At 44.5% G+C, this 56,808-nt stretch carries 52 protein-coding genes and 4 tRNA genes (1 of these 56 running past the window's edge); 36 read left to right on the top strand and 20 right to left on the bottom strand.

Going from position 1 to position 56,808, the window contains the following annotated elements; genetic code table 11:
- The first annotated feature begins 72 nt into the window (after positions 1–72).
- The 16 genes from C7457_RS06295 (at position 73) to C7457_RS06220 (ending at position 10,295) form a co-directional block, all read left to right on the top strand.
- Positions 73–149, top strand: a tRNA-Thr gene (locus C7457_RS06295).
- Positions 150–153: 4 nt separating this feature from the next.
- Positions 154–239, top strand: a tRNA-Tyr gene (locus C7457_RS06290).
- 4 nt (positions 240–243) lie between these two features.
- Positions 244–320, top strand: a tRNA-Met gene (locus tag C7457_RS06285).
- 4 nt (positions 321–324) lie between these two features.
- Positions 325–401 (top strand) — tRNA-Gly (locus tag C7457_RS06280).
- Between the two features lie 159 nt (positions 402–560).
- Positions 561–1,064: a 3-isopropylmalate dehydratase small subunit gene (gene leuD / locus C7457_RS06275; protein WP_121171179.1), complete on the top strand. Its 504-nt coding sequence runs from the start codon at positions 561–563 to the stop codon at positions 1,062–1,064.
- A 9-nt stretch (positions 1,065–1,073) separates the two neighbouring features.
- On the top strand, positions 1,074–2,153 hold the full coding sequence (leuB, locus tag C7457_RS06270; protein ID WP_121171177.1) for a 3-isopropylmalate dehydrogenase: 1,080 nt from the start codon (positions 1,074–1,076) through the stop codon (positions 2,151–2,153).
- A 10-nt stretch (positions 2,154–2,163) separates the two neighbouring features.
- A complete protein-coding gene (locus tag C7457_RS06265) occupies positions 2,164–3,180 on the top strand; it encodes an aspartate-semialdehyde dehydrogenase (RefSeq protein WP_121171175.1) in 1,017 nt (338 codons plus the stop codon).
- Between the two features lie 12 nt (positions 3,181–3,192).
- On the top strand, positions 3,193–3,549 hold the full coding sequence (locus C7457_RS06260; RefSeq protein ID WP_121171173.1) for a roadblock/LC7 domain-containing protein: 357 nt from the start codon (positions 3,193–3,195) through the stop codon (positions 3,547–3,549).
- A 9-nt stretch (positions 3,550–3,558) separates the two neighbouring features.
- Positions 3,559–4,251 (top strand): metal-dependent hydrolase, encoded by a 693-nt coding sequence (locus tag C7457_RS06255; RefSeq protein ID WP_121171171.1) that lies wholly within the window; start codon positions 3,559–3,561, stop codon positions 4,249–4,251.
- Positions 4,252–5,001 carry a patatin-like phospholipase family protein gene (locus C7457_RS06250; RefSeq protein WP_121171169.1) on the top strand — a complete coding sequence of 250 codons (750 nt, stop codon included), beginning with the start codon at positions 4,252–4,254 and terminating at the stop codon, positions 4,999–5,001. It begins immediately after the preceding gene.
- On the top strand, positions 4,992–5,270 hold the full coding sequence (locus C7457_RS06245; protein ID WP_121171167.1) for an acylphosphatase: 279 nt from the start codon (positions 4,992–4,994) through the stop codon (positions 5,268–5,270). Before C7457_RS06250 ends, C7457_RS06245 begins: the two co-directional genes overlap by 10 nt.
- Complete coding sequence (locus tag C7457_RS06240; protein WP_121171165.1) at positions 5,245–6,246, top strand: M23 family metallopeptidase; 1,002 nt, start codon at positions 5,245–5,247, stop codon at positions 6,244–6,246. The genes C7457_RS06245 and C7457_RS06240 overlap by 26 nt, the downstream gene beginning before the upstream one ends.
- A gap of 56 nt (positions 6,247–6,302) precedes the next feature.
- Positions 6,303–7,547 (top strand): aspartate kinase, encoded by a 1,245-nt coding sequence (locus tag C7457_RS06235; protein ID WP_121171163.1) that lies wholly within the window; start codon positions 6,303–6,305, stop codon positions 7,545–7,547.
- Positions 7,548–7,566: 19 nt separating this feature from the next.
- Positions 7,567–9,177: a citramalate synthase gene (cimA, locus tag C7457_RS06230; protein ID WP_121171161.1), complete on the top strand. Its 1,611-nt coding sequence runs from the start codon at positions 7,567–7,569 to the stop codon at positions 9,175–9,177.
- 76 nt (positions 9,178–9,253) lie between these two features.
- On the top strand, positions 9,254–9,799 hold the full coding sequence (locus C7457_RS06225; RefSeq protein WP_170137369.1) for a DUF996 domain-containing protein: 546 nt from the start codon (positions 9,254–9,256) through the stop codon (positions 9,797–9,799).
- On the top strand, positions 9,774–10,295 hold the full coding sequence (locus tag C7457_RS06220) for a hypothetical protein (protein WP_121171157.1): 522 nt from the start codon (positions 9,774–9,776) through the stop codon (positions 10,293–10,295). The genes C7457_RS06225 and C7457_RS06220 overlap by 26 nt, the downstream gene beginning before the upstream one ends.
- Here the strand turns inward: C7457_RS06220 and rapZ are convergent.
- From rapZ to C7457_RS06200, 4 genes are read right to left on the bottom strand one after another with little or no spacing between them, the layout of a single operon-like run.
- Positions 10,261–11,181: an RNase adapter RapZ gene (gene rapZ / locus C7457_RS06215; protein WP_121171155.1), complete on the bottom strand. Its 921-nt coding sequence runs from the start codon at positions 11,179–11,181 to the stop codon at positions 10,261–10,263. The genes C7457_RS06220 and rapZ overlap by 35 nt on opposite strands.
- Positions 11,178–11,972, bottom strand: a complete 795-nt coding sequence (locus tag C7457_RS06210) for an NHL repeat-containing protein (protein ID WP_121171153.1) — start codon at positions 11,970–11,972, stop codon at positions 11,178–11,180. Before C7457_RS06210 ends, rapZ begins: the two co-directional genes overlap by 4 nt.
- Positions 11,963–12,859: an NAD(+)/NADH kinase gene (locus C7457_RS06205; RefSeq protein WP_121171150.1), complete on the bottom strand. Its 897-nt coding sequence runs from the start codon at positions 12,857–12,859 to the stop codon at positions 11,963–11,965. The genes C7457_RS06210 and C7457_RS06205 overlap by 10 nt, the downstream gene beginning before the upstream one ends.
- Positions 12,831–13,523 carry an ATP-binding protein gene (locus C7457_RS06200; RefSeq protein ID WP_245939603.1) on the bottom strand — a complete coding sequence of 231 codons (693 nt, stop codon included), beginning with the start codon at positions 13,521–13,523 and terminating at the stop codon, positions 12,831–12,833. The genes C7457_RS06205 and C7457_RS06200 overlap by 29 nt, the downstream gene beginning before the upstream one ends.
- 41 nt (positions 13,524–13,564) lie before the next feature.
- Here C7457_RS06200 and mqnC point away from each other — a divergent pair, with 41 nt between their 5' ends.
- Entirely contained in the window at positions 13,565–14,632 is a 1,068-nt protein-coding gene (gene mqnC, locus C7457_RS06195) for a cyclic dehypoxanthinyl futalosine synthase (protein WP_121171146.1), read from the top strand.
- On the opposite strand, the gene C7457_RS06190 is transcribed toward mqnC, so the two are convergent.
- Together C7457_RS06190 and C7457_RS06185 are read right to left on the bottom strand one after the other, a co-directional pair.
- Positions 14,629–15,225 carry a hypothetical protein gene (locus C7457_RS06190; protein WP_121171144.1) on the bottom strand — a complete coding sequence of 199 codons (597 nt, stop codon included), beginning with the start codon at positions 15,223–15,225 and terminating at the stop codon, positions 14,629–14,631. The two genes, mqnC and C7457_RS06190, sit on opposite strands and share 4 nt — an antisense overlap.
- Positions 15,218–17,023, bottom strand: a complete 1,806-nt coding sequence (locus tag C7457_RS06185) for a methyl-accepting chemotaxis protein (RefSeq protein ID WP_121171142.1) — start codon at positions 17,021–17,023, stop codon at positions 15,218–15,220. The genes C7457_RS06190 and C7457_RS06185 overlap by 8 nt, the downstream gene beginning before the upstream one ends.
- A gap of 90 nt (positions 17,024–17,113) precedes the next feature.
- Here C7457_RS06185 and C7457_RS06180 point away from each other — a divergent pair, with 90 nt between their 5' ends.
- Both C7457_RS06180 and C7457_RS06175 read left to right on the top strand, forming a co-directional pair.
- On the top strand, positions 17,114–18,412 hold the full coding sequence (locus C7457_RS06180) for a class I SAM-dependent RNA methyltransferase (protein ID WP_121171140.1): 1,299 nt from the start codon (positions 17,114–17,116) through the stop codon (positions 18,410–18,412).
- Positions 18,409–19,317: a dihydroorotate dehydrogenase gene (locus C7457_RS06175; RefSeq protein WP_343202892.1), complete on the top strand. Its 909-nt coding sequence runs from the start codon at positions 18,409–18,411 to the stop codon at positions 19,315–19,317. Before C7457_RS06180 ends, C7457_RS06175 begins: the two co-directional genes overlap by 4 nt.
- Here C7457_RS06175 and recG read toward each other — a convergent pair.
- Positions 19,314–21,770 (bottom strand): ATP-dependent DNA helicase RecG, encoded by a 2,457-nt coding sequence (gene recG, locus C7457_RS06170; protein ID WP_121171135.1) that lies wholly within the window; start codon positions 21,768–21,770, stop codon positions 19,314–19,316. The genes C7457_RS06175 and recG overlap by 4 nt on opposite strands.
- Before the next feature lie 62 nt (positions 21,771–21,832).
- Between recG and C7457_RS06165 the strand changes: the two genes are divergently transcribed.
- Genes C7457_RS06165 through C7457_RS06150 form a run of 4 tightly spaced genes read left to right on the top strand, consistent with a single transcriptional unit; the run spans position 21,833 to position 26,852 of the window.
- Complete coding sequence (locus C7457_RS06165; protein WP_121171133.1) at positions 21,833–23,608, top strand: tetratricopeptide repeat protein; 1,776 nt, start codon at positions 21,833–21,835, stop codon at positions 23,606–23,608.
- Positions 23,605–24,096 (top strand): hypothetical protein, encoded by a 492-nt coding sequence (locus C7457_RS06160; RefSeq protein ID WP_121171131.1) that lies wholly within the window; start codon positions 23,605–23,607, stop codon positions 24,094–24,096. The genes C7457_RS06165 and C7457_RS06160 overlap by 4 nt, the downstream gene beginning before the upstream one ends.
- 13 nt (positions 24,097–24,109) lie before the next feature.
- Positions 24,110–25,543 (top strand): leucyl aminopeptidase, encoded by a 1,434-nt coding sequence (locus C7457_RS06155; protein ID WP_121171385.1) that lies wholly within the window; start codon positions 24,110–24,112, stop codon positions 25,541–25,543.
- Between the two features lie 28 nt (positions 25,544–25,571).
- Entirely contained in the window at positions 25,572–26,852 is a 1,281-nt protein-coding gene (locus tag C7457_RS06150) for a chloride channel protein (RefSeq protein WP_121171129.1), read from the top strand.
- On the opposite strand, the gene lon is transcribed toward C7457_RS06150, so the two are convergent.
- The 5 genes from lon to carA are packed head-to-tail and all read right to left on the bottom strand — an operon-like array spanning position 26,842 to position 33,597.
- Positions 26,842–29,247: an endopeptidase La gene (gene lon / locus C7457_RS06145; RefSeq protein WP_121171127.1), complete on the bottom strand. Its 2,406-nt coding sequence runs from the start codon at positions 29,245–29,247 to the stop codon at positions 26,842–26,844. The two genes, C7457_RS06150 and lon, sit on opposite strands and share 11 nt — an antisense overlap.
- Positions 29,240–30,118, bottom strand: a complete 879-nt coding sequence (gene galU, locus C7457_RS06140; protein WP_121171125.1) for a UTP--glucose-1-phosphate uridylyltransferase GalU — start codon at positions 30,116–30,118, stop codon at positions 29,240–29,242. The genes lon and galU overlap by 8 nt, the downstream gene beginning before the upstream one ends.
- The gene (locus C7457_RS06135; protein ID WP_121171123.1) at positions 30,119–31,318 is read right to left on the bottom strand and encodes a class I SAM-dependent rRNA methyltransferase; all 1,200 of its coding nucleotides are present in this window, start codon (positions 31,316–31,318) and stop codon (positions 30,119–30,121) included.
- Between the two features lie 14 nt (positions 31,319–31,332).
- A complete protein-coding gene (locus C7457_RS06130; protein ID WP_121171121.1) occupies positions 31,333–32,457 on the bottom strand; it encodes a geranylgeranyl reductase family protein in 1,125 nt (374 codons plus the stop codon).
- Positions 32,458–33,597 carry a glutamine-hydrolyzing carbamoyl-phosphate synthase small subunit gene (carA, locus tag C7457_RS06125; protein ID WP_121171119.1) on the bottom strand — a complete coding sequence of 380 codons (1,140 nt, stop codon included), beginning with the start codon at positions 33,595–33,597 and terminating at the stop codon, positions 32,458–32,460.
- 63 nt (positions 33,598–33,660) lie between these two features.
- On the opposite strand from carA, the gene C7457_RS06120 reads away from it, so the two are divergent.
- The 7 genes from C7457_RS06120 (at position 33,661) to C7457_RS06090 (ending at position 42,503) form a co-directional block, all read left to right on the top strand.
- Positions 33,661–34,491: a metal ABC transporter substrate-binding protein gene (locus C7457_RS06120; RefSeq protein ID WP_121171117.1), complete on the top strand. Its 831-nt coding sequence runs from the start codon at positions 33,661–33,663 to the stop codon at positions 34,489–34,491.
- 4 nt (positions 34,492–34,495) lie between these two features.
- Positions 34,496–35,065: an anthranilate synthase component II gene (locus C7457_RS06115; RefSeq protein WP_121171115.1), complete on the top strand. Its 570-nt coding sequence runs from the start codon at positions 34,496–34,498 to the stop codon at positions 35,063–35,065.
- Positions 35,066–35,067: 2 nt separating this feature from the next.
- A complete protein-coding gene (gene lpxB, locus C7457_RS06110) occupies positions 35,068–36,156 on the top strand; it encodes a lipid-A-disaccharide synthase (protein WP_121171113.1) in 1,089 nt (362 codons plus the stop codon).
- Positions 36,153–37,244: a THUMP domain-containing class I SAM-dependent RNA methyltransferase gene (locus C7457_RS06105; protein ID WP_121171112.1), complete on the top strand. Its 1,092-nt coding sequence runs from the start codon at positions 36,153–36,155 to the stop codon at positions 37,242–37,244. Before lpxB ends, C7457_RS06105 begins: the two co-directional genes overlap by 4 nt.
- A 33-nt stretch (positions 37,245–37,277) precedes the next feature.
- Positions 37,278–38,397 (top strand): peptide chain release factor 2 gene (gene prfB, locus C7457_RS06100; RefSeq protein WP_211321823.1). Its coding sequence is split into 2 segments (ribosomal slippage): positions 37,278–37,352 and positions 37,354–38,397, totalling 1,119 coding nucleotides; the frame shifts between segments, so codons are not numbered across the junction.
- A 152-nt stretch (positions 38,398–38,549) separates the two neighbouring features.
- Complete coding sequence (locus C7457_RS06095) at positions 38,550–38,945, top strand: hypothetical protein (RefSeq protein WP_121171108.1); 396 nt, start codon at positions 38,550–38,552, stop codon at positions 38,943–38,945.
- An 18-nt stretch (positions 38,946–38,963) separates the two neighbouring features.
- A complete protein-coding gene (locus tag C7457_RS06090) occupies positions 38,964–42,503 on the top strand; it encodes a cytochrome c3 family protein (protein ID WP_121171106.1) in 3,540 nt (1,179 codons plus the stop codon).
- A gap of 34 nt (positions 42,504–42,537) precedes the next feature.
- Here C7457_RS06090 and feoB read toward each other — a convergent pair whose 3' ends face one another.
- Both feoB and C7457_RS06080 read right to left on the bottom strand, forming a co-directional pair.
- Entirely contained in the window at positions 42,538–44,556 is a 2,019-nt protein-coding gene (gene feoB, locus C7457_RS06085; protein ID WP_121171104.1) for a ferrous iron transport protein B, read from the bottom strand.
- Positions 44,553–44,771, bottom strand: coding sequence for a FeoA family protein (locus tag C7457_RS06080; RefSeq protein ID WP_121171102.1), 219 nt, complete (start codon positions 44,769–44,771; stop codon positions 44,553–44,555). Before C7457_RS06080 ends, feoB begins: the two co-directional genes overlap by 4 nt.
- 100 nt (positions 44,772–44,871) lie before the next feature.
- Here C7457_RS06080 and ppa point away from each other — a divergent pair, with 100 nt between their 5' ends.
- The 3 genes from ppa to lepA all read left to right on the top strand — a co-directional run bounded on the left by ppa (position 44,872) and on the right by lepA (position 48,743).
- Positions 44,872–45,399, top strand: coding sequence for an inorganic diphosphatase (gene ppa, locus C7457_RS06075; protein WP_121171100.1), 528 nt, complete (start codon positions 44,872–44,874; stop codon positions 45,397–45,399).
- A gap of 95 nt (positions 45,400–45,494) precedes the next feature.
- Entirely contained in the window at positions 45,495–46,859 is a 1,365-nt protein-coding gene (locus C7457_RS06070; RefSeq protein ID WP_121171098.1) for a hypothetical protein, read from the top strand.
- An 87-nt stretch (positions 46,860–46,946) separates the two neighbouring features.
- Positions 46,947–48,743, top strand: a complete 1,797-nt coding sequence (lepA, locus tag C7457_RS06065) for a translation elongation factor 4 (RefSeq protein ID WP_121171096.1) — start codon at positions 46,947–46,949, stop codon at positions 48,741–48,743.
- Here lepA and C7457_RS06060 read toward each other — a convergent pair.
- The 5 genes from C7457_RS06060 to hpf all read right to left on the bottom strand — a co-directional run bounded on the left by C7457_RS06060 (position 48,729) and on the right by hpf (position 54,569).
- Positions 48,729–49,172 carry a hydrogenase maturation protease gene (locus C7457_RS06060; RefSeq protein WP_121171094.1) on the bottom strand — a complete coding sequence of 148 codons (444 nt, stop codon included), beginning with the start codon at positions 49,170–49,172 and terminating at the stop codon, positions 48,729–48,731. The two genes, lepA and C7457_RS06060, sit on opposite strands and share 15 nt — an antisense overlap.
- A complete protein-coding gene (locus tag C7457_RS06055) occupies positions 49,169–50,626 on the bottom strand; it encodes a Ni/Fe hydrogenase subunit alpha (RefSeq protein WP_121171092.1) in 1,458 nt (485 codons plus the stop codon). The genes C7457_RS06060 and C7457_RS06055 overlap by 4 nt, the downstream gene beginning before the upstream one ends.
- A gap of 12 nt (positions 50,627–50,638) precedes the next feature.
- On the bottom strand, positions 50,639–51,589 hold the full coding sequence (locus C7457_RS06050; RefSeq protein ID WP_121171089.1) for an NADH-quinone oxidoreductase subunit B family protein: 951 nt from the start codon (positions 51,587–51,589) through the stop codon (positions 50,639–50,641).
- Positions 51,582–53,882 carry a hydrogenase iron-sulfur subunit gene (locus C7457_RS06045; RefSeq protein WP_121171087.1) on the bottom strand — a complete coding sequence of 767 codons (2,301 nt, stop codon included), beginning with the start codon at positions 53,880–53,882 and terminating at the stop codon, positions 51,582–51,584. The genes C7457_RS06050 and C7457_RS06045 overlap by 8 nt, the downstream gene beginning before the upstream one ends.
- 123 nt (positions 53,883–54,005) lie before the next feature.
- A complete protein-coding gene (gene hpf, locus C7457_RS06040; RefSeq protein WP_121171085.1) occupies positions 54,006–54,569 on the bottom strand; it encodes a ribosome hibernation-promoting factor, HPF/YfiA family in 564 nt (187 codons plus the stop codon).
- A gap of 61 nt (positions 54,570–54,630) precedes the next feature.
- Between hpf and C7457_RS06035 the strand changes: the two genes are divergently transcribed.
- The 3 genes from C7457_RS06035 to C7457_RS06025 are packed head-to-tail and all read left to right on the top strand — an operon-like array spanning position 54,631 to position 56,586.
- Positions 54,631–55,620: a DUF814 domain-containing protein gene (locus C7457_RS06035; RefSeq protein WP_121171083.1), complete on the top strand. Its 990-nt coding sequence runs from the start codon at positions 54,631–54,633 to the stop codon at positions 55,618–55,620.
- Positions 55,621–55,630: 10 nt separating this feature from the next.
- Complete coding sequence (locus C7457_RS06030; protein ID WP_121171081.1) at positions 55,631–56,101, top strand: universal stress protein; 471 nt, start codon at positions 55,631–55,633, stop codon at positions 56,099–56,101.
- Entirely contained in the window at positions 56,101–56,586 is a 486-nt protein-coding gene (locus tag C7457_RS06025; protein WP_121171079.1) for a TCP-1/cpn60 chaperonin family protein, read from the top strand. Before C7457_RS06030 ends, C7457_RS06025 begins: the two co-directional genes overlap by 1 nt.
- A gap of 8 nt (positions 56,587–56,594) precedes the next feature.
- On the opposite strand, the gene bioA is transcribed toward C7457_RS06025, so the two are convergent.
- A protein-coding gene (gene bioA / locus C7457_RS06020) for an adenosylmethionine--8-amino-7-oxononanoate transaminase (protein ID WP_121171077.1) crosses the window boundary here: on the bottom strand, positions 56,595–56,808 show its end. The gene runs 1,136 nt beyond the window's last position; the window shows 214 of its 1,350 coding nt (coding positions 1,137–1,350); its start codon lies beyond the right edge, outside the window — the gene reads right to left on this strand; its stop codon occupies positions 56,595–56,597.

The raw sequence follows: 56,808 nt of genomic DNA, 5'->3' as shown, positions 1-56,808 counted from the left end.
TTAAATTTAGTAGTCGGGAAGGACTTGACACCTTATGAAACCTTCCTATATTATTCAGCGTCCACGATGAGTGCCGGCTTAGCTCAGCTGGCTAGAGCGGGTGACTTGTAATCACCAGGTCGGGGGTTCGACTCCCTCAGCCGGCACCATAGTGGAGGGGTGGCCGAGTGGTCAAAGGCAGCGGACTGTAAATCCGCCGGCTTACGCCTACGCAGGTTCGAATCCTGCCCCCTCCACCACTATCGCGGGGTAGAGCAGTCTGGTAGCTCGCCGGGCTCATAACCCGGAGGTCGCGGGTTCAAATCCCGCCCCCGCAACCAATGAGCGGGCGTAGCTCAGCTGGCTAGAGCATCAGCCTTCCAAGCTGAGGGTCGCGGGTTCGAATCCCGTCGCCCGCTCCATATATTTTTACCTCCATCTAATATTCCCGCCCGATAATCCTTCCTACTTTCCTTTTGGGACTTCCAATTTTCAATAAAATTCAATAATTTCCTAGAATTCTTTCCTCTGCCTATACTCTTTATTAGAATTTCCATAGCAATTTCTTTAGGAGGATAGGAATGAGTGAAGTTTTGAAGGGAAGGGTCTTTAAGTTTGGGGATGACATCAATACGGATGAGATAATTCCAGCTAGGTACCTAAATACCTCAGATCCCCAGGAACTTGCAAAGCACGTTATGGAGGATGCAGATCCTGAGTTTCCAAAGAAGGTAAAACCTAGAGATATCATAGTTGCAGGTAAGAACTTCGGCTGTGGTTCTTCAAGGGAACACGCTCCAATAGCTATTAAGGCCGCAGGGGTAAGTGCTGTAATTGCAAAGTCCTTTGCAAGGATTTTCTACAGAAACGCTATAAACATAGGTCTTCCCATATTTGAGTCTCCAGAAGCGGTTGAGGGAATTGAGGAAGGGGACATCGTTGAGATAAACCCTGAGACCGGAGTAATTAAGAACTTAACCAAAGGGAAAGAGTTTAAGGCTACTCCAATTTCTGAGGATATTAGGAAGATTATGGAAGCCGGCGGTTTAATGGAGTACGCAAAGCAGAAACTAGGCTTGAAATAGGAGGTTGAAGTGAAAGAGTTTACAGTTGCAGTCCTTCCTGGAGATGGAATAGGACCTGAGATAGTAAAACAGGCAGTGAAAGTTATGGACGCTGCCTCTGAGAAGTTTGGATTTAAGATCAACTACAAGTACGGTTTAATCGGCGGTGCAGCAATAGATGAAACTGGAGTTCCTTTTCCAGACGAAACTAAAGAGTTAATCCTCTCCTCAGATGCAGTTCTCCTTGGAGCAGTTGGCGGTCCAAAGTGGGATAACCTTCCTTTTGAGATAAGGCCCGAGAGGGCTCTCCTTGGAATGAGGAAACTGTTAAACGCCTTTGCAAACTTAAGGCCTGCTAAGCTTTACGACGAGCTCCTGGATGCTTCAACCTTAAAGCCTGAAGTTATCAAGGGCGTTGACATAATGGTAGTTAGGGAGCTCACTAGTGGAATTTACTTTGGAATTCCCAGGGGAATCTTCGTAGATGGAGATGAGAGGGTAGGTATAAATACCCTGAGGTACTACGAACACGAAGTTGAGAGGATTGCAAGGGTAGCCTTTGAAGTTGCTAGGAAGAGGAATAAGAAGGTTACCAGTGTAGATAAAGCTAACGTCCTTGAGGCAACCGTTCTCTGGAGGGAGGTTGTAGAAAAGGTTCATCAAGATTATCAAGACGTTGAGCTTAACCACATGTACGTAGATAACGCGGCTATGCAGATTATCAGATGGCCGAAGCAGTTTGACGTAATAGTCACGACGAACATCTTCGGAGACATCCTCTCTGACGCCTGTGCAATGCTTACAGGTTCCCTCGGTATGCTTCCTTCAGCCTCAATCGGCGGGAAAATAGGCCTTTACGAACCTATTCACGGTTCAGCCCCCGATATCGCAGGTCAGAATGTTGCCAACCCGATAGCGACCATTAACTCTGCAGCTATGATGTTTACTTACTCCTTTAACATGCCGGAGGTTGAGGAAGCAATAGACAAGGCAGTTAGGAGAGTTCTTTCAAAGGGCTACAGGACTAAGGACATATACTCTGAAGGGTGTGAGCTCGTTTCAACGGAGGAGATGGGAGATCTAATAGCTCAAGAACTAAAAGAAGTTTAAGGAGAGGGAGATGAAGGGATATACAGTAGCTGTTGTAGGGGCTACAGGGGCTGTTGGCCGTGAGATGATAAAGACTTTAGAGCAGAGGAACTTTCCCGTTAAGAAACTGGTTCTCCTTGCCTCTAAGCGTTCTGCAGGGAAGAAGCTGCCTTTTAAAGGTGAAGAGGTTGAGGTTCAGGAGCTCCGCCCTGAAAGTTTTGAAGGAGTTGACATAGCCCTCTTCTCAGCAGGAGGGGAGAGGAGCAAAGAGTTCGCTCCTGAAGCAGTTAAGAGGGGAGCAGTTGTAATTGATAACAGCTCGGCCTTCAGGATGGACCCAGATGTTCCTTTAGTGGTTCCTGAAGTTAACCCTGAGGACGTTGAGTGGCACAAAGGGATAATTGCTAACCCCAACTGTTCTACAATTCAAATGGTTGTAGTTCTAAAGCCCCTTCACGACTTTGCGAAGATTAAGAGGGTCGTTGTTTCAACCTATCAGGCAGTTTCCGGAGCTGGAGCTGCGGCAATTGAAGAGCTTAAAGAGCAGACTAGGGCAGTTTTAGAAGGTAAGCCTGTTCCTCCTCCAAAGAAGATTCCAAAGCAGATCGCCTTTAACTGTGTTCCTCACATAGATAAGTTCTTTGAAAGTGGTTACACGAGGGAAGAGCTTAAGATGGTAAATGAAACCAAAAAGATTATGCACGACGATTCAATAAAGGTCTCTCCGACCTGCGTTAGGGTTCCAGTTTTTATCGGACACAGTGAGGCAGTTAACCTTGAGTTTGAAAGGCCTATCTCTGTTGAGGAGGCGAGGGAGCTCCTGAGCAAAGCTCCCGGCGTTAAGGTCGTTGATGACTTTGAGAACTTGATCTATCCAACTCCGATTGACGTTGCAGGAAAGGACGAAGTCCTTGTAGGAAGGATTAGGAAAGATGATACAATAGAGAACGGTCTAAACCTTTGGATTGTTGGAGATAACCTGAGGAAAGGAGCAGCTCTAAACGCTGTTCAGATTGCAGAGCTCTTAGTTGAAAAGGGGCTGGTTTAGGGGGAAAGGGATATGGAAGAGTTACTTAAGGAAGTTGCCCAAGAGAACCCTGAAGTAGAGTCTGTTCTTGTTATAGACGAAGAGGGAATTATCGTCTATAGGTACGATAAAGAGACATCCATTGACCCTGAAGAGGTTGCGACTCAGCTGGTTAATCCCCTTAATACTCTGAGCGAGTTTATTCAGGATATTTCAAATGAGGAGGATGATCTTAAGGAACTCCTCCTCTTTTCAGAAAAGTACCAGTTTTTAGCCTATAAGCTTATTAACGAAACTTACTTAGTTGTTGTAGCTAAGAGGAGTCCACTCTACGGTAGGATGAGGTTTAGGGTAAGGAGTAAACTACCCAAATTAATTAAAACCCTTTAGGGGGAAGAGATGGCAAAGCTTTGGTATCTGGGACACTCTGCTTACTACCTAGAAGGTGAAGGTTTAAAGGCTTTAATAGACCCCTTTTTAACTGGAAATCCCTGGAAGATTGCAAAACCTGAGGATTTCACAGATTTAAACTACATTTTCGTTACCCACGGCCACGGCGATCACTTGGGTGATGCAGTTGAGCTTTCAAAGAGGACGGGAGCCACAATAGTTAGTATCTATGAAGTTTGCCAGTACTGCAGTTTAAAGGGAGCCGGTAACGTTCATGCCATGCACATAGGAGGGAGTTTCAAGTTCCCCTTTGGAAGGGTAAAACTTGTTCCTGCTGCCCACGGCTCTTCTGTAATTGAAAACGACCAGGTTGTTACTCTGGGAAGTCCCTGTGGAGTAATAGTTGAGGTTGAGGGTAAGAACGTTTACCACGCAGGGGATACCGGACTTATTTCCGATATGGAACTCCTTGGTAAGTACGAGGATATTCACGTGGCTCTCCTTCCGATAGGGGGGAACTTTACGATGGACGTTCGCGACGCAGCAATAGCTGCAGAGATGATCAAACCTCAGGTTGCAGTTCCTATGCACTTTAAGACGTGGCCGATAATTGATGCAGAGCCTGAAGACTTTAAGGCGCTGGCAGAGGCAAGGGGGGTGAAGGTTCAGATCCTTCAGCCAGGTGAAGAGCTGGAATTCTAAATGAAAATCGGAGTTACCCTTTCGGGCGGTTTTGTAAAGGGAACGGCCCACATAGGTTTCTTAAAGGCTTTAGAGTATAAAGGGTTTGCTCCCTCCTTTGTTTGTGGTTCAAGCGCCGGGGCTGTAGTTGGGGTTCTCTACTGTGCAGGCTACAGTCCCGATGAAATCCTTGAAATTGCTAAGAGCGTCTCTTGGCGTAAGTTGGCCTCTCCCTCCTTTAGGGGAGGCCTCTTTAAGTTGGACGGTTTATACAGGGAGTTAAGGAAGTTAGTTGGAGATATAGACATTAGGGAACTTAAAATACCCTTTGGTCTTGCCGTTGTAAACTTAAAGACTCTAAGGGTAGAGTTTAAGAAGGAAGGAAGTGCGCCGGACTTTGTTACAGCATCTTCTTCAATTCCTCCTCTCTTTTCTCCCTGGGAAATTAACGGCAAGTACTACGTTGATGGCGGGATAAGGAACTGCCTTCCGGCAGAGATGGCAAAGGCAGAGGGGGTTGAGGTTAACGTCTGTTCAAACGTGAATACGGGTATAACTGAGTTTAACCCTAATTCTCTGGTGAACGTAAGCTTAAGGACAAGCCTTGCTAGCGTTATGGAAAACCAGGAGAGGAGATTTCCTTACTGTGATATCATTGTTAACCACCGAAAGTCTGAAAGTCCCTTTGACTTTGATTTGATTGATGAGTTTGTTGAGACTGCATTTAGTGATACTCTAAAAGTCCTTGAGGAAAGTAAGCTATGGCCATAAAGGGTCTCCATGCTTTTGTTTACGGGATCGTTCAGGGAGTTGGTTACAGGGCTTGGACTAGGAGGAAGGCAAAGGAGCTCGGACTTAAGGGTTTTGTGAGGAACCTTCCGGATGGAAGCGTTGAGGTGTACGCAGAGGGAGAGGAAGAAAAACTTAAAGAGCTCCTATCTAAGCTCTACGAAGGGCCTTTCTTTGCAAAAGTAGATAGAGTAGAGTATGAGTTTACAGAGCCAAGGGGAGAGTATGAGGATTTTCTCATTCTTTATTAGCCTTTTCCTCTTTCTATCAACACTTTCCCTAGCAGATGAGATATATAGAGTTAGGAGAGGTGATACTTTAGGGAAAATTGCTAAAAAGTTTGGAGTAAGTGTTTCGGAAATTAAAAGGAGAAATAGGCTCCGCTCAAACGTAATCTATCCAGGTCAAAAGTTAATAATTCCCACTAAGAGTAAAAAGTTAAAGCTCATCACCTATAGGGTTAAAAGGGGAGATACCCTAGGTAAGATTGCAAAGAGGTTTGGAACTACTGTAAAGGAGCTTAAGAGGATAAATAGGCTTAGAAGCTCAGTAATCCGTGTCGGCCAAAAACTAAAAGTTCCTGTAAAGGTCTCTTCTGTAAAGCGTAAAAAGGTTGATCTGAGTAAAAAAGCTAAGTTTGCTCCTAACGGTCTTACAAAGGTTCCCGTTTATAAGTATTACAGGGTAAAGAAAGGGGATTCTGTTTTAAAGATAGCTAAGAAGTTGAGGGTTTCTCCAAGGTCAATCATTAGGTTAAACCACCTTAGGAAACCTTACATACTGAGGCCCGGTCAAAAGTTGAAGATTCTTGTAGGCTATAAGGACGTCTTAAAGCTGAACAGGCCTATCGAATTCCACTTTCCACTTGATGGAAGGGTTGACCCTACTGTAAGGGAAAACGGATATCCCGGAATATTTATTCTCAGTAAGCCGGGAGCTCCCATAAGGGCAGCAGAAACCGGGATTGTTAAGTTTGCAGGAACTAACGATAAGTTCCTGAAAGCTTACGGAAACCTTGTAATAATTCAGCACCCAAAGGGCTTTCAAACGGTTTATGGAAACCTTGATAAAATATACGTTAAGAAGAATCAGATAGTAAAGAGGGGGACTGTAATAGGAACAGCTGGTGCTAGCGGAGTTTGGAGGAGGAGCGGACTTTATTTTGATATAAGTAAAGTCTATAAGGGAAAGACCTATCACATTAACCCACTAGAGGTTCTCAAGTAATAGATTTACTCTTATAATCTCCATTTAAATTTCTTAATTACCTGGAGGCTTTCCCGATGGCTTTAATCGTTCAGAAGTTCGGCGGAACCTCTATGGGCTCCATAGAGAGAATCAGGGATTTTGTTGCTAAGAGAATCTTGGAGGAGAAGGAAAAGGGAAATAGGGTCGTTGTTGTTGTTTCTGCTATGGCAGGTGAAACGGATAGGCTTATTAACCTCGTTAAGTCAATAACTCAGGAGCCAAACGAAAGGGATATGGACTTTGTAGTATCAACGGGAGAACAGGTTTCGGCCGGTCTCCTATCAATTACCCTTAACCACATGGGCTATCCTGCCGTAGCCCTTTCCGGCTGGCAGGCGGGAATAAAGACGGATAAGGCTTTTACTAAAGCCAGAATCCTTGAGATAGATACTTCAAGGATTTTAAAACACCTTGAAGAGGGTAAGATCGTAATAATTACCGGGTTTCAGGGTATTACTGAAGAGGGAGAGATTACGACCCTTGGTAGGGGAGGTTCGGATACTTCAGCAGTCGCCCTTGCAGCGGCCTTAAAGGCAGATAGGTGCGATATCTATACAGACGTTGACGGAGTATATACTGCAGACCCGAGGATCGTTCCAGAAGCAAGGAGGATTCCTGTCCTTTCTTACGAAGAAATGCTTGAGCTTGCTTCCTTAGGTGCAAAGGTCCTTCAAATTCGTTCAGTTGAGTTTGCAATGAAGTATAAAGTTCCACTAAGGGTACGCAGTACTTTTACTGGAGACGAAGGAACGCTTATTAAGGAGGAAGATGAGACTATGGAAAGGGTGGTCGTAAGGGGAATTGCCCACAATAAAAATGAAGCCAGGATTACTGTAGTTAAAGTTCCAGACAAGCCGGGGATTGCCGCTAAGCTCTTTGATGCCCTTGCAGAGGCAAACATTCCCGTTGATATGATAGTTCAGAACGTTTCAGTTGACGGTTTTACCGATATTTCGTTTACGGTGGACAAGAACGATGCCGGTAAGGCGGAGAAGATTACGAAGGAGATAGCTAAAGAGATTGGAGCGAAAGAGGTAATAAGGGATGACAGAATTGCCAAAGTGTCCGTAGTCGGTCTTGGAATGAGGAGCCACGCAGGAGTTGCAGGGAAGGTCTTTGAAACCCTTGCAAAATATGGGATTAACATAATAATGATTTCAACTTCTGAGATTAAGATCTCCTGCATCATTGATGAGAAGTTTACAGAGCTTGCAGTTAGGGTTCTTCATGAGGCTTTCGGACTTGACAAAGAGGAAAGCGAAAGGGTAAAGCAGCTTTAACCTTTTAGAGGTGAAGTAGATGGTCTACATATACGACACAACTTTGAGGGATGGAGCTCAGACAAGGGGAGTTTCCTTCTCTTTAGAGGACAAGTTAAGGATAACTCAAGCCCTTGACGAACTTGGAGTTCACTATATTGAGGGTGGTTGGCCAGGTTCAAATCCAAAGGACGTTGCCTACTTTGATGAAGTAAGGAAACTTAAACTTAAAAGGGCTAAAGTTGTTGCCTTTTCTTCAACAAAGAGGAAGGGTCTTAAGGTTGAAGAGGATCCTAACATCCAGCAGCTTGTAAGGACGGATGTTCCTGCAGTGACGGTTTTTGGTAAGTCCTGGGACCTTCATGCAACTCAAGGACTTGGGATAACCCTTGAGGAAAACCTTGAGCTCATATACCAGACGGTAGAGTACTTGAAGAGGTACTTTGATGAGGTTTTCTTTGACGCTGAACACTTTTTTGACGGTTACAAGTCAAACCCTGAATACGCCGTTAAGACTCTAAAGGTTGCTCAGGAAGCAGGAGCAGACTGTTTAGTCCTCTGCGATACAAACGGTGGAACCCTGTGGTACGAAACTGAGGAGATAATTGACGCTGTCTTAAAGGAAGTAAGTTCTCCGATAGGAATTCACGCCCACAACGATGCCGATATGGCAGTTGTTAACTCCCTAATCGCCGTTAAAAAAGGGGCTGTTCAAGTTCAGGGAACTATAAACGGCCTTGGAGAAAGGACGGGAAACGCTAACCTGTGTTCAATAATACCTAACCTCGTTTTAAAGATGGGGATAGAGTGCATCCCGAAGGAGAACTTAAAGAAGCTCTACCACGTTTCAAGGCTAGTTTCTGAGCTCAGCAACCGCCCCCATCCTGTTAACCTTCCTTACGTTGGAGAGAATGCCTTTGCCCACAAGGCGGGCGTTCACGTCTCTGCAGTTGAGAAAAACCCTAAGTTGTACGAGCACGTTGAGCCTGAGCTGCTTGGAAATAAAAGGAAAATTATGGTTTCAGAGCTCTCAGGTCGTAGCAATATAGTGAGTAAAGCTAAGGAACTTGGTATTGAACTTGATAAGAAATCACCGGAAGTTAAGAAAATCCTTGAAAAAATTAAGGAACTTGAAGCTCAAGGTTACCACTTTGAGGGTGCAGAAGCTTCCTTTGAACTCCTGTTAAAGGAAGCTCTGGGAAAGGGAAAGAAGTACTTTGAGCTTAAAGGTTTTAGGGTTCTAACTGAAAAGCGTTCTGAAGACGAAGAGGCCTATGCTGAAGCTACGATAAAGGTTGAGATACCTGAAGAGGTTGCAAGAGAGAGGGGACTTAAGGAGAGGTTTGAGCATACGGCTGCAGAGGGAAGGGGACCTGTTGAGGCCCTTGATAAGGCCTTGAGGAAGGCTCTTGAGAAGTTCTACCCGTCAATTAAAGAAGTAAAGCTTACAGATTACAAAGTAAGAATCTTAAATGAAACTGCAGGAACGGAGGCTTCTCCCAGAGTTTTAATTGAGAGTACAGATGGGAAACGTAAGTGGGGAACGGTAGGGGTTTCTCCAAACATAATTGAAGCTTCGTGGCTTGCTCTTGCTGATGCCTTTAAGTATAAGCTGAGTCTTGAGGACGAAAGAGAGGAAGGGGAGCTCTAAGCTCTCCTTTTTATTTCTCCTGAGCTAGTTTTAATAGCTGAAAGAAATAATGATTAATAACGAGGAGGAGGTAGGGATGGACAGTAATACTAAGGTTTTAGGGGGATTGGGAAGCCTTTTTATCGTTTTTGGAGTAATTCCTTATGCAGGAGGGGTTTTAGCTTTAGTCGGTTTTGTTCTACTTGCTATTGCCCTTAAGAACTTTTCAGACTCTCGAGGAAGGCCTCAGTTTTTTAGCGATTTCGTAAAGGGGATTATTATTTATATTGTAGGTGTTTTTGTTGGATTAATTTTTGGTGTAGGTAGTATCCTTTCTCTATCTCAGGAGCAAGAGGGGATATTCGCTTACGGGTTAATGGTTGTAGCCTTTACAATAATGTATGCTGCTACGGTCTTTGGTTCCTACTATATGAAAAAGGTCTTTTCAGAAATAGCCTTAATTACGGCAAACGGTCTGTTTGATTGGGGAGGAAAGCTCCTCTTTTGGGGAGCGATTCTAACTGTTGTTGCCGTTGGAGCAGTTGTCAGCTGGATAGGATGGATAGTGTTGACGGTTGCTTTCTTTACAACTCAAGAAAACATGAAGGAGGAGAGAGATGGAGAGGTTAAAGGCGCTAGTTGAGGAGGTTGAGAAGTTAGGGGAGCACGCTGAGAGTTTAAAGAGGAAGGTGGAGGAGCTCTCGGCTCTCATTGAGGAGAAGGAGAGCAGGCTTTCGGCCCTTAAGGAGAGCCTTCTTGAAGTTGAAAAGAGGGTCCTTTCAGTTTTAAAGGAGTTGAAGGAGAAGGAGAGGGAGCTTAGGGAGCTCCGGCATAAGATTGCCCGCCACAGGAAGTTGCTCCAGGATGCAGATTCTCCGAGGGAGTACGAGAGGTTGCTTGAACAGAGGAACAGGTTAGTTGAAAGGGCTGAGAAGTTAAGCTCTGAGATTGAAGATCTAAGACAGAAGTATAAAGAGCTTGTCTTTGAAGAAAATAGGCTCCTTGAGGAAGAGGAGACTTTAGAGAAAGAGCTGAGTCTCCTTAAGAGGGACTATAAGTACTACCTGAGGGAACTTGAAAGAGTTCTTAATAACCTTCAGCAGTTTATCTGTCGTTCTCAGGAAAAGCTTTCTCAGTAGGGGCTTTTTGCCCCTCTACTTTTTCCCTTATTCCCTGCTCTCTGTGTTCAACGAAGACTTCGTACTCCGGAAATTCCTCTGCAACTTTCTCTGCAAGGAGTTGTGCAAAGGCAACGGAGCGGTGCTGACCTCCAGTACACCCAACGGCGTAGGTTATGTATGATTTACCCTCTCTTTCGTAAAGGGGAAGGGTAAACTTAACGAAGTTGTAAATTAATTCAAAGGTTTTCTTAGTTTGTTCAAACTTAAGTATGTAGTCAAGAACCTCCCTGTCCCTCCCCGTTTTCTCTTTGAGCTCTGGAACGAAGTGGGGGTTTGGAAGAAAACGTACGTCAAATACGTTGTCTGCAGAGAGAGGTACTCCGTACTTAAAGCCGAAGGAGATAAAGTTAACCTGAAGGTTTAACTTTCCTGTTTTAAGGAGCTCCTTTACTTTCCTCTTAAGGTCGTGAACCGTGAGGTTCGTTGTATCTATGTTCTTATCTGAGAGTTCTTTTACCCCTTCGTAAAACTCCTTTTCCTTTTCAATAAGTTTTTCTAGGTTCTCCTGTGGAAGGTATTTCTGAAGGGGGTGAGGCCTTCTAGTTTCTTTAAACCTCTTTAGTAGAGAGTCTTTATCGGCAGTAAAGTACCAGATTTCAAGAGGGTATCTATTCTTTAGTTTCCTTAACATCTGGGGGGCAGACGAGCGAAACTTAGGGTTTCTTATGTCAATAACTAAGGCTGCCTTTTCAATCTCAGAACTCCTCTCAATTAACTTTATAAATTCGGGGATTAAGTCTGGAGGGATGTTTTCTATACAGTAGAAACCTAAATCTTCAAGGTGCTTTATCGCTGAGGATTTTCCTGCTCCAGCTTCACCTGTAATTACAACGATCCTTTTCATAGCTTAACCTTCATTACTTTCACGTCGTTCATTAAGAACTCAGGAACGAGGAGCTCTCCCCGGCAGTATCCGATGTCGGCTGGAGATGTTAAGCCTTGAGCAACTGTAAACACTCTTCCGTCCTTGTAGGCGTAAATTTTACCTGCTGAGAAGTCTGAGAAGAAGATAGTTCCATCTTTAGATATTGCTACTCCGTCAAGGTTTTCAAAGCCGGAGGCAAGCACTTTTATTCCACCGTCTACCTCAATTAACTTTCCTCCCCCCCAGCTTGCAACTATTAGTTTTCCATCTTTTGTGAAAGCAAGCCCGTTAGGACCTTCTAGCTTATGGCTCTTAATGTAGAGCTTCACAGAGTAATTTTCTGAGTCAACAGTGTATATTGAGTTAGTTTGAGTGTCTGATACGAAGACTTTTCCTCTGTAACAGGCGGCATCGTTGAGGAACTTTGCTCCTTTAATCGGTACCCCTTTTAGAATTCTACCCCTTTCAGGGTCTGCAACAACAACCCTGTCAATATCGGTAATGAAGAGTTTTCCACTACAGAAAGTTATTCCCTTGGGGGCGTTTAAACCTGTAATGAATTTATCGTTTAGGATTTTTCCGTCCTTAGAAACGAGGGCTATGTAACCGTCCCCATCTTTAGCATCAGGAGGAAGGTTTCCAACGTTTGAAACGTAAACTTTACCCTTGTAACACTGGGCACTCTCAGGGGTTTTAAAACCTTGATTTATTGAAAAGAGAAAGACTAGTACTGCAACGGCGGTAGCTGTAAGTCCTGCAACTATCCCCATTTTAGTTTCTCCCTTAAGGTTTCAAAGTAAGACTTTGCTGGGTCTCTCAGAATCAGTAAGTCGTAGGGGGAGCGAGTTATCTCTATTAAGTCCCCTACCCTTAATTCTATTCCTTCCTGTCCGTCAAATATGACCATAACGTTCTCGCTTTCTGTCTTCAACTTTACGGTAAGGCAGGTTTCACCCTTTAAAACCAGTGGCCTCATTGTAAGTGTGTGGGGGCATATTGGAGTTAACAGCATTGCGTTAAGGGTTGGGTAAAGGATAGGTCCGCCGGCAGAGAGGGAGTAAGCAGTTGAGCCGGTTGGAGTCGCAACTATTACTCCGTCTCCTCTAAATGTTGTTAGGTACTCCCCGTCTGCATCAACGTCAATCTCTATAATTCTAGCTAGTGTATCCCTCTTTATGGCTACTTCGTTGACGCACCTGTAGATTAAAATGTGCCCGTTTTTCCTTACGACCTTCACCCTTAAAACTGGTCTATTTTCAACTATGAATTCTCCTGCTATTAGCTTATCTATGCACTCCTCAATCTTTTCTATCGGGATTTCGGTTAAAAAGCCTAGAGTTCCAAAGTTTATCCCAAGTAGAGGAACCGGCTTTTTGTCAACTAGCTTTGCAACTGTAAGAAAAGTTCCATCCCCTCCTAGAACTAGTATAACGTCAACCTTGTCGGGAAGTACGAGCCTATCAACGACTTTAACCTTTTCGTATGAAGAGCACTTGCTCTTCTCTACTAACTTGCAGCTCTCCTCATCAATGTAAATGCTTACATCGTACTGGTGGAGCTTCTTTAGTACCCTTTCTATACCTTGTGCACTTTCAGGTTTTGTCGGGTTAGCTATTATCCCGATGTTCTTATAGGTAATTCTTTTTCCTCCTGTCATCACCTTCCACCTTTAAGATTTTACACATGTCGTACAGCCTTGACTCTGTTCTCGTATCAAACTTGGCAGAGAAGGAGTCGTCGGTGTATAGGTCAAACCTTAAGTTTGTAGTTATTATTGTTGGTAAGTTTTGAGTGTATCGGTAGTTAATTATTTCCCCTAAGATTTCCTTTGCCCACTCTGTATTCCTTTCAGCTCCTACATCGTCAAGGACAAGTAATGGAGCTTTTCTAACTGAGTCAAGGATTTCACCTGTTGATTCACTGGAGGAGAAAGAGTTCTTTAACTCAATTAAGAGGTTCCTGAAGTCGCAGAAGGTTCCCTTTAAGCCTTTATACTCAATGATGTTCCTTAGAGTTGCTGCTGCTAAGTGGGTCTTTCCCGTTCCCGGAGGGCCGTAAAGTAGGATTCCCCTTTCAACGAAAGGGTAGAGGAAGAAGAATTCTCTACAGAACTTGAGGGCCCTAAGCTGGTAAGGTGTTTGGGGAGAGTAGTTTTTGAACTTACAGGACTTGTACCTTGCGGGAATTCCTGAAGAGGAAAGGTATGTCCTGCTGAAGCTTTCAAACTGACACCTACACCTCTTTGCAAATCGCCTTCCGTTAATTTCCTCTATAATCCAGCCACTACCACCGCAGATTTGACACTCCAAGTTAATCTCCATAGACTTGAATTGTCTTAATTATATTCCCCAGGGAGAGAAGTATGGAGGTTGTTGAAAAGGTCCTTTCAGGGAGAAGGATAAGTGAAGAAGAAGCTTTAAAACTACTGAAAGAAGAAGACCTGTTAACTCTGGGACAGCTTGCAAACTTTGTGAGGAACAGAATTCACCCAGAAAGGGTAGTTACTTTTGTTATAGACAGGAACATTAACTACACGAACGTTTGTATTTGCAAGTGTAGGTTCTGTGCCTTTTACAGGGATGAGGGAGACCCTGATGCTTACGTGATAGATAGGAAGACCTTAAAAGAAAAGATTAAAGAAACTGTGGAGCTTGGAGGAACTGCGATTTTACTTCAAGGGGGTCTTCACCCTAAGCTCGGAATTGAGTACTACGAGGAGCTCTTAAACTTTATTAAAAGTGAATTTCCCAACATTCATGTTCACGGCTTCTCTGCACCTGAGATAGTTCACATATCAAAAATCTCCAACCTATCTGTTGAGGAGGTTATAAGGCGTTTAAAGGAAGCTGGTCTTGGTTCAATACCTGGAGGAGGGGCAGAGATACTTACGGACAGGGTTAGGGACAGAATAGCTCCCAATAAGATTAAGACTGCTAAGTGGCTGGATGTTCATAGAACCGCCCATAAGCTAGGCTTGAGGACAACTGCAACTATGATGTTTGGAAGTTTGGATAATGATGAGGATATCGTTGAGCACTTAAGGGTTATAAGGGAACTTCAGGATGAGACTGGAGGTTTTACAGCTTTTATTCCTTGGAGTTATCAGCCGGACAATACAGAGCTTGGTAGAGAGATTAAGGAAAAGGCAAGTGGAGAGAGGTATTTAAGGGTTCTTGCCGTTTCAAGGATTTACCTTGATAACTTTGAGAATCTTCAGGCTTCATGGGTTACCCAGGGAGGAAAGATGGCTCAGGTGGCCCTCAAGTTTGGGGCAAACGACTTTGGTTCTCTGATGATTGAGGAAAACGTTGTTGCAGCGGCAGGAGTTAAGTTTAGAATGCCGCTGGAAGAGATTATCAGACTCATAAAGGATGCAGGTTATAAACCTGTACAGAGGGACACTCTGTACAGGAGATTAAGGGAGTTTTAAAGGAACTTCTTAACTGTTTCAACGTAGTGTTGACTAAGGAAAGTTATTAAGTTAAAGTTTGTGCTAAAGATTTTTGCTCCAACTTCAAGGTAATCGTCTTTTTCAGAAACTCTGATTACTTGAATGTTCATAATTTTCGTTCCCTGAGTTAGAATTAGAAGTTCTCCAAGTGACAGATCCAATCTCTTATTGACTAATATTCTTATTCCGGAAAGGCTGATGTCAAGCACTTTTACGTGGCTGACAATAGCCCCCTCCCTCCATAACTCAAACTCTCCTAAGTCTTCTGGACAGAACATAAGGCGCTTAGAGACCCTTTTTTCTTCAAAAGTTTCCTTCAGGAGCTCTAGAATGAACTTTCCGTTTGAAATCTTCAGCTGAGCCTCTATAAGAACTGAACCTTCAAAATCCTTAAGTACATAGAACTTACTGTTTAGAAGATGCTTTTCTATTCCTGGAGGAAGGAATCTTGAAACAATTAACCTGTTTCCTTCCTCTTCCTCAACGTGAAAGCTAAAGAAGAGAGGAAGATTTATTATTCTTCCATCCTCACACTTCTCTTCAATGTAGGAAATACCATCTTTCCTAGTCATTTTCCTCAACTCTTTCTGTAAGTTTTTCAAAAAGTTCTATAACTTTTAATGCTTCTGCTTCAAGTTCTTCAAATAGGGAATCGTCTGTTTTACCTTCCTTTAGTGACTTAACTATCTCCTTTGCCTTCCTAAATGCAGATTCAACACTTTCTTCAAGTTCATTAATTAGGTCAGCTAGTCCTTTATTCTTCAACACAGTAGCGTCTTTATCAAACCACTCTTTTAGGGCTGACTGGTCGTAATCGACCAGTAGCGGGTTATCAGGGGCGTTTGGAAGCCTTGAGAGCCAGTCAGAGAACAGTTCAATTCCTTTAATTACAGATGAAAGTATTCCTATGTTAAATGAAGATGTGTTTTCGTGGGCAGTTTTAATTGAGGAGCGAGTTTTTATGATCCTATCCTGAAGCTTTCCGAAGATTTTCTGGAAGCCTGAAATTTCCTCATTTATAGCTGCTATGTTGTCCCTAACCATGTCAAGGGCGTTAAGCTGTTGTTTCAATGAGAACAGAACAGTTTGGGTGGCTTCGGAGAGGGAATTTACCTTCTTCTTAATGTTTATCAAAACGTCTCTAGTTTTGGCCATTTCCTGCTTAACAGTAAATGCCTCGTTAGCCCTTCCTTCAAGCTCTTTTGAGAAGCTTTCAATAAGAGAGATGATTGTATTGACGATTTTCCCAATTTCCTCAGCTGAAACTACGGTTCTGGAAGCTAGCTTTCTAACTTCTTCAGCAACGACTGCAAAACCCCTTCCGGCTTCACCTGCCCTTGCAGCCTCAATTGCAGCGTTGAGGGCAAGTAGGTTCGTTTGATCGGCGATGCTCTTTATCGTTTCAACTACGTTTTGAATTTTTACTGAGCTCTGCTGGAGTTCGTTAACCTTATCCTTAAGGCTAATTACCTCATCTGCCAGCTTCTGAACGTCGGAGACGGAGTTCTCAACGATTTTTTCTCCTTTCTCAGTTTCTTCGTTAACCTCGCGGACTTCTTCAGATGAGGAGTTTATGAGTTTATTCACATCAGATATAGAGTTTGCAAGGACTTCAGAGGATATAGAAAGTTCCTTGAACTTTTCTTTGATGTCCTGGTTCTTAAGGTCTGTGTTGAAGAGTTCTACAACCAGCATACTTGCTTCGTTTGAGACTTTTGCAGAAAGCTTTTCAAGTTCCTTAAAGGTATTTTTAATCCAGTCTAAAAAGTTGTTGAACTCTTTAGCAAGGGTTCCTAGTTCGTCATCCCTAGCGATCCTGAGGGCTTTTGTAAGGTCTCCTTTTTCAATTTCTTTCATTGTTCTTGTCATTTCGTTTATAGGCATTACTATAGCCCTGTAGGTACTTATAGCTCCTAGACCGATGATAATTAAACTGAAGAGAGGAATAATTCTTACAACGTCCCCTGTGAATTGGATAAGTTCACAGTTTTCTTCCTTCAGTTTTTCTTCAATCTGCTGGAGCTCTTTAGCTTTACTTTCAATTAAATTAATAATTGACTCAGGATCTTTTCCTGAGCTGATTTGAGATATTATTGAGACTACCGATGTATAAACCTTAGTGGCTTCAGGCTGAGAGAACTTGTTAAGTTCTTCAATGTCCTTCTCTAGTTCCTTTATAGCTTTTTCCTCTTTACCTTCCATAATTAGCGATTCGGCCTTCAACAAATCCTGTTCAACTTCAGCTACTGTGCTAACCAGGTTGTTTAGGTGTCTGAACTCCTCTATTTTGTGGTAAGCGAACTCCGTCAGTAAAAAGATTATTAGAACTTCTACTACGAGGGAAATTGCGAGCTTCGTCTTTATCTTCATCTCCTCTCTCCTTTGCTGGTAGTTTCTACTTGTAATTATTATCGTAGCAAAATTCGTATAATTGACCCACCTTAGGAGGAGGTTTCTCCTTTGAAACAGAGAGGAAAGCAGTTTAAACTTAGGATAGAGAAGTTAGTTTACGGTGGTAAAGGCCTTGGAAGGTTGAACGGAAAGGCTGTTTTTGTTCCTCAAGTTGCTCCTGGAGACTTAATAGTTGCAGAGGAGACTGTCCAAAAGAGCGGTTACAGTGAAGCAAAAGTGGTAAAAATCCTTGAAAGGGGCAGAAGTAGGGTTAAACCAAGGTGTCTCTACTTTGGAAAGTGTGGAGGATGTGACTGGCAGCACGTAAGGTACAGTGACCAGGTAGAGGCAAAGAGGTTAATAGTTGAGGAGAACTTACAGAAGATAGGTAAGATAAAGAAGCCAAACATTGATGAAGTCATTCCTTCTCCTTCTCCTTGGAACTACAGGAATAGAGCTCAGATAAAGGTAAAAGCAGGTAGAGTTGGCTTCTTTGCTAAGAACTCCCACTTTGTTGTTGATGTAGATAGGTGTCCTCTATTAAAGGAGGATATTGAAGATATATTTCCTAAGCTCAAGGAACTCTTAAAAGAGCTCCCTACTCAGCCAGCAGAGTTTCACGTTTACTCCTCAAGTAAGGATGAAGTCCTCCTAAAGATTGTCTATCAGGGAAGGTTTAAGAGGTTTGATCTTCCCTTGGAGAGGTTGAGAGAAATTTTAAAGGTTAACCTGGTAGGTTACGGTATTTACAGGACCAATAGGGAAGGTTATCCGGAGAGGCTAGATTTCTTTGGAAGGGATTTTACTTACGAGATTGTAGATAAGTTTAAGTTCAGGGTAAGTGCAGACTCCTTCTTCCAGGTTAACAGGTTTCAGGTAGGTAACCTGATAGATAGGGTGGCCCGTGTGGCTATGGAACACCAGTACATGCTTGCAGGGGACTTCTACTGTGGAGTTGGAACTTTAACTATACCTGTTGGTAGGTACGTCCACAGGGCCTTTGGTGTTGAGTCAAACTTTTGGGCTGTGAGTGATGCCCTTTACAATAAGGATATTAACGGTTTAAGGAACATTCAGTTTTTCTGTAGGGAGACTGAAGAGGCCTTAAAGATAGTTAAGGACTACAGCCCCGACCTTGTTATAGTTGACCCTCCAAGGAGCGGCTTAAACGAGAGGATAGTAAGGACCCTTGCAGCTCTTCCAAGGATAAAGAAGATAGTTTATGTTTCTTGTAATCCTTCAACCCTTGCAAGGGACATTGCGGCTTTTCACCAGTTTGGCGTAAATATGGAAAGGGCGAAGGTTTTAGATATGTTTCCCCAAACCTATCACGTTGAGACAATAGCAGTCTTGAGGAAGGTAAGGTGATGTTAAAGGTTAAGTTATTTGGAGTTGAGTTTGAAAACCCTGTCTGGACGGCCTCGGGAACTTTCGGCTTTGGACTTGAATATGCTCCTTACGTTGACCTAAACAGGGTAGGAGCCGTTTGCGTTAAGGGGCTTTCAATAAAGCCGAGGGAGGGAAACGAACCTCCCCGTATCTGGGAAACTCCCTGCGGTATGCTAAACGCGATAGGCCTTCAAAATCCCGGTGTTGAGTACTTTTTAAGGGAAATAGTTCCGAAGTTAAAGAAGTATAAGTGTAGGGTTATTGCGAACATCTACGGTAGCATTGTTGAAGAGTACGTTGCAGTTGCAAAGGAGATTAGTGGAGCCGAAGGCGTTGACGCTGTAGAGCTTAACATTTCCTGCCCCAACGTTAAAAAGGGTGGGCTTGCCTTTGGAGTTGATCCTGTTGAAGCTGCAAGGTTAACTGAGGAAGTGAAGAAGGTTCTTGATAAGCCTTTAATCGTTAAGCTCTCTCCGAACGTTACCGATATAGTTGAGGTGGCAAAGGCTATTGAGAGTGCAGGTGCAGATGCTCTCTCTGCAATTAACACGCTCCTTGGAATGGCGATAGATATAAGGAAGAAAAAGCCTAGGTTAAAGAATAAGTTCGGAGGATTATCGGGTCCTGCGATAAAGCCCGTTGCTGTGAGGATGGTCTACCAAGTTTCAAGGGCTGTAAAGATTCCCGTAATTGGGATAGGCGGAATTTCAACCTGGGAAGATGCGATTGAGTTCTTCCTAGCCGGAGCAAAGGCCGTTCAGGTAGGAACTGCCAACTTCTTCAATTCCAAGGCGGTAGAGGAGATTGTAGAGGGAATAGAGAAATACATGAGGGAGGAAGGTTTTAACAGCATAGGGGAAATTAACGAAGCCTTAAAAGACTAACCTACTTCAACTAGGTCAAGCTTTTGACCGAATCTAAAGGTTAGGAGCTCCTTCAAATCGTCAAGCCCTTTTAGTTCCGGGTTCTCCTCTATCAGGCGGGAGCTCTCCTCCCTTGCAATCTTAAGAAGGTGGTAGTCCCTCCTTAGGTCTGCAACTTTAAAGTCCCCTACTCCAGACTGCCTGGTTCCGAATATCTCCCCCGGACCTCTAAATGCAAGGTCTGCCTCTGCAATTTTGAACCCGTCGTTCGTTCCCTCAAGGACCTTCAGTCTCCTTATTGAATCCTCCCCTGCGCCCCTGCTCGTTAAGAGGAAGCAGTAGGACTTCCTGTCTCCCCTTCCTACCCTTCCCCTTAACTGGTGGAGCTGGGCTAGGCCGAACCTTTCGGCGTGCTCAATTACCATTACTGTAGCCTCAGGAACGTCAACGCCTACCTCTATTACGGTTGTTGAGACTAAAACCTCTATCTCTCCCCTCTTGAACTTCTCCATTACTCTGTCCTTCTCTTCCTGCTTCATCCTCCCGTGGAGGAGCCCTACTTTAAAGGGCTTGAGCTTCTGACTCCAGTACTCGTACATCTGGGTCGCAGCTTTAAGCTCCAACTTCTCGCTCTCTTCAATCAGGGGATAGACTATGTAAATCCTGTTTCCTCTGGAGAGCTCCCCCTTTAGGAACTCAACGAGCCTATCCCTTTCATCCTCAAAGAGTATTTTTGTCTCAATTGGTTTCCTTCCTGCAGGAAGTTCGTCTATTACCGAAACGTCTAGGTCCCCGTAGGCAGTCATGGCTAGGGTCCTTGGAATTGGAGTTGCCGTCATAACTAAGACGTCTGGAAGCACCCCCTTCTTTTTGAGTTCAACCCTTTGTTTAACTCCAAACCTGTGCTGTTCGTCAATAATTACGAGGCCAAGGTTCTTAAACTCAACTCCTTCCTGTATTAAGGCGTGGGTTCCTATAACTACGTCAAAGAATCCCTCCTTTATTGCCCTATAAATGCTCTCTTTCTGCTTCTTTGTCATGCTTCCGGTAAGAAGTCCAACCTTTACCCCATAGGGAGAGAGGAAGTCCTTAAACTTCTTGTAGTGCTGGTTTGCAAGGATTTCAGTTGGGGCCATTACTGCAGTTTGGTAACCGCTCCTTGCTGCAAAGAAGGCTGCTGCTGCTGCAACTACGGTTTTACCGCTTCCGACGTCTCCCTGAACGAGCCTGTTCATAGGCTCGGGCCTCTTCATATCCTCAACTATTTCCCTTAAGACCCTCTCTTGGGCTTTCGTTAGTGTGAAGGGAAGGGCTTTCTTAAACTCCTCAATCATCTGGTGATTTACAGGAAAGGAGATTCCCCTTTCCTGCTTTATCTTTTGTCTGTGGATTGCGAGAGCTAGCTGGAAGAGGAAGAGTTCGTCAAATATTACCCTCTTCTGCTGGGGGCTCTGGAAGGCAAGGAGCTCCTTTACGTTCCCGTCTGGGAAGTGGACTTTCCAGACGGCTTCAGGTGCAGTTGGAAAACCGTTTCTCTCAAGTATACTTTTTGGCAGGTATTCCCTCAGGAAAGGGACTACCTTCTTTACTAGGTTTTGGACGTCCTTCCTTACGGTTGTTTGCTTTAGTCCTTCGGCAGTGTGGTATATAGGAATAACCTTTCCAAACTTCTCCAACTTCCCATCCTGGTAGATCTCAACTTCAGGGTGGGCCATCGTAAACCCGGAAGTTTCCCTCTTTACAGTTCCGTAGGCGAGGACTTCCTTTCCAAGCTCCTTAGCTCCCTTAAACAGTTTCCTGTAGTATGGAAAGACTTTCTGGTTGAAAAAGTATAGGGTGACCGTTCCCGTTCTATCGTAAAGGAGGACCTTAAGTAGCCTCTTTTTCTTCTTAGGGGTTTCAATCTCTGAGACTGAAACTACCTTTCCCTTTACCAGGTACTCCCTACCTGGTCTTAGATAAGCCATAGGGGTAACAGTTGAGCGGTCCTCGTACCTAAAGGGGAGGTAGTAAATTGCATCTATCAGGTTCTCTACTCCCAACTTCTTGAGCCTGTTTTTTACCCTCTTGCTTATGACTTTGTCCGGAAGTTCCTCAACTTTCTTAAAGAAGGCCCTTATTGGGTACTTCCTTTTGTTCTCCTTTAACTTCTCTCCACTTACCTTTAACTTCTCAACGGGAGTTTCCTTCTCCTTTTCCTCTTCAATCTCTTCAAGCGTAAACTTTAGGGTTATGACGGAGTGGATCTCCTTGAGGAGCTTCTTTCTCTTTTCAAGGGGGAGCTCTGGGTAGACCTTAAGGAACTTAATGACTTTTTTAACCCAATTTTTCCTCTTTCCGTCAAGGTAGGGCAAGAGCTCGTTAAACAGGTTTATGAGCGCCTTATCCGGGTCTTTAACCCTGCTAAAGTACTTAAAGTCTTCCTTTACTATGAGAAAGAGGAGGTCTTTAATCCTCTTTAGTATCTTTTCCATTACTCCCCTTAACCTACTATAATTAGACTCTACTTAGGAAAAATTTAAGAAAAGGATGGGTAATGAGGAAGTTAACTTTCCTTGTCGTAATTTTAACTCTCTCTTCCTGTGGAATGCTTAAGGAAATAAAAAAGAAAGAAATTAAAGAGGCTCCACCTCAGCCGAAAAAAGAGGAAGTTGAGAAAGCTGCTGTTGAAGTTAAAAAAAGTTCCTACAAGCCGAACTACCTTTACTACTACATGCTCTACCTTAACTTTCACTCTCAGGGTAAGTATCAGGAGGCTCTAAAGGCCCTTGATAGGGCAATAGAAGAAGCCCCAAACAACGTAGACCTCCTCTTGGAGGGGGCGAAGCTCGCAACAGCCCTAAAGGATTACGATAGAGCTGAAAGTTACCTATCTAAAGTTTTAAAGTTAGACCCCCAGAACGTCAGGGCTTTAAAACTACTTGCGGGAATTAGCGTTGTTAGAAAGAAGTTTGACAGGGCAGAGGAGCTCTACAGGAGAATTTTAGATGTAAAGAAGGATAGGGATACGTACATATTCCTTTCAGACTTACTCATTAACCAGAAGAAGTGCGATGAGGCGCTGGAGTTCCTTAGAAAAGCCGAGAAGGAATTTCCTAAAGACTACCTAATTGAGTACTTCATAGGTCAGGTTTACTACCTGAAGGGAGACTACGGAAAGGCAAGGGAGCACCTTGAAAGGAGTATAGAGATCAATCCAAACTTTGAAAGTGCTTACATTCTCCTTGGAAAGCTCTTTAAAGAGCAAAGGTCGTATGCTGAAGCTGAGAGGTTCCTAAAGGAAGTCCTGAAGAAGGATCCTGAAAATACCTATGCCTTAAGGGAGCTAATAGTCGTTTATATCCTCCAGAACAAGCCCGACGAGGCCGTTAAGTTAATAAACAAACTTGCAGAGCTTGAACCCTATAACCTAAAGCTCCTTTCTTGGCTTGCGGCAAACCTCTTTCAGATAGGGGAGTACAAGCAGGTAATTCCGATAATAGAGAGAATTACTAAGCTAAATCCCGATAATCCAAACGTTTACTTTATGTTGGGCTTGGCCTACGAGATGTCGGGCCAGCTTGAGACGGCAGTTGAAGCCTACGAGAAATCCCTTGACCTTTACCCAGAGAACCCTACAGTTCTTGAGAGATTAGCGGTTGTAAGTTACAAGCTCGGTAGACTTCAGGATGCAAAAGCTTACTATGAAAGGCTGTGGCAGTTAACCGGTAATCCTCAGTACCTTATAAAGCTTGCCCTTGTAGCAGATAAGCTTGGAGAGACTGAGGAAGCCTACAGGCTCCTAAAGGACTGGAAGGAACAGTTTAAGGACAATCCTAAACTTCTCTTTTACCTTGCCTACTTCTCCGAAAAGCTCGGTAAGTTTGAGGAAACTGAGAAGTACCTTAGGGAGCTCCTAAAGGTAAAGCCCAACCCTGATGCCTACAACTACCTTGCATACTTCTACGCTCAAAGGGGTAAGAACCTTGATGAAGCTTTAAAGCTTATAGATGAAGCCTTAAAGGCCGAACTGGAAAACCCTGCGTTCCTTGATACGAAAGGTTGGGTTCTCTATAAGCTAGGAAGGTATAAAGAGGCCTGTAAGTGCTTAAAGAGAGCCCTAGAAAAGAAACCTGAAGATACTGTGATAAACCAGCACTACGGGGAGTGCCTCTTTAAGCTTGGAAGGAGAAAGGAGGCTGAAAAGTACTTGACGAAGGCCCTTCAGGGAATACTTGAGAATAAGAATATGGAAATTGAAAAGGAAGAACCGGGAATACTCAAGAGGACTATAAAAATCCTAAAGGAGATAGGAAAGGAGGAGAGTAAATGAGCTGGACGATGTTGCTTTGGGGACTTATAGTGTTCTTAATTATCTCTCTACCAACCATTACGGGGCTTATGAGGGTAAATGCAGCCTTGAAGTTCTTGGAGGAAGGAAGTTTTAAAGATTTCTTGCCGTTAAACGCCATTAAACCGGGGGGTTTCGCTTACGCCCTTACCTTTAGCTTTAAGATAACCTTCCTTACGGCCCTAATCCTTGATTACGTTGAGTACGTTAAGCAGGTTTACTTCATAGTTTCACTTTACCTCTTTTTCCTTATGATAGATTTCATCGTCCAGTACTCTGGAGAAGCCTTTAAAGTTCTCTCACTTAACATAAAGAGCGCTTTCGTCGGAGCGTCTCTTCCCGTCTTTACACTATTTGTCCTTAACTTCTTGATTCAGAGGAAGTTGAGGAAACTCATCCCCCAGGAGATTGAGAACTACAGGAAGGGAAGGAAGAGTCCGGCTCTGAGGGAGTTTGATCAAAAAGGTTAAAGGAGGTGCTGAAATGAAGATAGAGTTTAAGACGGAGATTAAAGGTAAGAAGGCTGATGCCCTTATTACGGGAGTTTACGAAGGTCTTAAGGAGGTAGAAAAGGAGGAAAAGGAAAAGCTTAAAGCCCTCTCTTTTAACGGAAAGAAGGGGGAAGTTGCTGTTCTTCCAGGTCAAGCTTTCAAGAGCGTTATATTTGTAGGTCTTGGTAAAAAAGGTGAGGTTAATCAGGAAGCAGTAAGGATTGCTGCTGCAAAGGGTATAAGGAAGGCCCAGGAACTGAAGGCTAAGAGGGTAGTCTGCGAGCTCCTCGGCGTTGACAAGCTAAAGGAGAAGGGAGCAAAGGCAACTGCTGAAGGTTTAGTCTTAGGAAACTATCAGTTTAACAAGTACAAGAAGGAAAAAGGGGAAGGAGTAGAGAAGTTAACCGTTGCAGGGCAGAAGGAATTTAAGAAAGCCTTTGAGCTCGGAAGGGCCCTTGCAGAGGCCGCTAACTTTACGAGGGACCTGGTAAACGAGCCGGGAAACGTTATTAATCCTGAGAAACTTGCTGAAGTTGCTAAAGAGCTCTCAAAGGAGTACGGCTTTGACTGTAAGGTCTTTGACGAAAAGAAGTTAGAGAGCAACCAGATGGTTGGAATTCTAACAGTTGGAAGGGGAAGTAAGAACCCTCCAAGGTTCATTCACATTGCCTATAAGCCTAAGAAGGCTAAAAAGAAAGTTGTCCTTGTAGGTAAAGGTGTGACTTTTGACAGTGGAGGTCTTAACATAAAGCCCGAGCAGTTTATGAAAACGATGAAGTCGGACAAGGCGGGAGCCTGTGCAGTTTTAGGTATTATGAAGTTAATAGGGGAGCTCCAGCCTAACGTTGAGGTTCACGGTTTAATTCCCTCAGTTGAGAATATGCCAGACGGAAAGGCGTACAGGCCGGACGACATAATTGTCTACAGGAACGGTGTAAGCGTTGAGGTTCTCTCAACCGACGCTGAAGGAAGGTTAATCCTTGCAGATGCTCTACTCTACGGAAGTGAACTAGAACCGGACTTTATGATTGACATGGCAACCCTTACAGGGGCCTGTGTTGTTGCCCTTGGACACTACACCAGCGGTCTTTTTACAGAGGACGACTCACTTGCAAAGGAGCTCTGTTCCCTCTCTGAGGAGACAGGGGAGAAGTTCTGGAGACTTCCCCTTGACCGGGACCTTGAAGAGGAGATAAAGGGAGCCTATGCAGATATTCAAAACGTCGGTAAGAGCCGTTACGGTGGAGCCATTACTGCAGCCCTTTTCTTGAAGAAGTTTGTTAATAAGGACAAGGTAAAGAGCTGGGCTCACATTGATATAGCTGGACCTGCGTTCCTTGATAGAGACTGGAAGTACTACAGACAGGGAGCCACCGGCCAGCCTGTAAGGACTTTAGCCCAGTTTATTCTAAATGAGGAAGAGTAGGGGGCTTTCCCCCCTTTCCCTTTAAGGGATGTGGAAGCTAAAGCTACTTGTCCTTTCTCTCCTAACGGGTCTCTTTACAGGTATAGCAATTTCTTTCTACGTCTTTTTAACTAAGAGTATTTCATACCTCTTTTACTTAGGAGATCCTTACAGGACAATACCCAACCTTCCTTGGTGGTACGTTATCTTTGTGCCGACTTCTTCCATTTTGATGGTTAACTTAATAATTCTCTATAACGATAGGGCAAGGGAGTACGGAATAAGAGAGATTTCAAAGGCCCTTGGTGAGAATAGGCTTACTTTTACGATGTCAGACCTTGCCCTTAAAATAGTTTCCTCAGCTCTCTCAATAGGAAGCGGTTTTGCAGTTGGAAATGAAGGACCTTCTGCTGCAATAGGCACGATGATTGCCTATAAGATTAACAAGTTCTTAAAGCTACCGAAGGAGCTCCTTAAAATTGCAATAGGAATAGGTGCAAGCAGCGGAATTGCAGCAGTGTTCGTTTCCCCTATTACAGGAATTCTCTTTGCAGTTGAGACTGTTGCCTACTCCCTGATAAAGGATTTCGTTGGATTTCTCCTCCTTGGTAGCTTCACCTCCTTTTTGGTTGCACTTCTCTTTTTAAAACCTTTAATGTTCAGCTACTCAATAGGAAAGGAAATCCATCCCGATTACCTATTCTCAATCTTCCTATTTATTCCGGTAATTTCACTTGGAATTTACCTTTACCTTACTTTGAGGGATAGGGTTTTCTTTTACCTAACGTCCTTTTTATCAAGGAGGTTAAACAGAACTCAAGAGGCCGTTTTAACTTCTATCGTCGTAGGAGTTACAGTAGGTGTTCTTCTTAAGGTATCTCCCTACTCAGGCTTTTCTGGACATGAAGTTGTAGAATCTCTTATAAACAGTAATTTCCACTTTCCCCTGATCGTTATCTTTTCCCTTGTAATTTTGAGGATCTTTACAAATGCAATCTCCCTCTACGCCAATGCCGTAGGAGGGCTGTTTATAACTTTAATGAGTATAGGAGCTCTAATAGGTTATGGATTTGGGGAGGGGTTGAAAGGAGTAGGGTTCTCAGTGGAGCCCTTTTACTTTGCAGCCGTTGGAGCGGCAGTCTTTGTCGGAGTTGTTATGAAGATTCCCTTTACTGCCGTTGTTTTAGCCCTTGAGATAACCTACGACTACAACGTTATTATTCCGACCGGTCTGATAGTTTCACTTATAGGTTTATTGGCTTCCTCACTCTTTGAGCTGAAAAAGGCTATGCTTAAAAAGGGGGGAATTCCCCCCGAATCTACTTCTTGACTTTCCTTCCTTTTCCCTTACTCTCCTCAGGGTAGAGGGCAGTTTCAAATACCGGCTCAATCCTATTTACAAACATGAGCTTGACCTTTTTCTTTGCCTCTTCGGGTAGTTCCTCCATAACCTCCTGTTTGTTCTTCTCAGGGAGGATTACAGTTTTCACTCCGTACCTGAGGGCTGCGAGGATCTTCTCCTTTAGCCCCCCTACAGGTAGGACTTTCCCTCCTAGGGTTATCTCTCCTGTCATTGCAACGTCTTTGTGTACCTTTCTACCTGTAAGGGCTGAGAGCATTGCCGTTGCAATCGTTATTCCAGCAGATGGACCGTCCTTAGGAATCGCTCCTGCCGGTACGTGGACGTGGATATCAATCTTTGAGAAGTCGTGCTTTATCTTGTACTTTTCGGCGTTTGCTTTAATAAATCCCAGGGCAGCTTGGGCAGACTCCTTCATAACCTCACCGAGCCTTCCTGTAAGGATTAGCCTTCCGCTTCCCTTTGTTACTACAACTTCAATGAAGAGGACGTCTCCTCCTACCGGAGTCCAGGCAAGGCCCGTTGCTACTCCAACTTCATCCTCTCCGAGCTCAAGCTCTGGAATGAACTTTGGAGCTCCCAGTATCTTCTCAACCATCTTTTTGGTAATCTTGTACTTCTTCTCTTTGCCCTCGCTGATCCAGAGGGCCACTTTACGGCACACTGCAGCAATCTTCCTGTCTAGGTTCCTTACTCCAGCTTCTCTGGTGTAGTGCCTTATGATGTGTAGGAGTCCTGAGTCTGTAAACTCAATATCCTTCTCAGTTAGTGCGTGGTTTTTCATCTGCTTTGGAACTATGTACTTCTTTGCAATCTGAAGTTTCTCATACTCTGTGTAGCCGGGAATGTTCAGGACTTCAAGCCTGTCGTATAGGGGTTCAGGTATTGTGTGAGGGGTGTTTGCCGTTGCTATGAAGAGTACCTCTGAAAGGTCAAAAGGGTGGTTTATGTAGTTGTCAACGAACTCCTTGTTCTGCTCAGGGTCTAGGACTTCAAGGAGTGCTGCTGCAGGGTCTCCTCTGAAGTCTGAGGACATCTTGTCAATTTCATCAAGGAGGATTACAGGGTTTTTAGTTCCGGCCTTCCTTAGGGCCTGAATTATCTTACCGGGCATGGCTCCTACGTAAGTCCTCCTGTGCCCCCTTATCTCAGCCTCGTCCCTTACTCCTCCAAGAGAAATCCTTACGAACTTCCTCCCTAAAGCCCTTGCAATTGAACGGGCAAGTGAAGTTTTACCTACTCCCGGTGGGCCTACAAAGCATATTGTAGGCTGTTTAACTTCCTTAACCTTCTTCCTCCTCTTCTTCATTAAGGCCTTGACGGCTAGGTATTCAAGTATCCTACTTTTAACCTTCTCAAGGTCGTAGTGGTCTTCATCAAGGATCTGCCTTGCCCTCTCTATGTCAAGTTTATCCCTGGTTCTCTTTGACCAAGGGAGCTCTATCATCCACTCAATCCAGGTCCTTAAAACTCCAGCCTCGGCCGATTCAGGGTGCATCTTCTCAAGGCGAGAAAGCTCTTTAAGTACGGCTTCCTCAACCTCCTTTGGCATTTTCGCCTTTTTAACTTTTTCTCTGTACTCCTCAATTTCCTTGCTCTTTTCCTCCTCCTCTCCCAGCTCCTTCCTTATAGCCTTTAGCTGTTGACGGAGGAAGTACTCCTTCTGTTCCTTCTCCATAGACTCTCTGGCTTTTGTCCTGATTAGCTCCTGAACCTCAAGGACCTTGATCTCGTGCTCCAACTTCTGGCTGATCTTCTTTAACCTCTCAATAGGGTCCTCTGTTGATAAGAGGTCTACTGCCTCCTCAGTTGAGAGCTCAATCTGTGCAGCGATTAAGTCTGCAAGGCGTCCGGGGTCTTCAATTGAGCGGAGGATCGCTACAATGTCTGGTGGAATTTGCTTTCCGAGGGCAACTACCCTTTCAAGCTGATCTTTAACCAGCTTTATGAGGGCCTCTTCCTCTATACTCTTAGGCCTGTATTCAGGCTCTTGAATGTACTCAAGGACGGCCCTGTAAAGGTTTTCCTCTTTTTTAAGGTCCTTAATCTTTGCCCTTCCAAGTCCTTGAACTAAGATCTTTACCCTTCCGTCGCCCATTCTCATTGCTTTAAGGATTACGGCGACGGTTCCGTAATCGTAGAGGTCTTCCCTCGTCGGTTCCTCTATCTCCTTGTCCTTTTGAGTTGCAAGGAAGATTAGTTTGTGTTCCCTTAGGGCTTCCTCCACAGCGTTTAGGGAGAAAGGTCTTCCAACGAAGAGGGGAGCTATCATCATTGGAAATACAACAACGTCTCTTAAAGGGAGAACCGGTAGTTCCTCAGGGAACTTGGGCTCCTGAATAGGCCCTTGCATTATCTCAGCCATCTCTCTCTCCCGGTTTGAGTTTTTTCTTAAGGAATTCTAAAAACGGTTCTCTAAGGTCTTCCCTTGATAGGGCAAAGTCAACAGTGGCTTCTAAGAAACCAATCTTATTACCTGTATCGTAACGCTTACCTTCCATTATCCTACCATATATGGCCTCTCTCTCTGAGAGAAGAGCTATTGCATCTGTAAGCTGAATTTCGCCTCCTTTTCCTGGCCTTGTCTTCCTCAGCATCTCAAATATTCTGGGGGTTAAGATGTACCTACCTGCAATTGCAAGGTTTCCGGGAGCTTCCTCCGGTGAAGGCTTCTCTACTAACTGGTCAACCTTTATTACTCCAGGTTCAACCTCTTTGCCTCCAGCAATTCCGTACTTACTTACCTCTTCCTCGGGGACCTCCTGAAGGCCGAGAACTGAGCACTTAAACCTGTTGAAGACTTCAATGAGCTGTTTTATCGCAGGTGGTTCAGAGACCATAACGTCGTCTCCAAGGAAAACGGCAAAAGGTTCGTTTCCAACTGCAGGCTCTGCAGTTAGTATGGCGTGTCCAAGGCCCAGGGGCTCTTTCTGCCTTATGTATATGAATTCTGCAAGTTCTGAAATTTCCCTAACTATTTTAAGGAGCTCTTCTTTTCCCTTTTCCTCAAGTGCCCTTTCAAGCTCAAGGTTTCTGTCAAAGTGGTCTTCTATTGCCCTTTTGTGCTTTCCCGTAACGAAGATTATCTGTCTTATTCCTGCCCTTACAGCCTCCTCAACTATGTACTGGATTACGGGTTTATCAACTATCGGGAGCATCTCTTTAGGCTGTGCTTTCGTCGCCGGTAAGAACCTTGTTCCGAGCCCTGCAACGGGTATTACGGCTTTCCTTATCATCTATACCTCCCACTCAAATCTCCTTGCGAATATGCACTTTAAGTACCTGCTCTCCGGAATCTGAAGGACGAAGGGATGGTCCTTTGCCTGGTAAGTTGTGTAGAGGACTCTCAGTGGGGTTCTTGTGTCGTAGGCTGCAGATATGAGGATTTCTTCAAGCATTGGCGGAGTTATGTGGTGGGAGCATGAACAGACGACTATCCTTCCTCCCGGCTTTAGCATCTTTAGTCCCCTTAAGAAGAACTCCTTATAACCCCTCTTTGCCTGCTGGACTACGGTCTTACTCTTTGCGAAGGCTGGAGGGTCTATAACTATTGAGTCAAACTTTTCCCCTTCCTGGCTCATCTTCTTTAGGACTTTAAAGGCATCCCCCTTAACGAAGGTAAACCTGTCTGCAACCCCGTTTAACTGGGCGTTTTCCTTAGCAAGGTCAAGGGCAAGCTGTGAGCTATCAAGTGCTACGACTTCTTTAGCTTTTCCTATGACTGCAGCGTGAATTCCGAAACCTCCAAGGTGGCAGAAGGCGTCAAGGACTCTATCTCCCTCCTTTACGAACTCCTTTGCAAATAGGAGCTTGTTCTCCCTCTGGTCAAGGAAGTAGCCTGTCTTCTGTCCTCCAACTATTTGGACGTTGAACTTTATCCCGTTTTCAAGGATTACTACTCTTTCGGGGACATCACCGTATAGGGGCTGTTCAATTAATGGCAATCCCTCAAGCTCCCTTGTCTGGACGGTTGACTTCTCGTAAATACCCTTTGGTTTGACAACTTCAACTAAAGCCCTAACGACCGTTTCTTTTAGAATCTCCATTCCGAGGGTTGTGACCTGAATTACCAAGTATCCGTCGTAGTAGTCTGCAATTAAACCTGGAAGATAGTCGGCCTCAGAGTGAATTAATCTGAAGGCTGTGCAGTTTTCAGGAACAAGCTCTTTCCTGTATGAGAGGGCTTCTTCTATTCTCTTTACGAAAAACTGATAGTCTATCTCTTCGTCTTTCTTGAAGGTTAGAATCCTTATTGCTATGTAGCTATCAGGGTTTATGTAACCCTTTGCAAGGAAACTTCCCCTGTGGTCCCTTACGATGCAGAGCTCCCCAGGTTTTGGCCTCCTTGAGAAGGAGAGAATATCGTTTTTGTAAACCCAGGGGTGAAACCCCCTTATCCTCTTTTCCCTTCCCGGTTTGATTGATACTTGAAGCAATATTCCCTCCCGATTTAGATTTTTAATAGGGCTCCTGGAACAGCTTTAAAGAAGGAGAAGAAACTCTCTCTATAAGAAATATCCCCCGACATTAACTTTGCTGCGATGGCGGACACCTTTTCTGAGCGCTCTATTAGGAAGAAGTTTAAGTTCCTAAGGGGAAAAAAGAGCCTTCCGGTAATTCTTGCCCATTTAAACTCCTCTCCCATTTCACTGTCAACTAACTCTTTGTAGGTTCTTAAGACTTTGAAGTTCCCCTTTTCAAAGGAAGACTTAATAACTTTAGCAGCTAAAACCCCGCTTCTAGCTGCGTAGTAAATCCCCTCTCCTGTTAAAGGGTCAACTAGACCTCCCGCATCTCCTAAGAAGAGAACCCTATCCCTGTAGACGTCGTTCTTTCCCTTTCCTGCTGGAATTGGAAATCCTCCCTTCCAGATTTCCTTTCCTTTGAATCCGTGTTTTTCGTTAAACTCTTTAAGGAGCTGGTAGAGCCTTTTAAAGTTCTCCTTACTCTTAAACTCCCCTACTCCTGTTGTTATGAAGTTTCCCTTTGGGAAGGCCCAGTAGTAGCCCCATGAAAAGTGGGTAAAGTCAATTACTATTCTATCTTCCCCTTTCCCTTCTACGTCAATTTCGTAAGTAAACCCCAAATCCCTTTCCACTTTAAGCTGATTTGCTACTCTACTGTTTGCCCCGTCGCTAACAATTAGAACTCTGCAGGTGTAGGAATCTTTATCTGTTTTTACAGATATTTTCCCGTCCTCTAACCTCTCTACGGAGATGCACCTTTCCCCCGTGTGGATTTTGAGCTCTTCAGAGGGGAGCTCCTCAAACAGGAAATTGTCAAGTTCGCTCCTGTCTGTAAGGAAAGTTAAAGGTTCTCTACTCTTTATTAATGAAGTCCTACTTTTGTAGTGGAGCTCTATCTCCTTTGAGCGGGCCCTTACGACCTTCTCTAGCTTTGGGAAAAGGGAGGAGAGGAGTTTGTAGGCTTTTGGTGTTAGCCCTCCGGCGCAGGGTTTTTTCCTCGGAAACTTCTCTTTTTCAATTGCAAGCACTTTTAGCCCTGAACCAGAGAGCTCCTTTAAGAAGGAGCAGCCGGCCGGTCCGAGGCCGGAAACGATTATATCGTAGACCATTTACCTTCCCCTGTAATCCCCTATTAGCCTTTCAAACTCCCTAAATAGGTACCTTGAGTCGTGGGGGCCGGGGGAGCTCTCAGGGTGGTACTGGACTGTGAAGAGGGGTTTTGTCTTATGCTTTAACCCTTCAACAGTTCCATCGTTTAAGGAGTAATGGGTAACCTCAAGCTCTTCAGGCAGAGTACTTTCATCGACTGCAAAGCCGTGGTTTTGAGCGGTAATTTCAACCCTTCCGGTCTTCTTGTTCTTTACAGGCTGGTTGGCTCCCCTGTGGCCAAACTTCAGCTTATAGGTTGAAGCTCCGAGGGCAAGAGCAGTAAGTTGATGTCCTAGACATATTCCAAATATGGGTTTGTTGTAGGTTGCAATAAGGTATCTGATAGTCTCAATTGCGTAGGTTACTGCGGCAGGGTCTCCCGGGCCGCAGGATAGGAATATTCCATCAGGCTTCATCTTCAGGATATCTTCAGGGGGAGTGTTTGCCGGAACTACTGTAGGTTTTATGCCTACGTCAACCAGGTTCCTTAAGATGTTGTACCTGATTCCAAAGTCTAGGACTACAACGGAGTACTTAAAGTCCTTTCTCCTTGGGTATCCCTCTCCCAGCTTCCAGGTTCCAAGTTCCCACTCGTAGGGCTCTTTCGTTGTAACTTCATCAACGAGGTTTAAACCTTCCATTGGAGGAATTGAACGGGCCTTTGAAATTAGACTGTCTACGTCAAGGTCAACTGTTGAGATAACTCCCCTCATAGTTCCTGCACTTCTTAGCTTCTTCGTTAGTTCCCTAGTGTCAATTTCACAGATTCCTACTACTCCGTACTCCTTCAGGTAGTCTTCAAAGGACTTTTCCGCCCTCCAGTTGGAATAGATCTCAGATATCTCCTTTACTATGAATCCTTCAGCTTTTGGTCCATCAGACTCAACGTCTTCTCTGTTTGCTCCGACGTTCCCTATTAAAGGGCAGGTCATCGTTACTATCTGTCCTTTAAATGAGGGGTCGGTTATTATCTCCTGATACCCCGTCATAGACGTTGTGAATACTACTTCTCCGTAAGTTTCCCCTTCTGCCCCAAAACTGAGGCCTTCGTAGTAAGTTCCGTCTTCTAAAGCGAGAATTGCTTTCTTCCTCTTTAGCATTTGCCTACTCCACTTGGAAATTGGCTTAAATTATACCAGTGACAGCTGGCGGAGGTTAAAGTAATGAAAAGACTAGTCTTTGTTCTACTGGGTCTAGCTTTTCTCTTTGGGTGTTTTGAGGAAAAGAGCAGAAAACCCCTTGTAGTGACAACTCTTCCAGTCTGGAAGAGCGTTGCAGAGTACATAGGGGGAAGGGACTTTAGGTACCACTCAATTTTAAAAAGTGGTGTTTCCCCCCACGGCTACGAGCCAAAACCTTCGGACGTAAAGCTTGAAAAGGAGGCTTCGCTGGTAATAGTTCACGGCCTCGGTTTGGACGACTGGGCCCTTAAGGGAGTTGATGAGAATAAGGTACTGAACCTTGGAGCCCTCTTTTCAAAGAAGTACCCGAAGGTTAAGGAGCCCGGCTATCACCTCTGGATGAACCCTATCCTTATGGAGGAGGTTTACTTTGAAGTTGCACGGAGGTTAACGGCTTTCTATCCGAAGAAGGAAACTTACTACACAAAGAGGGCTGAAGACTACGCTGCTATGATTGATCAGCTTGTCGGTAGGATAGGTTCCTGCCTTAAGGGTGCAAAGAGTAGGGCCGTTGTAATCTACCACCCCGTATGGAAGCCCCTTTTAGAAACCTTCGGGCTTAGGGTAATTGAAATAGCCAGGACTCCCGAAGAGAGGATAACTCCAGAGAGGTTGAAGGAAGTTATTGAAGAAGCTAAAAAAGAGGGTGCAAAGCTTGTAATAGGTGAGGTTTTTGCTGATAGGAAAGTTCCCGAAACCGTTGCAAGGGAAGTAGGAGCAAAGGTCCTTATTCTCAATCCGCTTCCGGAGGGAAATTACGTAAAAGCCTTATCTAGCTGGGGAGAGAAAATATGTACCTCTTTAAAGGAGTAAGGTGATGATTTTGATGATAGACAACTACGATTCCTTTACCTACAACGTAGTCCAGTACTTCGGCAAGCTAGGGGCTGACATTGAGGTCTACAGGAACGATAGGATAACCGTTGATGAGATAGAGAGGAAGAGACCGGAGGCCCTTATCATATCTCCTGGCCCCTGTACCCCTAGAGAGGCTGGAGTTTCCGTTGAGGCGATAAGACACTTTGCTGGGAAAGTTCCAATTCTGGGTATATGTCTCGGCCACCAATCGATAGGTTTTGCCTTCGGGGCAAGGATAGTTAGGGCTAAGAAGTTAATGCACGGGAAGGCTTCAAACGTTCTACACGACGGTAAGTACCTCTTTGAGGGTATGAAAAACCCCTTTTCTGCAATAAGGTACCACTCGCTGGTGATAGATAGGGAGAGCTTGCCGCCGGAGCTCTTAGTAACCGCCGAAAGTGAGGATGACGGGGAGATAATGGGAATAAGGCATAAAGAGTACCCCATATACGGAGTTCAGTTTCACCCGGAGTCAATCTTAACTGAAGATGGAATAAAGATAATTGAAAACTTCTTAAAGCTAATCTAACTATGAAGAAACTCCTCATAGTGACGGGGGAGCTCTCAGGCTCAATTTACGGTGAGAGGATTGCGAGGGAGCTCTCTCCCAGTTTGAAGCTCTACGGGGTTTTCCACAGGAAAGTAAGCGGAGTTGAGAGGATTTACGACTCAAAAGAGATAACGGCCTTTGGCCTCTTTGAGGTTTTAAGGAAGGTTCCGAGAATACTAAAGGCTAAAAAGTTAATCAGTGAGTTTCTTGATAGGGAGAAGCCAGAAGCGGTTCTCCTCATAGACTTTCCGGGGTTCAACCTTAAAGTTGCCCAGGAGTCCAAGAAGAGGGGAATAAAGGTCCTTTACTTCATTCCTCCAAAGCTGTGGGCCTGGGGAGAGGGGAGAGTAAAGAAAATAAGGGAGCTTGTTGATAGGCTCTTTGTTATCTTCCCCTTTGAGGTTGACTTCTACAGGGGTTTTGGAGTTGAGGCGACCTTTATAGGAAATCCCCTCTTTGATATCGTTAAGCCCTCTTTAACTAAAGAGGAGCTCTCTAAAAATACCGGTTTAAGTGAAGAGCTTTACTGTTTACTTCCGGGAAGTCGCGAAAGTGAAATTAGTTACCTACTAAAACCCCTCCTTGAAACTTCAAAGGTTTTTAAGGGAAACTGGGCAATTCCAGTTGCTTCAACCGTTGATTTTCACAGAGTAAAGCTAAGAAGGGATAGGATTAACCCGTCGGTTAAACTTCTACCGGAGAGCTTGCGCTACGACCTTATGTCTAACTCCCGTTTAGGAGTGATAGCCTCCGGGACAGCTTCCCTTGAAGCGGCCCTCCTTAATCTTCCCCACGTTGTCGTTTATAGGCTTAATCCCTTAACTTACTGGGTTGCAAGAAAGGTTGTTAAGACCAAATTTGTTTCTCTTCCAAACATAATTGCAGGTAGGGAGGTCCTTCCGGAGCTCCTTCAGGATAGGGTGGAGCCGAAGGAGATTTTGAGGGCCCTTGAGGAGGTTGATAGGAAGAGGGATGAGATTAAGGAGGCTTTGAGGGAGGAGGTTGTTAATAAATTAAAGGGAAACTGTTTTAAGCGTTTGGCTGAAGAGATTTTGGAGGAGTTAAGTTGAAGCTCTTTGCAGTGGCACAGCCGGGTTTAGAGGAAGTGACTAATGGGGAGTTGAAGGAGCTTGGTATTGATGGAAAGGTTGTTCCCGGAGGAGTTGAGTTTGAGGGAGGTTTAAGGGAGGTTTACTTAACGAACCTTTGGCTTAGGGGCGCCAGCAGGGTTTTAGTTAGGCTGTGTACCTTTAGGGCAAAGCACTTTGGAGAACTTGTAAGGAAGGCTTCAAAGTGTCCCTGGAAGGGTTTTATAACGAGGGAGCTCCCGATAAAGATTAGGGCGACCTCCCGCCACTCAAAGCTCTACCATACGAAGGCAATTGAGGAGAGGGTTTTAAAGGCAATAGGTCAAGCCTTAGGCTTTACACCGCCCTTAACGACCTACGAGGATGAGGGAACGAGCGTAATAGTTAGGTTTGAAAATGACGTCTGCACTATAAGTATAAACAGCTCGGGAGCTCTCCTCCACAAGCGGGGCTACAGGGTTAAAGACGTTGAAGCCCCTTTAAGGGAAAACCTTGCTGCCGCAATGGTTCTAATCTCGGGCTGGAGGGGAGAGGTCCCTTTCATAGACCCCTTCTGCGGTTCGGGAACAATTCCTATAGAAGCTGCACTGATAGCTGCAAATATCCCTCCCGAGATAAAGAGGGAATTTGCCTTTATGAAGTGGGAAAACTTTGATAGAGGACTCTGGGAGGCCTTAAAGGAGGAAGCTCTAAGTAAAGTAAGGAAGGTGAATGTTCCAATTCTTGGATTTGATATAGACCCACTTGCAGTTGATTCGGCCGTTGAAAATTCAAAGGCTGCGGGAGTTGATAGGTGGGTAGAGTTTAAGAACTTATCTTTTCCCCATTTAAGTTTTGAAAGGGCAGTTATTGTTACAAATCCTCCCTACGGAAAGAGGTTGAGCTATAAGAATACAGAGCTTATATACAGACAGCTTGGGAACTGGGTGAGGCATTCCTTTAGAGAGTATAGCCTTTACTTCCTCTCTCCAGATAGGAACCTTGCTAGAGAAGTCAGTCCCGATAGTGAGATGGTTACTTACTTTGATAACGGTGGAATAAAGGTGGGCCTTTACAGAGTAGAAGCGTAAATTATTAGCTGAAGAAAATCTGGAGGAAGTTTTATGATAGAGAAGGTTCAGGATTTAAAGGAGGAGCTCTCAAAGGTTAAGGAGAAACTATCGGAAGTAAGGGGGTATTTTTGACCTTCCCCAGCTTGAGAAACGGTTAAGGGAACTTGAGGAGGAGATGTCCTCTCCAGACTTCTGGAGTGACTCCCAGAGGGCCCAGAAAGTTTCAATGGAGAGAAACAGGATAGAGGGAGAGATTTCCTCCGTTAAGGACGTTGAGGAGAAAGTTGAAGAGGTTGAAGTCCTGATAGAGATGGCGGAAGAGGAAGGTGAAACTTCCCTCCTTAACGAGGCTGAAGGTTTACTAAAAGAGGTAGAGGAAAAACTTGAAAAGCTTGAGATAAAGAAAGTTTTATCGGGGGAGTTTGATAAGAACAACGCGATAGTGACCATTCACGCCGGTGCAGGCGGAACGGAGTCCTGCGACTGGGCCCAGATGCTCATGAGAATGTACACTAGGTGGGCAGAGAGGAAGGGATATGATGTGGAAATCCTTGACCTTCAAGAGAACGAAGAGGCCGGAATTAAGAGTGCAACCCTCCTTATAAAAGGGCCCTATGCATACGGCTTACTCAGGGCTGAACATGGAACCCACAGGCTCGTAAGGATTTCTCCCTTTGATTCAAACGCCAGAAGGCATACCTCCTTCTGTGGAGTAATTGTCGTCCCAGAGATTGAGGATGAGATAGATATTGAGATAAGGGAGGAAGACCTAAAGATAGATACCTACCGCTCCTCAGGTGCAGGGGGGCAGCACGTAAACACAACGGACTCAGCAGTAAGGATTACACACCTTCCAACTGGGATAGTTGTAACTTGCCAGAGTGAACGTTCTCAGATACAGAACAGACAAAGGGCAATGAAGATTTTAAAGGCTCGCCTCTACGAGTATGAGAGGAGGAAGAGGGAGGAGAAAATTGCCCAGGCAAGGGGAGAACATAAGAGTATAGCCTGGGGTAATCAGATACGCTCTTACGTTTTTCACCCGTATAAGATGGTAAAAGACCTGAGAACCGGCGTTGAGACTTCCAACGTAAACTCTGTAATGGACGGTGATATTGACCAGTTTATAGAGGCCTACCTTAAGAAAAAGGCTTCGGAGGGAGAGGAGTAGGTCTCTTTCCCTTTTTCGTTTTATTTAATAAAACAAACTTTATTTTCTTAAGAGTCATTCATTATGATTTTTTTATTCAATAAAAAGTAATATTGAATTTTCTAAAAATCTAATTAAAATAAACTTTAAATTGCTCTAATTAGGAGGGGACAATGAAAAGTTTTAGGTGGAAGAGGGCTCTGACGATGAGCTCTACCTTCCTTCTGGCCCTAACGGCTCAGGCCTTTTCTCACCCATCAGTTTCCTTAAGGGACATTAACGGAAATGAGATTGCTGACACTTTAAATGAAAATGACTGTATAACTGTGGGGGGGAAGAGGTACTGTGCTGGTGCTCCAGTAAGCTGGGAGGCCACCTGTGGTTATTGCCACCCCAAAATTACTGGAAACGTGAAGGGAGGTGTTAAGTCTCCCGGTCCTATCCACTCAGCTTACCACGTAGGAAGGGGATGGGATGAGTTAAGCGACGACTTTGGAGCCAAGAGGGTTCTTGAAGGGAAGGATTGGCGTAAGTTCATTCGCTCCTTTGGTGATGATGGAGCCTGGTGACCTCCTTCCTACCGCCAGTTGGCGGCAAAACACCCAGCAAGGGAGCCAGGTTTAGCTCCGGAGCTTAACAACGGGATAGACTATAGAGGAAACGTTACTTACGCCTTTGACGCAGGAACTCCTGATAAGATTTTCACCTGTGCTGCTTGTCACTCCGGTGGAATTATGGAGTTTGACAGGGAGACGGGAGAGAGGCACGACGTTGGGGAGAGCTGGAGCGAAGATAAGGATGGAAGGGGCTTCTTCTCAAAGGCAGACTACAGCGATTCAGAGGTTGATGGGGACCTTTTCTCTTACACCCAGGATGAGTATGCAAGGGGTTACGTAGGAAAGCCCCATAAGTTTAACTGGAAGAAGTCTGGAGTCCTTGATACGGACTGTTTCCTCTGCCACGCTTCAAGGAGCCTTGCAGAGAAAGAGAATTTAGTTGTTCAGACTGCTAACGGTTGGAAGGCTGAAAATCCGACTCCTGCAAACCCGAGAGTCTTCATATTTGTTAAGAAGGACCCTAACGGTAAAGTTGTTGAAGTTAGCCTAGGATTTCCTCCAAAATTGACAAGTGATGAAATTAGTAGTGGCTACACGGTAGATTCTGCAGCCTTTTACTCTGATCCACTTGAGAGGTTAGTTTCCCTCTACTACTCAGACGTGGTCGGTTACTGCCTTCAGCACTCTGGAATTGACTTGAGTAATGTTGACCAGCAGACTAAACAGAAGCTTCAAAGCTATACAGTAGCAGTGATTACCGGAAACTTAAGGCACGGTAATACCTCTTCGTTTGAGATTGACTATACTCCTTTTGGTGGTAACAAGTTTACCTATAACGACTCTCAGAATAAAAACAGGCTCTCATCTTTCTTTGACAGTTTCTACGTTGATCTTGGAGCTCCAAACTTCTCCGCAAGGGATTACTTGAGGAACGCCTTCTACGAGTCAACGGTTGAGGGGCAGCCTTACGTTGGAGGTGGTTTCTACGTAAGGCAAACGGATATGAGCAGCGGCTTTTCTTATAAGCCCTTTGACCCTAATGAAAAGGCAAAAATCGTTAACCTTGCAAGGGCTGGTTTCTTCTTCGGTTGGGCAGACTCTGGAACTCTCATGGGAGTAGCAAACCCTAACGATCCAACTAAACCACTTGCCTTTGTCGTCCTCAAAAAGGATCCACAGACGGGCCAGTTTGAAGCTAAAACTTACTATGCTTCAGATGTTGACCTTTCAAACGTTGACCTTCCCATACTTGAAACGTCAGGAGCCTATTCACTTGCTAAGCCGGATAGCTCAAAAGAGAATGGAGTTTCAAAGTACCACACCGGAAGTGGCGATAAGGACCTGGGGCTTATGTGTGCCCAGTGCCACTTTGCAATTCCCGATACAGGAAATAAGTGGACTCCTGACGGCCAGAATTTCTTCCCTTCTTGGTACGTAAGGAGGGGAATTATCGGCCTTGGAGCAGACGTAGTTAAGAGAGCAGCGGTTTACGCTCCTGAGGAGCACGAGAACGATGCGTCAGTTGCTCCGATAGCCATTGACTCAAACGGGGAAATCAACACCGATTTAAGCGCAACGGAAGGCCTTCCTGTAGGTTACGACGTTCACTTTGACAGTGAAAAGGGAGATCTCAGCTGTCTCTCATGTCACGGCCAGGACAACCTTAGCGAGGAGGAGAAGTTAAAGCACAATCCCCACAACTTCCTAAAGGGGAACGACCCTGCCGGTGAGGTTATGCCAGCACTTGACTACAACCCTTCAGTTCAGACCTGCGAGAAGTGTCACTGGGGTTCAGACAAGGCAGCTGCAAAGGTTCACGAAAACTGGTTTGGACCTGCTGCAGAGGCCCACATCTCCTCAATTATGTGCCAGGTATGCCACATACCCTTTAAAACCTACTGGACCTTCAGGTTCTTTGACGATTCAATGGGATACGTTAACCAGTTTGACAACAGGTTTATGAACCTAACGGTTGAAAACGGCAACATTAAAATCAGTCAGTTTCCACCTGAGTGGGCAATTCCGGCTTTCGGACCTTCTCCAACTTACGGCCTAAACTTCTCCTACGTAATAGCGCAGACGACTAACGACGGGAACGATACTCTCTTGCCAATAACAAGTATTGATATGGACCCGTACAGGGCTCAAATGAGGGTAAACAATAGCTCATTCGGCGCTTGGGAGATTAAAAAAGGCCTCTTCCCGTGGAGGTGGGAGCCGGTAATCATCAGGAGGCACACGGTTGGAGATGACGGTCAGGACGTTGTTAAGGCCGGTCTAATTAACCCGATTCAGGTTATAACCTGGGTTGATGCGAAGACCGGAAGAGCCCTCTACTCAAGGGAAATGAACATGGTAATTGACGGAACTGCTTATGATAGCAGCGGTAAACCTCTAGGATGCTCAACCGTTGATCCGGAAGAGCCGGAAAAGAGCGTTCCGGGTATAACGATTGATCCTAACACCCACAAGTTTGCGTTCAAAATTCACTGGGTTAAGGGGAACCCCGGAGGTCTTCCTGACTACATTGACGATGATAATGGTGACGGCCAGCCTGAGATTAACACGGACCAAGAGTATAGGGCTATGAAGGAGGCTCTGAAGCAGGTTCTTGAGGCTGAGGACCCTGACCATCCTCACGACCCAGTAATCCTCTTCTTTACTGCGCCCTTTGGAGTTGACCATGGAGTTTTACCGAAGGAGTACTCCCTCGGTGCAAGGAAGAGCGGGGTATTCTCCTGTAACGCTTGCCACAGTGAAGATGAAAGTAAGAACAGACTCAGCCCTGCAGTTTTGAGTGGGGATGAGAAGGCAGGAAGGGAGATTACCTTAGCTCCCTACGCCCTACCGGATGAGGCAATTAAGGAGTCTAAAGAGGCCGGATACTGGAAGGTTCCAGAGGGAGTTAAAGTAAAGGACGGTAAGTTCGTTATAACTCAAGGAGCAATGGCAAGGTTTACCTCCGTTCCTGTTGAGAGTAAAGAGTACGCCGGTTACTTCCTACTAACACCGGATGGAACAGTTACCGGGCCGGAAAGCGAAGAGATTGCGATTTCTGCACAACCTGGAGCAGTTGAAGTTCCTACAGCAGTTAAAGTTGAAAAAGTTGAGGATCCTAAACTTGAAGAGGGTGCCCTTGAAAAAGCCAAGGAGGAAGGAATTAGAGAGCCTGTTTTAGCTACCGACATTTTTGACATTCATACTAAAGACAACAAGTTCAACTCGCCAGTTACATTTACCATTAAGTACAATCCTTCAAAGGTTTCAGGAAAAGTTGCCGTTATGGTAAGTGAAGACGGCCGTAGCTGGATTAAGCTAACTGAGTTTAACGTTGATCCTGAAAACCCATACGTAACCTTTGCAAGGCAGAGGCTCAGCTACTTTGCAGTTGTTGGAAGTGCTTCTTCCTCAGTTTCAACTGCTTCAACTTCCTCCTCAAGCGGTGGCGGTGGAGGTGGCGGTTGTTCAATTGGAGCTCCTCAGAGTGCAACCAGCGGCTTAGCTAACCTTGGAGCTCTCCTTTCAGGTCTACTTGGTCTCTTCATCGGAAGGAAGAGGAAGAAGAACTAATTAAGGGGGCATCGCGCCCCCTTTTAACTCACTCTTATATGAGAAGGGCCATCTGGTAAACGGTAAATGCAACAATCCAGGCCACGGTAAGTTCAACGGCAACCAGTATTAGTGGATATCTCCAGTTTCCGCTCTCCTGCTTTATTGCAGCAATTGTTGCAACGCAGGGGATGTAAAGGAGGGTAAAGACCATATAGGCGAGGGCACTTTCTGGAGTAAACGTCTGGGCAAGGGCTTTCTCAAGACCCTCTTCTCCGGTTCCATAAAGTGTTCCAAGGGTTCCAACTACTACTTCTTTAGCTAGAGCTCCAAAAATAAGGGCAACTACAGGTTTCCAGTCTGTAATTCCAAGGGGTTCAAATACTGGGAGGAGAAGTTTTCCGAAGTAGCCCACTACTGAACCTTCTCCTGCGTATGAAACTCCCGGCGGTAGTGAGGCCAAAGCCCATATGAAGACTGAAACGGCAAATATTACAGTTCCAGCCTTAAAGATAAACTCCCTTAACTCAATCCAGGTTTGATTAATTACTACGTTCCAGGCCGGAGGTTTATAGGGAGGAAGTTCTATGAAGAACTCACACTCCTCCTTAGCTCCTGTAATTTTTGATAGGACAAGGGCAAACAGTAGGGCAAGAGCAATTCCTAGTCCGTAGAGGGAGAGGAGAACTAAAGACTGATTTTTTGAGAAGAAGGCTGCTGTAAACACTGCGTAAACGGGGAGTCTTGCGCTACAGGAAATCCAGGGAATTATCATCATCGTTATTAGCCTTTGTTTGCTTGAACGCATTGCCCTAGTTGCATAAACTGCAGGAACGTTGCATCCGAAACCTAAGATCATTGGGATAACAGAAGAGCCTGAAAGGCCGAAGAGCCTCATAAAATTGTCCCACAGGGCTGCAGCCCTTGCCATGTATCCCGTATCCTCAAGAATTGACATGAGGAAGTAAAGGATTCCCAGAACTGGAAGGAAGACTAGAACAGCTCCAACTCCAGCAAGGACTCCATCGTTAACCAGTGAAACGATGAAGGGTGGAGCTCCGCTCAAAGCTTTTTCAACCAACTCAGGCAGAGTTTGGCTGAAAAGGTTGTCTATTAAATCGCTAATTGGAGCGCTAAGGTCAAAGGTCGCCTTGAATACTAGCCACATTATGAAGAAAAAGATGGGTATTCCCGTTAATGGGTGAGTTACTATCCTATCAACTTTATCGCTTAGTTTTTCAATCGGGAGCTCTACAACGCTCCTTATTGCTACAGTTGCAATCCTTGAGGCAAGGAGGAACCTCTCTCTTGCGACGAACGATGGGAGGTCAATTCTGTGCCTCCTCTTTATCTCCTCCTCAATGCTTTCAATCTCTTTTAAGATTTTTTCCCACTTCTTGAAATCTTCCTTCAGGTAGTCAACTATTTCAGGGTCCTTTTCAAGGAGCTTTATCGCAAACCACCTCAGGTTGAAGGGGAAGTTTTGGGGAAGTTCCTCCTTTAGTCTTAACTCTATTAAGGAAATTATGTTCTCAAGCTCTTCTGAGTAGGTAGGTATAAATCCTTCAGGTTTAAGGTCTCCAGTTGCCACTCTTAAGAAGGTTTCAGAGAGTTCCTCAAGGCCTTTTCTCTTTGTGGCTGAGACTTCAACTACCGGGAGCTTTAGGACATCTTCAAGGGCACTTTTATCTATTGTATATCCGTAGTTTTCAAGCTCGTCAATTTTATTTAGGACAATTACAGGCTTTATTCCCATTTCAAGGAGCTCTAAAGTTAAGTAGAGGTTCCTTCCAAGTAGCGTTACATCAATAACGTCTGCTACAACGTCGTAGTCCTCTTTCAGTAAGAAGTTCCTCGCTACCTTTTCCTCTAGAGTGTAGGAGGTTAAGCTGTATATTCCAGGTAGGTCAATTAGCTCAATTTCAAACCCTCTGAAGTTGTACTTTCCAACTTTTTTCTGAACGGTAACTCCCGGCCAGTTCCCTACCTTTTCGCTCGTTCCTGCAAGGGCGTTCATAATTGCAGTTTTCCCTACGTTCGGATTCCCGGCCAGGGCTACTCTAATTCTCCTCATACCTTCTCAACCTCCACCTTCCTTGCCATTCCTTGACCTATTGCTACTCTGCTACCGGCAACTTCAACTATTACAGGTCCTGGAGGGGACTTAACCACTTTTACCTCTGCTCCAGGGAAAATACCTATTGCTGCAAGTCTGTTCTTTAGACCGTGTCCACCGGTTATATTCACGATTCTAACTTTCTCTCCTGCTTTAACTTGTGAAAGAGTCATTTTCCCGTCCTCCTGAGTTAGATGATATTAACTTTATTAAGTAGTGTCAACTAGGAGACGTAATATAATCTACTTCAAAAATTTCAGGAAAGGAGGAGTTATGGACGTTAAGAAAATACCACCGGGAAAAAATCCGCCTGAAGACATCTATGCAGTAATAGAGATTCCTCAGGGTTCAAATGTTAAGTATGAGGTTGACAAGGAGAGTGGTGCAGTTTTCGTTGACCGTTTCCTCTTTACTCCTATGTTCTACCCTGCAAACTACGGATTTGTTCCAAATACCCTTGCAGATGACGGCGATCCTATTGACGTTCTCGTAATCTCCCGCCAGCCTGTAGTTCCGGGAAGCGTAATAAGGTGTAGGCCTATCGGGGTTTTAGTTATGGAGGACGAAAGCGGTCAGGACGAGAAAATTCTCGCCGTTCCCGTTGATAAGCTTGACCTTACCTTCAAGAACGTTAAGGAGATTACCGACCTTCCCGAAGCTATCCTTAATGAAATCAAGCACTTCTTTGAACACTACAAAGACCTTGAACCCGGTAAGTGGGTAAAGGTTAAGGAGTACAAAGGGAGTGCCGAAGCCAAAGAGATGATTAAAAAGGCAATTGAGAACTTTAAGTCTAATTGATTCTTGGGGGGAACTACTCTCCCTCTCTTTTTTTATAATTGATATAGCTGAAGAATAGAAGATTAAACACAGTAACTTTTCGTACGGAGGAAGTGATGAGAAAGTTAATAGTGGTGGTATCTGCATTTTCTATATTTTATGCCGGATGCGGTGGTGGTACGGCAGATAGTTCGAGTACATTGGATTTAGAAACAGGTAAATTTGTAGATGCGCCTGTCAGTAACTTGTATTATGAGGTTATAGATAGCAAAGGCAATGTTGTTTATTCTGGAAAGACGGATAATGAAGGTAGTTTTAAGTATTTAAAGAATGGAAAAATAAAATTTTTCGTAGATAAAGAGAAGATTATCGAATTTGGAGAAGCAAAAGCTTCTTCAGTTATTACTCCGGTTCATCTTGCAGATACTGTTTCTGAAGGTATAGTTCTTTCGGCTATTCTTCAACTTTCTGACTCAAATAACAAACCTGAAGATGGAATATCAGTAGATGAAGAAAAAATAAGGAATATAGTGGCAGGTATAACTAATGTAGCAAAATCTATTGATGAATTAAAACGAAATGAAAGAATTAAGAATTCTCTTGATGAGGCATCAAAAAAATTTGCTGAACAAAATCTTTTTGGAGAATACGTTACAGAACCTGATCCTGTTGAAGGAATAAATTTTCCTGTAGAAAATGTCACTGTATTGGCTAAACTGTTGTTTGATGGTTCGAAAGGTGGAGGAGTTATAGAGTGGGTTTATCCTGACGGTAGAGTAAAGGTGGACTTTTATAAATTTCTTCCGTTGGATTATAGAGAAAAGAACAACACGGTTACTGTTCGTTTAAAAGGTATAAGTTTAATTACAGGTGAAGATGTTGTGCTTTTAGCTGAGTTTGGAATCTCTGATGAACAGAATGTGAGGTTTCAAATTCTAATACCTGATTCTCGAGGAAACTTAACCTTAAAGGGGGAGTTTACAACTAAAAGGATAAGTTATCCTAAACCTTCTGATTGCGAGTATTTACAGTCAAAGTTTAAAGATAATTTTATCTATAATAGTAAAAACTCAGTAGAATTGATCAAATGCAAGGATATTTTGAATGATAACGCTATTAACTTGAATGCATGTTCTTATAATCAGCCTGAATCTGATACTGATGCTGGAATCACTTTTTCTCAATATTCAAGTGCTTTACCTGAATCTTTTGGAAGTTGTACAGTTAAGTTAACTTCAGAAGCTACTACAGAAGAAAGTGTAGTAGGGCTTGTTGTAGGCAAGGACCAGTTCGCATTTCTTTTTAATGACAATTTAGAGAAGAACGGTGTAAGTCCCAACTTTTTTGAATGTAATTTTGATTCGACAAAGGATGAAATTATTTGCAAAAATATGTATGTTAATGCTTATCCAGATGATGGATCAATATATGAATTTGTTGTAGAACGAGTGGTTTTTAGTAGAAAAATATCAACTCAATAGAGTTAAAATGGGAGAGCTCCAGCTTTAATTTGCTATACACGTGAAATATATTATGTGTGGAAATTTCTGTAAATAAAGGAGCTCTCTATGAACCAGGAGTTAATTAGGAACTTCTGCATAATAGCCCACATAGACCACGGTAAGTCAACGCTGGCAGATAGGCTCCTTGAGTACACTGGTACTGTTTCAAAGAGGGAGCTCAAGGAGCAGATGCTTGACACCTTAGAGCTTGAAAGGGAAAGGGGAATTACGATTAAGCTAAACGCCGTCAGGATGAATTACAAGGCCGACGACGGTAAAACCTACACTATGCACCTCATTGACACCCCCGGCCACGTTGACTTTACCTATGAGGTCTCAAGGAGTCTCTCGGCTTGTGAGGGAGCTCTGCTTGTAATAGACGCAACTCAGGGAATAGAAGCCCAAACTATTGCAAACTTCTTCCTTGCCCTTGATGCAGGCCTTGAGATTATCCCGGTAATAAACAAGATAGACCTTCCAAGCGCCAACCCTGAATGGGTTAAGGAGCAGATAGGAGAGGTTCTAGGCCTTGACCCTGACGAGGCAATTTTGGCCTCTGCGAAGGAAGGAATCGGGATTAAAGAGATTTTGGAGGCGATAGTTAAGAGGGTTCCCCCTCCCAGCGGAGACCCGAATAAGCCTCTAAAGGCTCTCATCTTTGACTCCTTCTACGACAACTACAAGGGGGTTATCCCCTTCATAAGGGTCTTTGACGGTGAGATAAAGCCGGGAATGAAAATTAAGCTGATGTCAAACGAGAAGGAGTTTGAAGTAGTAGAGGTTGGAACCCAGTCTCCCAACATGGTTAAGGTTGATAAGCTTTCAGCGGGGGAGGTCGGCTGGATAGCTGCAAACATTAAGAATATTGAGGATACTCAGGTCGGGGATACGATTACAGACGCAGAGAACCCAACTCCTGAGCCTTGCCCGGGATTTAGGCCGGCTAAACCTATGGTATTTGCAGGGCTTTACCCTGTAGATTCAGATGACTACGAGAACTTAAAAGAGGCCCTTGAGAAGTTAAAGTTAAACGATGCAGCTCTCTTCTTTGAACCTGAGACTTCCGCAGCCCTCGGTTTTGGCTTTAGGTGTGGCTTCTTAGGGCTCCTTCACATGGAGGTCATTAAGGAGAGGTTGGAGAGGGAGTTCGGCCTAAACCTCATAGCTACTGCTCCAAGCGTTATCTACAAGGTTTGCTTAAAGGACGGTAGCGTTGTTAACGTCCAAAACCCTGCGGAGATGCCTCCACCTGAGAAGATTGAGAGGATTGAGGAGCCCTACATCTCCGCCTCAATAATTACCCCTTCTGAGTACGTAGGCCCGATAATGCAGCTGTGTCAGGATAGGCGCGGAATTCAGATAGGCTTTACCTACCTTGACCAGTCAAGGGTGGAGCTCCGCTACGACATGCCTCTATCTGAGATCCTCTTTGACTTCTTTGATAAGCTAAAGTCAGTTTCAAGGGGCTATGCCTCATTTGATTATGAGTTTGCAGGCTATAGGCCTTCAGACCTTGTAAAGCTTGATATCCTTATAAACGGTAAACCCGTTGATGCCCTTTCTGTGATAGTTCACAGGGATAAAGCCTACCAGAGGGGAAGGCAGCTTGTAGATAAGCTAAAGGAGATTATCCCAAGGCAGCTCTTTGAGGTTGCTATTCAGGCGGCAATCGGGAACAAGATTATTGCCCGTTCAAACGTAAAGGCCTTGAGGAAGGACGTCCTTGCAAAGTGCTACGGCGGTGACGTTACTAGGAAGAAAAAGTTACTTGAGAAGCAGAAAGAGGGTAAGAAAAGAATGAAGATGCTTGGTAAAGTTGAAGTTCCCCAAGAAGCTTTCTTAGCCGTTTTAAAGGTTGAGTAGTTCCTCTACTCTCTCCTTTACCTTTTTAACTGCTTTTTTAACTTCACTGCTAAGTTTCCCCTTAAAGGGGGACATTTCTTTAACCTGAATTCCAATAAAGATTACCTTTTTTGGCATTGTTTCAGGGAAGAGTTCATAGCCTGTTGTTATAACTTCCTCCATTGATAAGGAGTGAGTTAAACCTCCGAATCGCTCCCTATTTCTTCCCTTTTCAACTGAGAACTCAACTATCTCACCCGGTTTTAGGCCAACATCAACTGCGTCAACTAGAACTGCTAAATCGTACCCTTTTACCCTTTCTAATATCTCAAGAGAGGGGGAAAGGAGGTGGCATGTTGCCACCTTCCCTTTGAGTTCTTTAACTACTTCTGCTCCTGCTCCGTCGTCTCCAAAAGAGGGGTTTCCAACTCCAATGACTATAGCCTTCAATAGTTCCTCAGCTCCTTGACTTTCTTACCGCCTTTATAGATAACCACGTTTGTTGGGTAGTGGCCGGGGTAAACGTGGGTTGCACAGGCAAGGCAAAGGTCGTAAGGCCTGTGGGCCATCTCTATCAGGTTGAGGGTTCCTTCGTCAACTTCACCGTTTTTGATGAAGTACTTTGCTGCCTTCTTTACCGATACTTGGATGGAACCGTTGTTTATAGTTGTGGGAACTATGAGGTTTGCATCGGTCACGAGCCCCTCTTCATCGGTCCAGTAGTGGTGAATCAGAGTTCCCCTTGGAGCTTCAATTATTCCGATTCCTTCACCAGTTACTTTCCTTGGAGGGGTTACTACGTTTTCGTCTGTGAACTCTGGTGACTTGAGGATTTCTTTTATGAGTTCAGCCTGGTTTAGTACTTCAATTGCCCTTGCCCAGTGGTAGGCAAAGACGTTGTAGATAGGTTTTCCGCCAAAGAACTCAACCATCTCCTCGTAAGCCTTTTGGGCTAAAGGAGTTGAGTAGCCTTCTGAAACGTTTAACCTTCCTAAGGGTCCAACGCTACATAGGGAGGTATCTTTACCATCCTTTAACCCTTTCCAGCCAACTTCTTTAAGGTAAGGGAACTTTGCGTAGCTCCAGGGAAGGGTCTTTTCTGCCAGGACGTTGAGGTACTCTTTTCCTGTAAACCTTATTATCTCTTTACCTTCAGGTGATACTACAACCTGAGTTCCGTCGTAGTAAGTGACTTTTTTGTTCTCATCAACCGTTCCCATGTAGTTGGTAACAACGTTGAAGCTCTCTTCCTTTAATAGCTTTGAGTACTCTGGGTTTTTAAGGACCACTTCCTTAAAGAGCTCAACGCTTACCTTTCCAAGCTCAATTAGGTCGTCAGATAACCTTTCAATTTCCTCCTTTTCCTCCTCGGTTACCCTCTTTGCCCAACCTCCGGGAACTGCCGCTGCCGGGTGAACAGGCTTTCCTCCTAAGATTTCAACTATCCTTGCTGCTGAAAATCTCTTTTTGAGGATGTCCTTTACAATTTCCTTTCCCAGTTTCTTAGCCACTCCCATCAGGTTCCTTTCCTGGGGAGGGGCAGTTGGCCCGCAGATGAAGTCAGGAAGGCCGAGGGCGTAAAGTACTTCCGTGTGGTCTTCTATGTGGTGAGCAAGGAGGAGGAGCTCCCTTATCTTTTTCGCCGCAGGGGGAGGTTCTGCTGAGAATATCTGGTCTGCAGCCTTCAAAGAGGCCGTAAAGTGAACAGCTCTACATACACCGCAGATTGTACTTGCAGTTCTCGGTACTTCCTCCATGGGCATTCCCTGGAGGAACTTCTCGTATCCCATAAACTCAACAACTTGGAGGAATGCATCTTCAACGTTTCCTTTATCGTCAAGGAAGACTGTTATCTTCCCGTGACCTTCAAGCCTTGTAATAGGCTCTACTACGAGTTTTTTCATCGTTTCCCCCGACTATTCCTTTGGTTTAATAACAGAAGATTTAGGAAGGCTGTACCTGTAGAAGAGGTGAATCGGATCTGGGATTTTCTTAAGGACATCAACACTTCCCATTGCAGTTGCAATTGTGCTTATTGCCTTAACCCCAAAGTCCCTAACTCCCGGAATAGGTCCTCCACAGCCCCTGCATGGAACGTTTACTCTTAAACAAGCTGCACTGCAGTCTCCCTGTGTGACTGGACCTAAACACAGATAACCAGCCTCAAGGAGACATACGTCTTCGGGCATTTGGCCCAGAACCCTTTTAACTTCAGTCGGCCTTTTCTTTATTCCTCCGTGTCTTATGGGGTTCCTTGGACAGACGTCGCAGACGGCCTTACCCATAGTGAGCCAACTTCCTTTAGGAGGAAGGTCCCCTGATAGTAGCTTTTCTAAAATCCACTTTATGTGGTTGTAGGATGGAGGACATCCTCCTACGTAGTAGTCAACCTCTACAACCTGGTCAAGGGCCTTTGCAGGCTTTAGAACTGGCAGATCCAGCTCGTACTTCCCTTCAACTGTAACCTTCGGAGAGGGAAGAACTCCTTCAGGGTTGTCAGTTGATGGAGTTTCCACGTAGGCCTTTTTAAGGAGCTCCTTTTGAGGGAAGAGATTAACTAGTCCCTTTATTCCACCCAAGCTTGCACATATTCCAAAGGCGATTAAAGTTTTGCACTTCCTCCTCATTAACTTTGCCATGTGCTCGTGTTCAGAGTTCCTTACGTTTCCGCTGAAGAAGCCAAAGTCAACAGACTGGTCCGGAAGGGCCTCTAAATCCTTGTACTTGAAGTCTGCAACTGTAGGGGCAAAGAACATGAGCTCCACGTTTTCCAAAAACTTAACGAGCTTCTCTGAGGTATCAATTAGGGAAGTATCACAACCGGCGCATCCACCGGCGAGGTAATAGGCAAATCGGGGCTTAGACATGGCAGCCTCCCTTTACTTTAAGAAGGGTTTCGTTCACTTCTCTAATTGCGTTTGCAAGTTTTTTACCTTGAGGAACTCCTATGTACTCCCAGCGGACGACCTTATCCTTAACTCCTAAGAGCTTAAGGGACTCGTTAAACATCTCTATTCTGTTTTCCTGCATGTAGTTACCCCAGATGTGGTGGCAGTTATCCTTTGGACATCCAGCAACGATGATTCCGTCTGCTAAATCCCTCTCAATAATCTCGGCTATGACGTCAAGGCTTAGAGAGGCTGAGCACCTAACCCTTATGCTCCTAAAGTTTTCAGGTAACTTCTCCTTTAGCTTAACTCCCATTAAGTCTGCAGCTCCGTAGGCACACCAGTAGCATAGGAAGGCAAGGATTCTCGGCTGTCCTTCAGGGAGGTTCTTAAAGGCCACCTCAGCCATTTTTATGAGCTGTCTATCTTCAAGGTTAGAGAACTTAATGGCCTTTGAGGGACATGCAGAGTAACAGAGGCCGCACCCTCTACAGAGATTAGGGTCTATTTCAACAAAGGGTTCTTCCCCGTTTTCCCTTTTCTTAAGGCTGATGGCTCCGTGGGGGCAGCACATTAGACAGGTTTCACACCTTGAACACTTCTCTTGAATTATTTCTGAGTAGTACTTCTTAGTTTCTCCTTTAAGGGCCTTATAAACTTTAACTGCTGCTCCAAGTCCAGACTCTATGCTCTCTTGAACGTCCTTGAATCCCTTTGCACTTCCTGCAACGAATACTCTCTCAACGTAAGTCTCAAGGGGGTCAATTACCCTTGGCTGGAACTCTATTGGGAAACCGAACTTATCAGTTTGAACGTCTAGCATCCTCGTTAGTTTTAACTGAGCCGGAACTAAAGGTTCCGCAAGAACCGCCATATCTACAGTGAAAGTTCCTGCAGGAGACTTAATTTTCAGCTTTCCATTCTCCTTCTCTATCCTCTCAACCGGGGCCTGGATAAACTCAACTCCTCCCTTTTCAGCCCTCCTCCTTAGCTCCTCAAAGGCCCTTCCGGTTGTCTTTAGGCTCTTATAAAAGACCTTTACCTTTACGTCTGGGTGGTTTTTGGCTAAGAGGGCTGCGTCTTTAACCGTTGCTAAACAGCAGAGCCTTGAACAGTAGCCTTCTGCGTCCTTCTTACAGAGGACAAAGGCTATCTCTTTAGGTTTTTTGCCGAAGAAGTTGTTTGCTACAAACCTTTCGTACTCAAAGAGGGTCACAACTTCCGGGTATTTATATCCTAGCTCCTCGTAGACGCTCATATCCTTTCCAGTGATACCGGTGGCGATAACTACCGCTCCAAACTCGTCTTCTACGTACTTATCTTCAGCCCTTAGGTCAATTGCTCCTGTTGGGCACACTTCAACGCACTTTCCACACTCTGTACAGGCTGAGTCAACTATGTTGTAGGAATCCGGAATTGCTAGAGGAAAATCCTTATCAATCGCCTTTCTCTTTGTTTTTCCGAGGTTGAAGGGATTAGGAATTTCAACCGGGCAGACTTTTGCACACTCACCGCACGAGACACACTTTGTAGGGTCAACTTTTTGTGCTTTTTGAAGTATTCTTACTTTAAAGTCCCCTTTTTCTTTAGTGACTCCTACAACTTCAGAGTTAACCATTACCTTAATGTTGTCTCTCAGCATTGTATTTCTGCCGACTACCGGAATGACGCACTCGCTGGTACAGACTGAAGGAGAGTACTCAGACTGCCATAGGAGGGCTATCCTTGCAGCGTTACCTCCTAGGTAGGGCTTTTCTTCAACTAAGGTTGTTTCAACTCCAAGGTCTGCTAAAGCTTGGGCGCAGCGCTGGCCTGCAACTCCACCGCCAACCACTAAGACTTTTTTCTTAATTTCCTCTTTAAGTGCCGGAACGTTTGTTTTAACCTTCTCGTAGGCCATTAGGAGCATGTCTTTTGCTTTCCTGTTAATCTGCTCAAGGTTGTCGTGAATGTAGAAGCACTGTTCCTTTAGGTTGACGGTTTCCCACGCAGCAAGGTCTAAGCCTAGTGAAACCATTAGTTTTTCAATTCTATCCTCGTTAAATTGGAGGGATGACCTCTCGGAGCACCCTCCAAAGATTAGGGCATCAACCTTTCCTTTAAACTCTGAAGCCTGCTTCTCGGGTGATTTGCAGAAGTCTTTTGTAACAATTACTTTTGCAACACTGGGTAAACTCTCTGCGTATTTCTTAAGGGAATCAAAGTCTATCTTGGAGCTTAAACAGTTTCCACAGGTACAGAGAACTACTCCTATTCGGGTTTCTTTTTCCATCAGACACCCCTCAATTATTGATTTCGCATTTTTATTTTATTCATGAAATACGATTAATCAAGGAAGGCAAGAGTGACTATTACCCGTTGATAGAAGGGAAAGTAGGGGGAAAAAATCCCCCTATTACTTGCAGGAAGGCATCTGGATGAGGCCGACGTTTCCGTCTTTTCTCTTATAGACTACTGTTGCGTTTCCCGTCTCGGCGTTGCAGAAGACGAAGAACTCCCTGTTTGAGCCAAGGAGCTTTAAGACTGCGTCTTCAACTGAGATGGGCTTGTAGAGTTCCGGCTCAACTTCAACTATCTCTATAGGCTTTTCAACAACTTCCTCTTCAACTAGAGTTAGCTGCCTTTTTGCCCTTTGGGCTTCATGTTTTGCAGACGTTTTAACTTTCTCCTTTAACCTCCTCAGCTGCTTTTCGGCCGCATCAACAACGTAGTCAACGGCGGTGTAGAGGTCATCGGTTTCTTTTTTAATTCTTAGTGTGTGGTCAAAGACGTTATAGATTACTATCTCAACCCCTGAGCGGTACTTCTCCTTTCTAACTATTACGTCTGCGAACACCTCCCTTCTGTCGTCATCCCCCAAGTACTTCTCAAGCCTTTTAAACTTTTCCTCAAGTGTGTTCTTGATTGCACCGGTTAGGTCAATCCCGTGGCCAATTAGGTTGAGCTTTAGCTGTGCCATCCCTTCCTCCTTTTCTTTTATCTCTTACTTTTAAATTAAAGACTTTATTGGGAGAGTGTCTATGGAGAGGGAGAAAAAGGTTTACCTGTTATTCTCTGGAGGTCTTGATAGCGTTATAGCCGCAAAGTTACTTCAAAACTTAGGATTTCAAGTTGTTGGAGTTCACATAACTTCCCCCTTCTTTGAGAAGGACCTTTCAAAGGTAAAAGAGCTTGCAGATAGGCTGGGGATTGAGCTTAAGGTTGTTGAGGCTGGAGAAGATTACCTTGAGATGTTGAAAAGTCCAGTTTACGGCTACGGTAAGAACGTTAACCCTTGTATAGACTGTAAAGCTTACATGCTTAAGAAGTTAAAGGAGGTTGCAGGGGAAGAAGGGATAATTGCAACCGGCGAAGTTTTGGGCCAGAGACCCATGTCCCAAAGGCTAGATGCCTTTAGGAGTATTGAGAAGTTAGCAGGTTTGAGGGGAAGAGTCTTGAGGCCCCTTTCTGGAAAGCTCCTTCCGGAGACGGTTTATGAAAGGGAGGGAGTTGTGGATAAGAGGGAGCTCCTTGACTTAAGGGGGCGCTCAAGGAAGAGGTACCCTGAAATTTTAAGGAAGTTGGGTTTAAGCGGGGAGCTCCCAACTCCAGCCGGAGGGTGTCTTCTAACCGAACCCTCTTTTGCAGTTAAGGTTAAAGACCTTATTGAACATGACCAGTTGACCTGGGAGAACGTAAAACTCTTAAAGCTCGGAAGGCACTTTAGGATCGGCAAATGTAAGCTGGTTGTTGGAAGGAATAGGGAAGAGAACGAGAAAATAGCTTCTTTTTCAAAGGATAAGGACCTAATATTGAAAGTTGAGGTAGCTCCTTCCCCCGTTGGTCTTTTAAGGTGTGAGGGAGAACCAGAAAGGGGAGTTCTAGAGACTGCTGCTGGGATAGTTGCCCGCTACTCTGACGCTAAAAGGGAGAAGGAGGTTCCCGTTTCTGTCTACAGGAGTGGTAAACTAATAGAGGTGATTAAAGTTCAACCTAACTTTAATACCGATAAATACGCTTTAAAGGTTTAAGGAGGGAGAGATGCCACTTTTTAAGAAGACCCTTTACTCAACAGACTTTTCACCTTTAGCTGAGGTTGCCTTAGATTACGTTAAGAAACTAAAGGAGGCTGGAGAGGAGGAGGTTGTTGTTGTTCACGTAGTTGACGACCTTTCTGTAGAGCTCCCAGACGGAACGGACCTTATAAAGGAGAAGGATGTTTTTAAGATACTTCCTGAAGTTGACCAGGAGTACGTTGTAAACTTAATTGAAAAGCTGAATTCCATTAAAGAGATCCTTGAAGATGAAAACCTTAAGGTAAAGCTCTACTTGAAGTATGGGAATATTCCTAAACAAATTGTCTCTGTTGCCGATGAGGAAAGTGTAAACATTATAGTTATGGGAGCTCATGGAAAAGGGCTTTTAAGCGAGATTTTACTTGGAAGCGTATCAACAGACGTTATAAGACACGCAAAGTGTCCCGTCTTAATCGTAAAGAAGAGGGAGGAGTGATGCTATTTGAAAAAGTCCTCTATCCTTTTGACATGAGGAAGGCCAGCCTTAACGTTAAGCCTTACATCCTTAAGCTGAAGGACGCTGGCTGTAAAGAAGTTCATATGGTTTACGTGATGATCCCTTCGGAGTGGGGCCTCCTTTCAAAGGAGGAGTTTGATAGCCAAGAAAAGCTTGAAGCCCTTAAGGGAACTATGGAAGAGGGTTTTGTAGATGGTCTTTTTAAAATATTTAACAAAATGAAGGAAATTTCTAAGGAGTTTGAGGAGAACGGAATTAAAACGAGGGTTGTTATCATTCCGGGTGAGCTTGACGAGGTTCTATCTTGGTATGCAGATAAGTACGGTATGAAGCTTGTAGCTATTGGGGTAACTTCAGAGTCCCTCTCTTTCTTTAGAATTGGGAAGATTGTTGATGTGATAAAGGCTGTAAAAGAGCCAATCCTTATAGTAAAAACTCCTGAAGAGGAGGACGGGGAGGTTTAGACCTCCCCTCAATTTCCGAGAACTTCAACAATTGCATCCCTGTAGGTTTTTACCATGAAGTCTATTTCCTCCTCGCTTATTGCAAGGGGAGGCATAATAACGAGAACCGGGCCAAGGGGTCTGGTAAATACTCCCTTTTCAACGATTCTCCTTGAGATCCTCCTTCCAACATCGTCCTTCCATGAAAAGCCCTCTTTTGTTCTCTTGTCCTTAACGAGTTCA

Source organism: Thermovibrio guaymasensis, assembly GCF_003633715.1.
Lineage (GTDB): Bacteria > Aquificota > Aquificia > Desulfurobacteriales > Desulfurobacteriaceae > Thermovibrio > Thermovibrio guaymasensis.
This window is presented reverse-complemented; position numbering and strand designations above follow the sequence as displayed.

Excerpts from the sequence above, each read along its gene's own strand:
- leuD (WP_121171179.1), top strand. The coding sequence starts at position 561 with ATGAGTGAAGTTTTGAAGGGAAGGGTCTTTAAGTTTGGGGATGACATC.
- C7457_RS06265 (WP_121171175.1), top strand. The coding sequence starts at position 2,164 with ATGAAGGGATATACAGTAGCTGTTGTAGGGGCTACAGGGGCTGTTGGC.
- C7457_RS06260 (WP_121171173.1), top strand. The coding sequence starts at position 3,193 with ATGGAAGAGTTACTTAAGGAAGTTGCCCAAGAGAACCCTGAAGTAGAG.
- C7457_RS06255 (WP_121171171.1), top strand. The coding sequence starts at position 3,559 with ATGGCAAAGCTTTGGTATCTGGGACACTCTGCTTACTACCTAGAAGGT.
- C7457_RS06250 (WP_121171169.1), top strand. The coding sequence starts at position 4,252 with ATGAAAATCGGAGTTACCCTTTCGGGCGGTTTTGTAAAGGGAACGGCC.
- C7457_RS06245 (WP_121171167.1), top strand. The coding sequence starts at position 4,992 with ATGGCCATAAAGGGTCTCCATGCTTTTGTTTACGGGATCGTTCAGGGA.
- C7457_RS06240 (WP_121171165.1), top strand. The coding sequence starts at position 5,245 with ATGAGGATTTTCTCATTCTTTATTAGCCTTTTCCTCTTTCTATCAACA.
- C7457_RS06235 (WP_121171163.1), top strand. The coding sequence starts at position 6,303 with ATGGCTTTAATCGTTCAGAAGTTCGGCGGAACCTCTATGGGCTCCATA.
- cimA (WP_121171161.1), top strand. The coding sequence starts at position 7,567 with ATGGTCTACATATACGACACAACTTTGAGGGATGGAGCTCAGACAAGG.
- C7457_RS06225 (WP_170137369.1), top strand. The coding sequence starts at position 9,254 with ATGGACAGTAATACTAAGGTTTTAGGGGGATTGGGAAGCCTTTTTATC.
- C7457_RS06220 (WP_121171157.1), top strand. The coding sequence starts at position 9,774 with ATGGAGAGGTTAAAGGCGCTAGTTGAGGAGGTTGAGAAGTTAGGGGAG.
- rapZ (WP_121171155.1), bottom strand. The coding sequence starts at position 11,181 with ATGAAAAGGATCGTTGTAATTACAGGTGAAGCTGGAGCAGGAAAATCC.
- C7457_RS06210 (WP_121171153.1), bottom strand. The coding sequence starts at position 11,972 with ATGGGGATAGTTGCAGGACTTACAGCTACCGCCGTTGCAGTACTAGTC.
- C7457_RS06205 (WP_121171150.1), bottom strand. The coding sequence starts at position 12,859 with ATGACAGGAGGAAAAAGAATTACCTATAAGAACATCGGGATAATAGCT.
- C7457_RS06200 (WP_245939603.1), bottom strand. The coding sequence starts at position 13,523 with ATGGAGATTAACTTGGAGTGTCAAATCTGCGGTGGTAGTGGCTGGATT.
- mqnC (WP_121171146.1), top strand. The coding sequence starts at position 13,565 with ATGGAGGTTGTTGAAAAGGTCCTTTCAGGGAGAAGGATAAGTGAAGAA.
- C7457_RS06190 (WP_121171144.1), bottom strand. The coding sequence starts at position 15,225 with ATGACTAGGAAAGATGGTATTTCCTACATTGAAGAGAAGTGTGAGGAT.
- C7457_RS06185 (WP_121171142.1), bottom strand. The coding sequence starts at position 17,023 with ATGAAGATAAAGACGAAGCTCGCAATTTCCCTCGTAGTAGAAGTTCTA.
- recG (WP_121171135.1), bottom strand. The coding sequence starts at position 21,770 with ATGGAAAAGATACTAAAGAGGATTAAAGACCTCCTCTTTCTCATAGTA.
- C7457_RS06165 (WP_121171133.1), top strand. The coding sequence starts at position 21,833 with ATGAGGAAGTTAACTTTCCTTGTCGTAATTTTAACTCTCTCTTCCTGT.
- C7457_RS06160 (WP_121171131.1), top strand. The coding sequence starts at position 23,605 with ATGAGCTGGACGATGTTGCTTTGGGGACTTATAGTGTTCTTAATTATC.
- C7457_RS06155 (WP_121171385.1), top strand. The coding sequence starts at position 24,110 with ATGAAGATAGAGTTTAAGACGGAGATTAAAGGTAAGAAGGCTGATGCC.
- C7457_RS06150 (WP_121171129.1), top strand. The coding sequence starts at position 25,572 with ATGTGGAAGCTAAAGCTACTTGTCCTTTCTCTCCTAACGGGTCTCTTT.
- lon (WP_121171127.1), bottom strand. The coding sequence starts at position 29,247 with ATGGCTGAGATAATGCAAGGGCCTATTCAGGAGCCCAAGTTCCCTGAG.
- galU (WP_121171125.1), bottom strand. The coding sequence starts at position 30,118 with ATGATAAGGAAAGCCGTAATACCCGTTGCAGGGCTCGGAACAAGGTTC.
- C7457_RS06130 (WP_121171121.1), bottom strand. The coding sequence starts at position 32,457 with ATGGTCTACGATATAATCGTTTCCGGCCTCGGACCGGCCGGCTGCTCC.
- carA (WP_121171119.1), bottom strand. The coding sequence starts at position 33,597 with ATGCTAAAGAGGAAGAAAGCAATTCTCGCTTTAGAAGACGGAACTTAC.
- C7457_RS06120 (WP_121171117.1), top strand. The coding sequence starts at position 33,661 with ATGAAAAGACTAGTCTTTGTTCTACTGGGTCTAGCTTTTCTCTTTGGG.
- C7457_RS06115 (WP_121171115.1), top strand. The coding sequence starts at position 34,496 with ATGATTTTGATGATAGACAACTACGATTCCTTTACCTACAACGTAGTC.
- lpxB (WP_121171113.1), top strand. The coding sequence starts at position 35,068 with ATGAAGAAACTCCTCATAGTGACGGGGGAGCTCTCAGGCTCAATTTAC.
- C7457_RS06095 (WP_121171108.1), top strand. The coding sequence starts at position 38,550 with ATGAAAAGTTTTAGGTGGAAGAGGGCTCTGACGATGAGCTCTACCTTC.
- feoB (WP_121171104.1), bottom strand. The coding sequence starts at position 44,556 with ATGAGGAGAATTAGAGTAGCCCTGGCCGGGAATCCGAACGTAGGGAAA.
- C7457_RS06080 (WP_121171102.1), bottom strand. The coding sequence starts at position 44,771 with ATGACTCTTTCACAAGTTAAAGCAGGAGAGAAAGTTAGAATCGTGAAT.
- ppa (WP_121171100.1), top strand. The coding sequence starts at position 44,872 with ATGGACGTTAAGAAAATACCACCGGGAAAAAATCCGCCTGAAGACATC.
- C7457_RS06070 (WP_121171098.1), top strand. The coding sequence starts at position 45,495 with ATGAGAAAGTTAATAGTGGTGGTATCTGCATTTTCTATATTTTATGCC.
- lepA (WP_121171096.1), top strand. The coding sequence starts at position 46,947 with ATGAACCAGGAGTTAATTAGGAACTTCTGCATAATAGCCCACATAGAC.
- C7457_RS06055 (WP_121171092.1), bottom strand. The coding sequence starts at position 50,626 with ATGAAAAAACTCGTAGTAGAGCCTATTACAAGGCTTGAAGGTCACGGG.
- C7457_RS06050 (WP_121171089.1), bottom strand. The coding sequence starts at position 51,589 with ATGTCTAAGCCCCGATTTGCCTATTACCTCGCCGGTGGATGCGCCGGT.
- C7457_RS06045 (WP_121171087.1), bottom strand. The coding sequence starts at position 53,882 with ATGGAAAAAGAAACCCGAATAGGAGTAGTTCTCTGTACCTGTGGAAAC.
- hpf (WP_121171085.1), bottom strand. The coding sequence starts at position 54,569 with ATGGCACAGCTAAAGCTCAACCTAATTGGCCACGGGATTGACCTAACC.
- C7457_RS06035 (WP_121171083.1), top strand. The coding sequence starts at position 54,631 with ATGGAGAGGGAGAAAAAGGTTTACCTGTTATTCTCTGGAGGTCTTGAT.
- C7457_RS06030 (WP_121171081.1), top strand. The coding sequence starts at position 55,631 with ATGCCACTTTTTAAGAAGACCCTTTACTCAACAGACTTTTCACCTTTA.
- C7457_RS06025 (WP_121171079.1), top strand. The coding sequence starts at position 56,101 with ATGCTATTTGAAAAAGTCCTCTATCCTTTTGACATGAGGAAGGCCAGC.